This window comes from Streptomyces sp. NPDC104381 (assembly GCF_055583745.1).
Genome location: NZ_JBVJNK010000008.1, coordinates 173,014 through 226,755, shown reverse-complemented (window position 1 = coordinate 226,755; position 53,742 = coordinate 173,014). Strand labels below are relative to the sequence as shown.

Sequence of the window (53,742 nt, the reverse complement as noted above, 5' to 3'; positions counted from 1 at the left end):
GCCCGCGGGGCGTTGGCGGGGGGGGGGCTGTTCGCCGGGGGGGGGGGCCCGGTTTTTGTCGCGGTGTCGGGGGGGGGGGGGGGGGGTCGGGGGCCTGCCCCCCCCCCGGCCCACCCCGTATCGTGAACCCCGCCCCACCCCCCTCTCACGTCACAGCCGCTCCACCGCCGCAGCGGCCGCAGCACTCCGCATCGCACGAGGAGCACGCACGACCATGGCCGAGCATGACGATCACCCTGCCTACCCCGTCGGACTGCGCCTGACCGGGCGCCGCGTCGTCGTCGTCGGCGGCGGCCAGGTCGCGCAGCGCCGGCTGCCCGCCCTCATCGCGGCCGGGGCCGACATCACCCTGGTCTCCCCGTCCGCGACCGCCTCCGTCGAGGCGATGGCCGACACCGGCGAGATCCGCTGGGAGCGCCGCAGGTACCAGGACGGCGACCTCGCCGACACCTGGTACGCGCTGGTCGCGTCCTCCGACCCGGTGGCCAACGACGCCGCGTCCGCCGAGGCCGAGCGCACCCGCACCTGGTGCGTCCGGAGCGACGACGCGGAGGCGGCGACCGCCTGGACGCCGGCCACGGGCCGCAGCGAGGGCATCACCGTCGCCGTCCTCACCACCACCTCGCAGGGCCGCGACCCCCGGCACTCCGCCGCCGTCCGCGACGCGATCGTGGAGGGGCTGCGCGACGGCACCCTCGCCGCCCCGCACCACCGCACCCGCGCCCCCGGTGTCGCGCTGGTGGGCGGCGGACCCGGCGACCCCGACCTGATCACGGTCCGCGGCCGTCGTCTCCTCGCCGAGGCCGACGTGGTCATCGCCGACCGGCTCGGCCCCCGCGACCTGCTCGACGAGCTCCCGCCGCACGTCGAGGTGATCGACGCGGCGAAGATCCCGTACGGGCGCTACATGGCGCAGGAGGCGATCAACCAGGCGCTGATCGACCACGCCAAGGCCGGCAGGTCCGTGGTCCGCCTCAAGGGCGGCGACCCGTTCGTCTTCGGCCGTGGCATGGAGGAGGCGCAGGCCCTGGCCGCCGAAGGCATCGCCTGCACGGTCGTCCCCGGGATCTCCAGCTCGATCTCCGTACCGGGGGCCGCCGGTATCCCCGTCACCCACCGGGGGGTGGCGCACGAGTTCACGGTGGTCAGCGGCCATGTGGCGCCCGACGACCCGCGCTCCCTGGTCGACTGGAAGGCGCTCGCGCAGCTGCGCGGCACCCTGGTCCTCCTGATGGCCGTCGACAAGATCGGCGCCATCTCCCAGGCCCTCATCGCCCACGGCAAGTCCCCCGACACCCCGGTGGCCCTGGTCCAGGAGGGCACCACGGCGGCCCAGCGCAGGGTCGACGCGACCCTCGCGGACGTCGGGGAGCGCGTCGTCGCGGAAGACGTACGCCCCCCGGCGGTCATCGTCATCGGCGACGTCGTCGCCGTCGGCACGGACCTGGCGGCAGCACCCCGTGGCTGAACTCATCACCGTCGACGACCCGGACGACCCCAGGCTGGCCGACTACACCGGTCTGACCGACGTCGAGCTCCGGCGCCGGCGCGAACCCGCCGAGGGACTCTTCATCGCCGAGGGCGAGAAGGTCATCCGGCGCGCGGCGAACGCCGGGTACGAGATGCGGTCCATGCTGCTCTCCGCCAAGTGGGTCGACGTCATGCGCGATGTGATCGAGGAGGCCACCGCCCCGGTCTACGCGGTCACCCCGGCCCTCGCGGAACAGGTCACCGGCTACCACGTGCACCGTGGCGCCCTCGCCTCCATGCAGCGCAAGCCGCTCCCGGACGTCGGCACGCTGCTGGCCCCGTCCCCCGAGCGGGGGAGCGTACGGCGGGTCGCCGTGTTCGAGGACATCGTCGACCACGCCAACGTCGGGGCCGCCTTCCGCAACGCCGCCGCACTCGGCGTCGACGCCGTCCTGCTCACCCCGCGCTGCGCCGACCCCTTCTACCGGCGGGCGGTGAAGGTCTCGATGGGATCCGTCTTCCACGTCCCCTGGACCCGCCTGACGTCCTGGCCCGAGGACACCGGCCTGCTGCGCGAGGCCGGCTTCACCACGGCCGCGCTCTGCCTCAGCGACACCTCGATCACCCTGGACGAACTCGTCGCACGGCGGTACGAGAAGCTGGCGCTCGTCTTCGGCACGGAGGGCGACGGCCTCACCCCCGGGGCCCTCGCCGCGGCCGACACCCATGTACGCATCCCGATGGACGCCGGGGTCGATTCGCTCAACGTCGCCGCGGCCTCAGCGGTCGCTTTCTACGCCACCCGGGCGATCTGACCCCGCGTCCCGTCCGGCTGCCCGGGGTGGGATGCGGCGTCGTACGTCTGTGACGGTGTGCCGCCCAGCCCGCGCGCCGGGCCCTGGCAGCCCTGGGCCGCCGCGATCCCCAGCGCGACCAGCAGGGTCACCACGACGAAGACGACGAGCCGCTGACGCAGCAGCCGGGGATTGGCGGGCCGCCGCTTCCCGGCCTTTCCCGCCGACGTCGTCCGTACGCCGGGCCGTGAGGCCTGCCTGCCGTTCGTGCCCTTCGCCCCGTGGGGCTGCTGCTGCCCGGAGCGCGGACCGCCCCGCGCGGGCCGGGACTGCGAACCACCGGTGCGAGGGGCCCCCGTACGCGACGCCGTACGCCGCCCGCCCGGGGCCCGCGACTCCTGGGCCGGTCCGCCGGCCGTGCGCCGGGTCGACTGCTCGGTGTACGGGCCCTCCAGCCGGCCGGTCGGCCGGTCCAGCTCCTGCGCGCCCCGCTGCGCGGGCGGCCTGCGCTCGTGCAGCCCCTGCGCCTCACGCGCGGCGATCTCCTTGAGCCGCATGGAGAGCTGCAGGGTGCTCGGCCGCTCCTCCGGATCCTTCGCCAGACAGGCCCGTACGAGCGGGGCCAGCGCGTCGTGCACATCGAAGAGGTGCGGCTCCTCGTGGACCACGCGGTAGAGCATCACCTCGGAACTGCCGTGGCCGAAGGGTGAGTCCGCCATGGCCGCGTAGGCCAGGGTGGCGCCCAGCGAGAACACGTCCGTCGCGGGCGTCACGGCCGCACCGCGCACCTGTTCGGGCGCCAGGAAGCCGGGCGAGCCGACGGCCGTCCCGACATGGGTGAGCGTGCTCGCCCCGGTCGCCCAGGCGATGCCGAAGTCGATGATCCGGGGGCCCTTGGGTGAGAGGAGGATGTTGGACGGCTTCAGGTCACGGTGGACGACACCGGCCTCGTGCACCGCCACCAGGCCCTCCGAGAGCGCCGCCCCGATCGAGGCCACCTCGGCGGCCGACAGCGGGCCCTCCTCGGCGACCTTGTCGTGCAGCGAGGGGCCCGGCACGTACTGCGTCGCGAACCACGGGCGGTCCGCCTCCAGATCGGCGGCCACCAGCCGGGCCGTACACCCGCCGCGGATCCGCCGGGCGGCGGACACCTCGCGTGCGAAACGCGAGCGGAACTCCTGGTCCTCCGCCAGATCAGGCCGGATCACCTTGAGCGCCACCCGCTGGCCCCTGCGGTCGGAACCCAGATAGACGACTCCCATGCCGCCCGCCCCGAGCCGCCGGTGCAGCCTGAACGAGCCGACGACACGCGGGTCCTCGCGCCGGAGCCGCATCATCGCCATCGTCTGCCCATCCCCGCTGCCGGTCCGCCTGACGAGGCACAGCTTACGTACCCGTGGCGCGGCGCGCTCAGAGGCCGCGCCCTCGCCGCCCCATCGATTGTCAGTGCCGGGCGCGAGAACTGAGGAGTGGTCAGTGGGCCGTGGATCCAGGACCGGTGGCCTGTGCCGGGCGCCAAAGGGCCGTCGCACAAGGGGGATTGGATCCATGAAGGGTGATCGTGCGCAAACGGTCGTGGACCCGGGGGACGCGACCAGGACGTACGGAGCGGTGGCCTCCGGGGCGGGCCGCCGGGTGGAGACAGCGGTCCGCCGGGGTGTGGTGGAAGTGAGTGAAGTCACCCTCCCCCGTAGCGCCTGAAGACCTCCGCCGTGCGGCGACCGGGATGCCCGAGTCCACCGTCCGTCGGAGGTCTTCGTACGTCCGGTGCCGGGGCCGGTCCGCACCACGAGGACGAATCTCCTGGAGACCCTTGACACATGGGTGACGCACCCGCATTCTTTCGCCAGAAAACGCAACGGCGTTGCGATTTCCGCACCGACAAAGACGGAACGAAGACGGAACGAAGGAGGCCGGCCCATGGCGGTCAACGGCGCTGACACCACCCCTGTCGAAGCCGCACCCCAGGCCCCCGGCGTCCTCCAGACCGTGGACCGGGCCCTGGTCGTCCTGCTCACCTTCACCGAGCAGCGCCCCGAGTGGGGCGTCAGCGAGCTCTCCCGTCACCACGGCTGGGACAAGGCGGTCGTCCAGCGACTGCTCACCACCCTGACCGCCCGCGGGTTCCTGATCTGCGACGACACCACCCGCCGCTACCGTCCGGGCCCCGCACTCTCCCGGCTCGCCCGGGTCGGCGAACACAGCGGTGTGCTGCCCTCGCTCGCCCGGCCGATACTCGCCCGGCTGCTGCGCGAGACAGGGGAGAGCGTCGTCCTGAACGTCCCGCACGGCTCCAGCTACCGCTGCGCCGCCGCCGTCGACGGAACCGGGCCCGTCCGCTACACCGCCATCATCGGCGCGGTCATGCCCGGCCACGCGGGAGCGTCCGGCCACACCCTCTTCGCGTACCAGCCCGAACGCGAGGTCCGGCAGATGTTCGGCCCCACCGGGCTCGCCCGGTTCAACGACCGGACCATCACCGACCTGGACGCGCTGCTCGACTGCTACGCCCGGGTCCGTGCCGAAGGGCACTGCGTCAGTTACGGCGAGTACGACGAGGCCGTCACCGCGGTCTCCGCCCCCGTCCTCCAGGGCGGCGCCGTCGCCGCCTCCCTCACCGTCATCGGCCCCTCCCACCGTGTGGACCGGGCCGTCGACACGCTCGTACCGCTGGTGCGCGCCGGAGCCGCGGAGATCACCGCGGCGCTCGGCGGCTGAACCGGCCCGACCCCGAACCGCTGGATCCCGCGGCGCCCCGCGCCGCCGGTGCGCCCCGGCCTGCCCGCGCACCGATGGGTGACAGCCCCCATCCAGTCCCGCTCACCGAAGGGGGTGCCCCGTGGCGCACCACGCCTCCGCCCCGCACCACGTACCACCGCCGTCCGGGTCCCACCCCGAGGAGGACGAAGCCCACCCCCGGGTCCTCGAACCCGTGCTGCTGGTCATCCTGGTGGTGCTCGCAGCCGTCGGCGCGGTCATCGGCATCGACCTCGTGTCGAAGCTGGGCATCTCCGCCAACACCTCGGTCGTCGGCGCGCTCGTCGCCATGCTCATCGGTCGCATCCCGCTCGGCTTCCTGCGCCGTATGCGGTCCGTGCACCGGCAGAACCTCGCCCAGAGCGCCATCTCCGCGGCGACCTTCGCCTCGGCGAACGCCCTGCTCACGTCCGTCGCCATCCCGTACGTCTTCGGGCGGCAGGACCTGGTCTGGCCGATGCTCGCCGGATCGTTCACCGGGCTGCTCGTGGACGCCTGGGTGCTCTACCGGTCCTTCGGATCCCGGCTGCTGCCCGCCGACGCCGCCTGGCCGCCCGGAACGGCCGCCGCCGAGACCATCAAGGCCGGCGACCGGGGCGGCCGACGCGCGCTGATCCTCGCCGGCGGCACCGCCGTCGGCCTGGCCGGGACCCTCCTCAGCCTGCCGCTGTCCGCCGCCGGTGTGGCCTTCCTGGGCAACGTCTGGGCGCTGATGATGTTCGGCGTCGGGCTGATGCTGCGCCAGTACAGCCCCGACCTCTTCGACACCGACCTGGGCGCCGGTTTCATCCCGCACGGCGTCATGGTCGGCGCGGGCGTCGTCGCCCTGGGACAGGCCGTCCACATGCTGGTGGGCCGCCGCGCCCGTAGGAAGGGGAAGGCCGCCGAGGGGAAAGCCGCACGTGAGTCGGCCAGCACCCTCGTCGTGGAGGACCCGACCGTCGAGCACACCGTCGACGAGCGCTCCCTGCGGCTGGCCCTCGTCCGTGGCTACGCGCTGTTCACCGCGGGCGCCGTCGTGCTCGCCGTCCTCGGAGGGCTCATCGGCGACATGAGTCCGCTCGGCATCGTCGGCTGGGTCCTGTTCGCCGCCTTCGCGGCGCTCGTCCACGAACTGATCGTCGGCCTCGCCGCCATGCAGTCCGGCTGGTTCCCGTCCTTCGCCGTCACCCTCATCTTCCTGATCCTCGGCCTCGCCATGGGCATCCCCTCCGTGCCGCTGGCCCTGCTGATCGGATATGTCTCCGCCACCGGCCCGGCCTTCGCCGACATGGGCTACGACCTCAAGGCCGGCTGGCTGCTCCGCCGCGACCACCGCCCCTGGAACGCGTACGAGCGCGAGGGCCGGCGCCAGCAGTTCCTGGCCGCCCTGATCGGCTTCGCCGTCGCCCTGGTGGTCGTCGCCGTCGCCTGGCGCTCGTACTTCGGACAGGGCCTCATCCCGCCCGTCGCGAAGGTCTATGCCGACACCATCAAGAGCGGCCTCAGCGACCCCGACGCGGTGCGCACCATGCTGCTCTGGGCCATCCCCGGCGCCGCGATCCAGCTGATCGGCGGCACCCGCCGTCAGATGGGCGTCATGCTCGCCACCGGCCTGCTCATCCTCACCCCGCAGGCCTGCTGGCTGGTCCTCGGCGCCCTGGCCGTGCGCGTCGTCTACCGCAGGCTGCGCGGCCCCGCGGCGGACGAGGAGCTCAACCTCGTCGGCGCCGGCGTCATCGCCGGCAGCTCGCTCGGGGACTCCGCCCAGATCCTCAAGACCTGACCCGAGCCACCACCCGCACCACCCGCACCACCCGCACCACCCGCAAGGCAAGGAGATACCCCACCGTGGACATGTACAGCAGGCTCGAACCGCGCCCCGAGTACCTCAGCTTCGAACTGGCCCTGGCCGCCCGCAAGCTCGTCGAGGAGGTCATGCTCGTCAAGCGCGGCGAGCACGTCGTCCTCACCGGTGACACCAGCAGCGACCGCCGGGTCGTCGAGGCCACCGCGCAGGCCGTCGCCGCCGCCGGCGCACACCCCGTCATCGTCTGGTACGGGACGATGCCCGGCGCCTCCATGGAGCCGCCCCGCCCCGTGGCCGGTGCGATAGCCGACGCGGACGTGTGGATCGAGTTCGCCGTCTCCTACGTCATGCACTCCGACGCCTTCCGCGCCGCCATGGCGAACGGCTGCCGCTACACGAACCTCACCGCCATGGACGTCCAGATGCTGGTCGCCACCGTCGGCCGCCCCGACTTCCAGGGGGTCATCCGCCTCGGCAAGGCGCTCGTCGCCCTCCTCGAAGCCGCGGACGAGGTGCGCATCACCTCCGCCAACGGCACCGACCTCGTCGGCCGCAACGGGGACCGGCCGATCAACCTGCGCGGCAAGCCCGCCGAGAAGCCCGGCGAGACCGTCATGCTCTCCGGCCAGATCTCCTGGAACCCCCTGGAGGAGACCCAGGACGGTGTCCTCGTCTTCGACGGCGCCCTGTGGCCGCCGGACGAGATCGGCCTGCTGCGCTCCCCGGTCCGCTGCACCGTCGAGAAGGGCGTCGTCACCAGGATCGAGGGCGGCGCCGACGCCGACACCTTCCGCCGCTGGATGGAATCCTTCGACGACCCGAACATGTTCCGGGTGGCCCACTGGTCCCTCGGCTTCAACCCCGGTGTGCTCGCACCGACGGGCCGCATCGTGGAGGACGAACGCGTCTTCGGCTGCGTCGAACTCGGCATCGGCACCAAGGGCGCCTGGATCGGCGGCGAACCCTGGGTCGCCGCCGCCCACACCGACGGCAGCGTGCTCGGCCCGTCCCTCTACCTGGACGGCGTCGCGATCGAGGAGAACGGCCGCTACGTCCACCCCGAACTCGTGGAGATCTGCCGCGAGCTCGGCGTAGCCGGCTACTGAGCCCGTACGGCGGCGGGCAGGCACCTGACGCCTGCCCGCCGCCCCGCGCGTGCCGCCCCCGCCACCCCGAACCCCGCCCTCCCCGCGACCAGGAGCGCCCATGTCCACACCCCCGCCCGTCTCCTACCGCCACGGCGGCCTCGTCTGCACCGACCACACCCTCGACGTACCGCTCGACCACCAGGACCCGGCGGGCCCCACCCTCGGCCTGTTCGCCCGCGAAGTGGTCGCCGAGGGACGGGAGCACGAGAACCTGCCCCGGCTGCTCTGGCTCCAGGGCGGCCCCGGCGGCCGGGCCGAACGCCCCAACGCGGCGGGCGCCTGGCTCCGTCGCGCCCTCACCGGACACCGCGTCGTCCTGATGGACCAGCGCGGCACCGGACGCTCCGCCCCCGCCGACCGGCGCACCCTCGCCCGGTTCGGCACGGACCACCGAGCAGCCGCCGGCCATCTCGGCCTCTTCCGCGCCGACTCGATCGTCCACGACGCCGAACTCCTGCGCCGCCACCTCCAGGACGACCGGCCCTGGAGCGTCCTCGGGCAGAGCTTCGGCGGCTTCGCCACCCTCACCTACCTCAGCCTCGCACCCGAAGGGCTGGCCCAGGCCTACATCACCGGCGGCCTGCCGACGCTCACCGGCCACGCCGACGACGTCTACCGCGCGGCGTACGCCCGCACCCTCGCCCACAACGAGCGCTACTTCGCGCGCTATCCGGGCGACCAGCGGCTCGCCGACGCCGTCGCCGCGCACCTGGAGGCACACGACGTACGGATGCCGACCGGCGAGCGGCTCACGGTGCGCCGCTTCCAGACGCTCGGCATCACCTTCGGCACCTCGGCCAAATTCGACTCGCTCCACTACCTCCTGGAGACCGCCTTCACCGACGGTGCCCGCGGGCCCGAGCTCACCGACACCTTCCTGCGGGGCGTGGACGCCGCGGTGTCCTTCGCCGAACGCCCCCTCTACGCCGCGCTGCACGAGCCGATCTACGCCCAGGGGCCCCGCCCCACCGACTGGTCCGCGCACCGCGTCCGGGAGGAGTTCCCCGCCTTCGACGCCCGCCCCGGCAGCCCCCTGCGCTTCACCGGCGAGATGGTCTACCCCTGGCAGTTCGAGGAGGACCCCTCCCTCGTCCCGCTCCGGGGAGCCGCGGAGGTCCTCGCCGCGCGCACGGACTGGCCCGCCCTGTACGACCTCGGGCAACTGGCGGCCAACGAGGTGCCGGTGGTGGCCGCCGTCTACCAGGACGACATGTACGTCGACCGGGAACACTCCCTGGCCACCGCCGCGGCCGTCCGCGGGCTGCGCACCTGGGTCACCCCCGACCACGCCCACGACGGCGTCCGCGCCGACGCCGCGGTCTTCGACCGGCTGCTCTCGATGGCGAGCGGCGAGGACTGAGCTCACGTGAGCGCCGCGAGCCGTCCCCGGGCAGACCCTTAGGGCCTCTCGTTTGGATCAGGCCGGGCTCGCGGGGTCTGGCACGCACTCCCCCAAGCTCTCGACTTCGCTCGAGCAGGGGGGACCCCCAGCGGCGTTGTCGTCAATCTTCCCCAAGGTCTCGGCTTCGCTCGACCAGGGGAGGCCCCAATCGCTCCGCGTTGCCTCAATCCTCCGCCTTGCAGCTGCACGCACCAGACCCCGCTCCCTGATCCGGCCTGATCCAAACGAACGACCCCTAGGTGCCGGGTGCCGCAGCCGGCACCGTTTCTCCACCCAGGGGAGTACACCGAAGGTGGCCGGCTCATCCTCCGGGAGGCCCGGCATTCGGTACGCGGGCATGACGCCGTGCGGTTCCGGCCTCCCTAATGTGGGAGTCAAGCGGCGGGCGTGGAACTCGTCCCCCGAGGCCAGACGCCCGCCGCTCCGGAACAGGTCAGGAGAGGAACCATGGCGGACACGGCCACGCGGACGATCATCCGCACGCAGGGACGCAGGGCCTACACCGCGTTCGGCGTACGCCCGTCCGGCACGCGCCACCCGCTGGTGGCGACAGCCATGGTCCTTCCCCTGGCGGCCCTGCTGGTCGTCGTCTTCGGCGGCTGGGACGCAGTGGTCACACAGGCGTCGTCCGTGGGCGTGATGCTGGGGCGCTGAGCGGCGCCCCGGGTCCGGAAGAGCGGTCCGGACCGGGACATCCGGCCAACAGCCCCGTGGGGACGGGGGTGCGGCGGACGGCAGCGTTTGTCCGGCCAGCTGGGGAGCTGGCCGGACATCGCGCTGTCCGGACCCTTTTCGCCGCAGACGGCCGAGTCCGGCGGCGGACGGCCGAGTCCGGCCGCGTACAGCCACGTACGATCGCCGCCGGGACCGGCCGCGGGCCGGCCGACCACATCCGCGGGAGCCGATCCGATGACCACCACCCCCGTCGTACGCGCGCTGGGCGACCTCGCGCACGGCAGCGCCCACGCCGGCCCGGCGGCGTGCGCGTGCCCCGAGCCCCAGGTGCTCGCGGACCGCCCCGACGGCACCGTGGTCCGCAGCGGCCGGGTCGTCGCCAAGGCGCACGCCGCCGACTCGGAGGCCACCGCCCTCGCGGCCCGCCTGTCCCTGGCCGCCTCCCCCCGGCTGGCGGGCATCCTGCTCCCGCCGCTCCCCGCCCCGGCCGGACCGCCCGGCACCGCCGGGGGCCGCACCGTCAGCCTCTGGCCGTACGGCGCGCCCGTCGACCCCACGGACCCCGGCGCCGCCCCCTGGGAGGACGCCGCCGCCCTGCTGGCCCGGTTGCACCGCACGCCGCCGCCGCACCCGCTCCCGCCGATGCGCGGGCCGGTCAAGGCCGCCCGGGCCGTGGCGCGGATGTGCGCGGCCCGCCCCGGCGACCCGGCCACCGGCCCCGTCCTGGCCGCCTGGCGGGGGCTGCCCGGCTGGGCCCGCGCCGAGCACCCGGTGCCCGGACCCAGGTCCGGCTTCCTGTGCCACGGCGATCTGCACCTCGGCCAGCTCGTACGGCATCCCGCCGAACACGGCCGCTGGCTGCTGATCGACATCGACGACACCGGCCTGGGCGACCCCGCCTGGGACCTGGCGCGGCCCGCCGCCTGGTACGCGGCCGGGCTCCTGCCGCCGGCGATCTGGCTGCGCTTCCTCGACACCTACCGGGCGGCCGGCGGCCCGGCCGTGCGGCCCGAAGGGGACCCGTGGCCCGAGCTGGACGTCGCCGCGCGCGCGCTCACGGTGCAGACCGCCGCCCTGGCCCTCGCCAAGTCCGCGGCGGAGGACCGCAGTCCGGATGAGGTGGAACAGTTGATGATCGATGCATGTGCCCGCATTGCGTCCCTCCCGCCCGAGTTGGCACCCGAACACGCGTCGTAGGGTGAAGCGTTCGCCGCCGGGCATGCATTCCGGCGACGTCGTCACGACCTGAGGAGCCGACCCGATGATCCAGTGCCCCAAGTGCCACGCCCAGATGCACACGTACAACCGCAACGGTGTCCAGATCGAGCAGTGCAGCGGCTGTCGGGGAATCTTCCTCGACTACGGCGAGCTGGAGTCCCTGACCCGCCTGGAGTCGCAGTGGGCGCAGCAGGCTCCGCCCGCCCCGCAGGCCTACCCCGCCCCGCCCGCTCCGCAGGCCTACCCCGCCGCGCAGGCTCCCGCCTGGGGCGCACCGCACCAGGGCGGCCACTACGGCGGGCACCACCGCCAGAAGAGCTTCGGCCGGATGCTGTTCAGCTCCTGAACCGCCTCCCGGGCGGGTAGTGCCGCAGGGCGGGTCCGGACCCGGCGTCCGGGCCCGCATTGCATACGGTCGACGGAGTTGCGTTCATGATCTAGTCATGGCCATGGCTGATGCCTAAAGTGCGGGTGCATGAACTTCCTCGACAGGTCCCGAACTGTCGCGCCCCCGGGGTGGAGCCGCTGGCTCGTGCCGCCCGCCGCGCTCGCCGTGCATCTCTCCATCGGACAGGCCTACGCCTGGAGCGTGTTCAAGCCTCCGCTCGAATCCGCCCTCGACCTCTCGGGTACCGCCAGTGCTCTCCCGTTCCAGCTGGGCATCGTCATGCTCGGCCTCTCCGCCGCGTTCGGCGGCACCCTCGTCGAACGCAACGGCCCCCGCTGGGCCATGTTCGTCTCCCTGGTCTGCTTCTCCTCCGGCTTCCTCGTCGCCGCGCTCGGCGCCTCCACCGGCCAGTACTGGCTCGTCGTGCTCGGCTACGGCTTCATCGGCGGCATAGGCCTGGGCATCGGCTACATCTCCCCGGTCTCCACCCTCATCAAGTGGTTCCCCGACCGCCCCGGCATGGCGACCGGCATCGCCATCATGGGATTCGGCGGCGGCGCCCTCATCGCCTCACCCTGGTCCACCGGGATGCTGGAGAGCTTCGGTACGGACCGCTCCGGCATCGCCACCGCCTTCCTCGTCCACGGAGTCGTCTACGCCGCCTTCATGGCGCTCGGCGTCTTCCTCGTACGGGTGCCGCCGGAGGGCTGGCTCCCCGACGGCTGGGAACCGAAGCAGGAGACCCGCAGGCTCGTCACCAACGCCCAGGTCTCCGCCCGCAACGCCCTGCGCACCCCGCAGTTCTGGTGCCTGTGGGTGGTCCTCTGCATGAACGTCACCGCGGGCATCGGGATCCTCGAGAAGGCCGTCCCGATGATCCAGGACTTCTTCGCGAACACGGCCACCCCGGTCTCGGTCTCCGCGGCCGCGGGCTTCGTCGCCCTGCTCTCGCTGGCCAACATGGGCGGACGCCTCCTGTGGTCGTCCACCTCGGACCTCATCGGCCGCAAGAACATGTACCGGATCTACCTCGGCGTCGGCGCCCTGATGTACGTGGTCATCGCCCAGCTCGGCGACGACTCCAAGCCGCTGTTCATCTGCTGCGCGCTGGTGATCCTCTCCTTCTACGGCGGCGGGTTCGCGACCGCGCCCGCCTATCTGAAGGACCTCTTCGGGACGTACCAGGTGGGAGCCATCCACGGACGGCTGCTCACCGCCTGGTCCACGGCCGGCGTCCTCGGCCCGCTGATCGTCAACCGGGTCGCGGACGCGGGGGAGCGGGCGGGTCACAGCGGCCCCAGCCTCTACGGGACCTCCCTCACCATCATGATCGGGCTGCTGATCGTCGGCTTCGTCGCCAACGAGTGCATCCGCCCCGTCCACGCGCGTTTCCACGAGGCACCGGAAGGGAGCCCCCGTGTCCACCAGCAGTCGTAAACCGCTCATGGTGTTCGCCTGGCTCTGGGTCGCCGTGCCGTTCGCCTACGGGCTGTACGAGCTCGTCCGCAAGGCCACCCAGCTCTTCACCGGCTGACCCCGCCCGCCCACGACAGAACCCCCGGTCGTCGAGACGACCGGGGGTTCCGGATGGTGCGCGATACTGGGATTGAACCAGTGACCTCTTCCGTGTCAGGGAAGCGCTCTCCCGCTGAGCTAATCGCGCAGGGTGACCCTGCGTGTACTGCGTGCGCGATACTGGGATTGAACCAGTGACCTCTTCCGTGTCAGGGAAGCGCTCTCCCGCTGAGCTAATCGCGCGGGGATCCTTGCGGACCGGTGGACGATACTGGGATTGAACCAGTGACCCCTTCCGTGTCAGGGAAGTGCTCTCCCGCTGAGCTAATCGTCCTTGGAGGTGGAGACGGGATTTGAACCCGTGTAGACGGCTTTGCAGGCCGTTGCCTCGCCTCTCGGCCACTCCACCAGGGGTGGGGGTTCGGGAAGATCCCCCACCTTCTGCGAGCGGACGACCAGGTTCGAACTGGCGACCTCAACCTTGGCAAGGTTGCGCTCTACCAACTGAGCTACGTCCGCTTGTCTTTCCCGGTCCGCTTGCGCGTCCCGGCGACGTGTTGAACTCTAGCGGATTCCCGGGCCAGCACAAAAACGCGTTTGCGCAGCGTGCTGCGCCACCCACCGCCCGCCGCAGGTCACCGCGTGCGGACCTAGACTCGGTCACGTGCGCCACCTCACCCCCCTCGCCCGCTTCGGTGGCCTCGTCGCCACCGGTCTGCTGGACGTCACGAACGATCCGGCGGCTCTTGAATCGTCCGGTTTCTGGGCGGTATGCGCGGACTTCGAAGGCCGTCTCGTCTGCGCCCGCTTCGCCACCGTGCGTTCCGAGGAGGTCCCCCTCCCCGTGCCCGGGGCCTGGCGGGGGCCCGCCCCGGAGGAGTGGACGTCCTCTCTCGACGAGCACGCCTACCTGGCCGGAGTGCGACGGATCCGTGAACACATCGCGGCCGGCGAGGTCTATCAGGCCAACCTCTGCAGGGTCCTCTCCGCGCCGCTCCCCGGCCCCGGGGCCGACGTGGACGCGCTCACCGCTCTGCTCGCCCGGGGCAACCCGGCCCCCTACGCCGGCACGATCCGCCTCCCCGAGCACGGTGTGGAGATCGCCACTGCGTCCCCCGAGCTCTTCCTCGCCCGCGACGGCCGGACCGTCGAGTCCGGCCCGATCAAGGGCACCGGGCGCACCGAGGACGACCTGCTGGAGAAGGACCACGCCGAGAACGTGATGATCGTGGACCTCGTCCGCAACGACCTGGGCCGGGTCTGCGAACCCGGCAGCGTCGGCGTCCCCGACCTCTGCGCCGTGGAGAAGCACCCGGGGCTCGTCCACCTCGTCTCCACCGTGCGCGGACGGCTCGCCGACGGCGCCGGGTGGCCCGAGCTGCTCACCGCGGCCTTCCCGCCCGGATCGGTCACCGGCGCCCCCAAGTCCAGCGCGCTGCGGATCATCGAGGACCTGGAGACGGCACCCCGCGGCCCGTACTGCGGAGCGGTCGGCTGGGTGGACGCCGACCGGGGCACCGCGGAGCTGGCGGTCGGCATACGGACCTTCTGGATCGACCGCACCGGGCCCGCCCCGCTGCTCCGCTTCGGCACCGGAGCGGGCATCACCTGGGGGTCCGACCCGGCGCGCGAGTGGGCCGAGACCGAGCTCAAGGCCTCCCGGCTGCTCGCTGTAGCGTCGGGCGCCTACGAGGAAACAGGAAGGACCGCGTCATGAGGATTTGGGTCAACGGCGGACTGTGCGACGCCGATGACGCCCGGCTGTCCGTGCTCGATCACGGGCTGACCGTGGGGGACGGCATCTTCGAGACCGTCCGGGTCTCCGTCGGCCGTCCCTTCGCGCTCACCCGGCACCTCGACCGGCTGACGCGCTCGGCCAGGGGCCTGGGCCTGGCCGACCCCGACCACGACGAGGTCCGCCGCGCGGTCGCCGCCGTCGTCGAGGCCAACCCCGTGGAGCTCGGCCGGCTCCGGATCACCTTCACCGGCGGCCTCGCGTCCCTCGGCTCCGATCGCGGCGACGCGGGCCCCAGCCTGGTGGTCGCCCTGGGCGGGACGACCCGCCGCCCCGACAGCACGGCCGTGATCACCGTCCCCTGGACGCGTAACGAACGCGGCGCGGTGACGGGCCTCAAGACCACCTCGTACGCCGAGAACGTCGTCGCTCTCGCGCGCGCCCACGAGCACGGCGCCTCGGAGGCGCTCTTCCCCAACACGGTCGGCCGACTCTGCGAGGGCACCGGCTCCAACGTCTTCGTCGTCCTCGACGGCCGGATCCACACACCCCCGGTCACCTCCGGGTGCCTCGCCGGAATCACCAGGGCCCTCGTCGTGGAGTGGACGGGCGCCCAGGAGACCGACCTCCCGCTGGACGTGCTCGAACGGGCCGAGGAGATCTTCCTGACCTCCACGCTCCGCGACATCCAGGCCGTCCACCGAGTCGACGGCCGGGAGCTGCCCGGCGCCCCGGGGCCGGTGACGGCGAAGGCGATGCGGGTCTTCGACGAGCGCGCGGCGGACGATCTCGACCCGTGAGCCGGCCCGCCCGGACCGGGGAAGCCCGTAAGCCGGCCCGGAAAAGGGGTGACTCCACCGCCTCCAGCGGATAGAACACCCTGATGACCACGACCATCCGGCCGGCCGGGCCGGTCCAGCAGGGCGCCGACGGCGCGCGGGCACGCACGTACGACGTGTGCGACAACGGGCGGCCCGTGGGGGCCGTCGGCATCTCCACCGACCCGGCGTTCGGGCCCACGGCGGGCATACTCCGCTCGCTCTCCGTCGAGGAGGCGCACCGCAGGCGCGGCCGGGGGACCATCGCCGCGCTCGCCGCCGAGGAGGTGCTGCGCGGCTGGGGCTGCACCCAGGTCCGCCTGGTGGCCCCGGCGGACAACAGCGCGGCCCGGTCCCTGGCGGCGGTGCTCGGCTACACCGAGCGCAGCAGGAACATGCTGAAGACACTGCGCAGGACGGCCCCCGCGCTGCCGGCCGGGGTCACCGGACGCCCCATGACGGAGGCGGAATACGCCGAGTGGGCGGCCACCAGCGTGGAGACGTACGCGCAGAGCTGGGTGGAGCGCGGCGTCCCGGAGGAGCAGGCCCGGCGCAAGTCCGAGACCGACCACGCCACCAACCTGCCGGACGGCCTGGCCACCCGGGGCATGCACTTCCACGTCCTGGTCCACGAGGGCGCGGTCGTCGGCCATGTCTGGGTGGCGCGGCACGAGGAGCCGGACGGCGACGACCTCGGCTACGTGTTCGACGTGGAGGTGCGCGAGGAGCACCGGGGACGCGGCTACGGCCGGGCGCTGATGCACCTCGCGGAGGACGTCACGCTCGACGCCGGCCTCGGCCTGCTCGGGCTGCACGTCTTCGCGTCCAACACCCCCGCGCTGCGGCTGTACGAGTCGCTCGGCTATGAGGTGACGCAGTACAACCTGGCCAAGGCGCTGTAGCCGGTCCCGGGTGCCGGGTCGGTCCCGGGTGCCGGGTCAGTCCTGGGCGGCGAGCAGACGGTCGGCGATCTCCTCGATACGCGCGCGCAGCCCTTCCTGGCTCTTCCCGCCGTCCAGCCGCTCGTCGCCGATCACATACGTCGGGGTGCCGGTGACGCCGATCGCCTTGCCCTCGGCCTGGTCGGCGTCGACGATCAGCAGATGCCGGCCGTCGATCAGGGCGGTGTCGAACTCCTCGGCGTCCAGGCCGAGTTCGCCCGCCACTTCGATCAGCAGGGGCTCGCCCGCCCGGGCCAGGTCGGCGGTCCGGGCCAGCACGGCCTCGATGTACGGCCATCCCTTGCCCTGGACCAGGGCCTCCTCGGCCGCCTGCGCCGCCGCGTACGCGTGCTTGTGCTTGTCCAGCGGGAAGTGGCGGAGCCGCACCTCCAACCGGTCGCCGTAGCGGGCGCGCAGGGCGTGGACGTCGGAGAGGGCCTGGTGGCAGTCGGGGCACTCGAGCTCGCACCAGAGGTCGAGGACGACCGGCGCCGCGGAGGGGGAATCGCTCATGCGATCAGTCTTTCAGGCCGGACCCGCGCGTCCCAATCGGGACCTGGGGAGGATCACGGCCCTGAAAAGTCCCTGATGTGGTCCCTCGCCGTGGCCCCCGCGGCGGTGACCGGTGCAGGATGGAAGGGACGTATCCCGATCGCTGGAGGCCCCGATGCTTGCCGAGACCATCTGTTCCGCGGTGTCTGCGGCCGGTTTGGGTATCGCCGCGATCACCGCGTACCGAAAGCGGTTCCTCACGGCGACCCGGATCGCCGCCTACTCGCTGGTGCCCGTCGGCCTGGTGATGACCGGTGTCGTGGACTGGGTGTCGGACATCGCCTTCAAGCCGAGTGTCTGGATCGGGTTCGGGCTGCTGGCCGTGGCGTGGCTGCTCTTCATGACCACGCGCGCCGTGGAGCGCCGGAGCGGCTCGACCCGCAAGGAGCGCAAGGCCGCGCGGGCGGCGGAGCGCGGCGGCGCGGTCGCGCCGGCGGCGTCGTCACCCTCGCTGACCTCGGGCGCCGGGGCCACGGCCGGACAGGCACAGGCGCAGGAGAAGCCGAGGAAGAAGCAGCAGGCCGCCGCGCCCGGTGACGACTTCAGTGACATCGAGGCCATCCTGAAGAAGCACGGCATCTGACAGCCGCTCACCCGCGCACGTGACATGAATCGATTCATGGTGGGCTGCGGGCGCGGGAGCGCCCGTACGCGCCGCACGGCTCGGTATATTCGGGTGGCGTCACCCCGATCTTGACGGTATCCGGTGGATGCGGTTAGCGTCCCGAGCGGATTGAAACAATTCAATCGGCGGGCGCGGCCCGGACGACGGCACGACGAACGCGCCGTACGCACGTCCGCGGACCAGGACCGGCGCCGACGCCCGGTGGCCGGATGCATCAGTGGGGCAGGGCAAGTGGCGCGTGTGGCAGGGATCAAGGACGTGGCCCGGCAGGCCGGAGTCTCCGTGGGCACGGTCTCCAATGTGATCAACCGCCCCGAGGCGGTGCTTCCCGACACCCGGGCCCGTGTCCTCGCGGCGATCGAGGAGCTCGGATACGTACGCAGCGAGTCGGCCCGGCAGCTCAGGGCGGGCCGTAGCCGCATCATGGCCCTGCTGGTGCTGGACATGGGCAACCCGTTCTTCGTCGACGTCGCCCGCGGCGCCGAACGCGCGGCCCGCGAGGCCGGTCTCGGGGTGATGGTCTGCAACAGCGGCCAGAGCCCGGAGGAGGAGGCCGAGTACCTCGGGCTCTTCGCCGAGCAGCGGGTCTGCGGGGTGCTGGTCACCCCGGCCGACGCCACCGGCGGCAATCTCGAGGCCTTCGCCCGCCACCGCATCCCCTACGTGCTGGTCGACCGGGTGGCGGCGACCACCGACACCTGTGCGGTCTCCGTCGACGACGTGCGCGGCGGCACGCTCGCCGTCGGGCACCTCGTCTCGGCGGGCCACCGCTCCGTCGCCTATGTGAGCGGCCCCGGCGACCTCCACCAGATCAGGGACCGCCGAGAGGGCGCCCTCGCGGCGCTCACCGAGGCGGGGCTCGGCCCCGAGGCACTCGTGGAGATCCCCTCCGACCGCCTGGACGTCGCGGCGGGCCGCGACGCGGGAGCCCGGCTGCTCGGCCTCGTACCCAGACCGACCGCGGTGTTCTGCGCCAACGACCTGCTGGCGCTCGGCGTCCTTCAGTCGCTGTACGCCGCAGGGGTGCGGGTCCCGCAGGACATCGCCATCGTGGGTTACGACGACATCGAATTCGCCGCGGCCGCCGCCGTGCCCCTCACCTCGGTACGCCAGCCCGCAGTCGTGATGGGCAGGATGGCGGCGGAGCTCCTCCTGGAGGAGGCCGACGACGAGGACGGCGGCCACCGGCACCGGAGCGTGGTGCTCCAGCCGGAGCTCGTCGTACGCGCCTCCAGCGCCGCGCCGCGCTGATCAGGAGGCCCCGGCGTCGCCGGCGCGGGGCTTCCGGGGCACCCGGGACGAACGGGTGGATGATCTTCGGGCGTGGGAGCGATTCCGTTCATCCTGGAGTGGTGAACTCACCCTGCGAAAGGGTTCGTTGATCGCCAACAGGGCCCGCTCTGCGTCATGATCGCTACGAGATGGTGGACACATCCCGGGGCGACGCCCCCGCACCCCCCGCCGAAGAGCCGCGTGGCTGCCTCTTCGCGCTTTCCCAGCCTCCGCTGATGATCTTCCTGACCGTGGTCGGCGGCCTGCTGCTGATGGCCGCCCTGCACGATCTGTTCCTGCTGTGAGCGGCCGCCGAACACCACGCCGCACGAGGCCGCCGGGCCCTCCCCGCCGGACGCGGCTGCCGTGCCCTCCCCGCCCGACGCGGCCGCCGTGCCGCCCCGGCCGGGCGCACACTCAGCGCGTGGCTTCCCGGCGCCGGGCGCGGTACGCGGCGACGTGGAGCCGGTTACCGCAGGTGCGGCTGGAGCAGTAGCGGCGGGAGCGGTTGCGCGACAGGTCGACGAAGGCGTCCCGGCAGTCCGGGGCCTCGCAGCGCCGCAGCCGTTCCTGCTCGCCCGCCACGACGATGAAGGCCAGCGCCATGCCGCAGTCGGCCGCGAGGTGGTCCGCGATGGAGGCGTCCGGCGCGAAGTAGTGGACGTGCCAGTCGTAGCCGTCGTGATCGGTCAGCTGCGGGGTGGTGCCGGCGGCGGCCACCAGACTGTTGACGAGGTCCGCTGCGGTGCGGGCGTCGGGCGCGGCGAATATCTCGGCGAACCGGTCCCGGACGTCCCGCACGGCGCGCAGGTCCTTGTCGCCGAGGGTTCCGACGCCGCTGATGTGGTGCCGCTCCGCGAAGGCGTAGAGCGCGGTGAGCTCCGCGAGTCCGTCGTCCGCTCCGCTCTCCGGTGCGGTGTTCACCAGATCGGTCACCGTGTCGAGGGCGATCCGGGTGTCGTGTGGGATCAGCACGCTTCGCTCCCTGGCCTCCGGCGGACGGGCGCCCGCCGATGCGGCCCGACTCTACTGGCTCGGCGAAGGCGCACACGGGCCGGTGCGGGCTCGACGGGGGAGGAAGGCCCCTTTTCCCGGACCGGTGTGCGACCGGAGCGTGGGCGGCCTCCTGGCGTCCCTGGAGCCCCGGCGGCGGGGGAGGCGAGGCGTGTGGGGCGGATGATGCGGCCGTGACACCTGCGGTCGACCCCGCCGGCCGACCCCGCCCGAGCCCTGGCGCACCCGCGCCCCGGCCCGCCCGAGCCCTGGCGCACCCGCGCCTCTGCCCCATCCGTACGTCCGCCCGCGCGCAGCGGCGCCGCCGCCGCGGTGGGTTCCGCGGCGACGGCGCCGGTGTCTGCCCTATGAGGTTGTCCGCGCGACGCCGTCTCCCCGAGTCGGACGGCGTCCCGCAGCTCTCGGCCTGGCTCAGCTCTCGGCCAGGATGTGTGAGAGCTCCGTATCGAGGTCGAAGTGACGATGCTCGGTTCCGGGCGGGACCGCGGCGTCGGTCCTTTTGAGGAACGACTCCAGGGCCCTCGCCGGGGCTTCCAGCAGGGCTTCGCCCTCCGGGGAGCTCAGTGCGATGCAGACGACGCCTTGGCCGTGACTCCGTGATGGCCAGACGCGGACGTCTCCGGTGCCGGTGGGCCGGTGCAGCCCCTCGGCAAGGAGGTCACGGGCGAAAACCCATTCGACCGTCTCCTCCGCTCCGGTGTGGAAGGTGGCGTGCACGGCATAGGGATCGGCCGTGTCATACCGCAGGCCCGCGGGTACAGGCAGTGAGGACTCGCTCGACACAACGAGGCGCAGGTGCAGCTCGCAGCTGACCGTGGTGTTCATAAGCGCCAGGGCCTTTCGCTCAGTGTGCGCTCGGGGATTCGCACGTCGGCGAAATCGACATGCCACCTACGGTGGCGTTGTAAACCCCTCTGACCTATTTGTGATGCTTCAGGTCCCTCGTCCAGCGGTGTGTAACTTTGGGTTATGCGTCCATTCCGGTGACGATCTCGGTTCCGGTAGGTTGGGCTTCATGAACGCGGAGAGTGACGAGCGGGACGAGGTCGCCGCGACGGCGGCCACCGGTCCCGCCACGGGGGACGGACGTACGGCGGAGCGTGAGCTGGGCTCGCGCGCGCCCGGGTTCATCAAGGGATCGAGGGTTCTCCACCTGAGCTGGCAGGTCGGGATCTTCGTCGTCGGCCTCGCCGTGGTCGGCGCGGGCATCGTGATGCTTCCGCTGCCCGGCCCGGGCTGGCTGGTGATCTTCGGCGGCATGGCGATCTGGGCGACCGAGTTCGTCTGGGCGCAGCTCGTCCTGCGCTGGACCCGGCGCAAGGTCACCGAGGCCGCCCAGCGGGCCCTCGACCCCAAGGTCCGGCGGCGCAACATCATCCTCACCACGGTGGGGCTCGTGATCATCGCGGTGCTCGTCGGGATCTACGTCTGGAAGTTCGGCATAGTGATGCCGTGGAAGATCGACCAGTGACCCGGCGGTGGTCCCGGGGCGCCCCTGACATGGGGTAATGTGTGCGGTGCGCCGGGGCGATTAGCTCAGTGGGAGAGCGCTTCGTTCACACCGAAGAGGTCACTGGTTCGAACCCAGTATCGCCCACCCCGGACCGATGGCCCGGAAGCTTCTGAGAAGCTTCCGGGCCATCGGCGTTTCCGCGTACGCCCGTCGTCGCCCCGCCCGCGCGGCTGTTCGGCCCGTCGTCCGGCCGCCGAAATTTCGTCCTAACCGTTGACGCGCCCCCTGCCGCTCCTTACTTTGACCCAGCAAGCGCTTTCTAAAACGATTCAATGCGAACGGTGGGGGCGAGCTATGTCTCGGAACAACGGCATGGACCGGCGGCAGCTGCTGAAGCTGGCCGGCCTCTCCGCGGCCGGTCTCGGGCTGACCGCGGCCGGCTGCGGCTCGGGCAGCGGTTCCGGCGGTCCGGTCACCATCCGGCACGCGTGGTGGGGCGCGGACGACCGTGCCAAGAAGATCCAGCAGTGCGTCGGCCTCTTCGAGAAGAAGCACCCGAAGATCAAGGTGAAGACGGACTTCCAGCAGTACGCGGACTTCTGGAAGAAGTTCAACACCCAGGCGGCGGGCGGCAACCCCCCGGACGTCATCCAGAACGCCGTCACCTTCCTGCGCAAGTACGAGGCGAAGAACGTCCTCCTCGACCTGGCCCCCCAGGCGGAGAAGGGCAACCTCGACCTCGGCGGCTTCCGCTCCGGGCTGGAGAAGTTCGCCGAGATCGACGGCAAGCTGCTCGGCGTGCCGGTCGGCAGCAACTCGATGGCGCTGGTCATCGACGAGAAGGTGTACGAGAAGGCCGGCATCACGCCCGAGATCGGCTGGACGTGGGACGACTGGCTCGCCGGTCTGGAGAAGATCAAGCGCGGCCAGGGGATCGCGGGCGACGCCGGACCGCACGGCGTGATGTACCTCTACGACCTGATCCTCCGCCAGAACGGCAAGGCCTTCTTCACCGAGGACGGCATGGGATTCGGCGAGGCCGAACTCCTGCCGTACTGGACCGAGGCCCTGGAGCGGGTCAAGGCGGGGCTCTACGCCGACCCCAACAAGGTCGAGCAGATCAAGCCCGCCTCCGCGACCGCCAAGGGCCTGTCCGCCGGGGAGTTCACCTGGGACAACTTCTCGGTCCGCTACAGCGCGGAGGGCAAGAGCAGCTACGGCCTCGCGCCCATCCCGAGCACCGACGGCAAGAAGACCGGCCAGTACCTGGGATCCCTGATGCTGAGCGGCTCGGCGCGCACCAAGCACCCCGCCGAGGTGGCCACCTTCATCAGCTTCATGACCCACGACCCCGAGGTCGCCCGGATCATGGGATACGACCGCGGAGTGCCCGCCACCACCGCGCAGTTCGAGGCGTACGAGCCCTCCGACGCCCCCAGCAAGGCCATCGGCGCGTACGAGACGGCGATCGCCGACGCGGGTGTCCTGGAGCCGATCACCCCGCACCCCGCCGGCGCGGACGTCATCGAGGCGGCCTTCCTGCGCATAGGCGCCGACCTGGCGCTGGGCAAGACCTCGCCGAAGGACTCCGTCAAGCAGTTCTTCTCCGAGGCGAAGACCGCCCTCGCCTCGAACTGAGAGGACCGTGGTGACTCACATCCAGACCTCCCCGGGCGTGCTCGCCGCCGGGGACGACCGCTCCGCCTCCGAGCGGAACGGTCCCGGAGGAAACGCGCCGCCCGCCGCCCCCGAGCGGCGGAACCGCGGCGAGAACGTGGCCGGCTACCTGTTCATGTCGCCGTGGATCGCCGGCTTCCTGTTCCTGATCGCCGGACCGATGGTGTTCTCGCTGTACTTGTCGTTCACCGAGTACAACCTGTTCGAGGCCCCGCGCTGGATCGGTCTGCAGAACTTCACCGACATGTTCGCGGACCCCCGGTGGCGCCAGTCCGTCAAGGTCACCTCCTGGTACGTGCTGATCGGCACCCCGATCAAGCTGGCGGCCGCACTCGCCGTCGCCATGCTGCTCGCCCAGAAGCGGTGGGGCCAGTCCTTCTACCGTGCGGCCTTCTACGCCCCCTCCCTCATCGGCGCCAGCGTCTCGGCGGCCATCGTCTGGCGCGCGCTCTTCTCGGACGACGCGATCGTCGACCGTACGCAGAAGGTGTTCGGCATCGAGGTCGGCGGCTGGATCGGCGACCCGGCGATGATCATCTACGCGCTGATCGCCCTCACCGTCTGGCAGTTCGGCGCGCCGATGGTCATCTTCCTGGCCGGCCTCAAGCAGGTCCCGCGTGAGCTGTACGAGGCCGCCGAGGTGGACGGGGCCGGCTCCTGGCGCAGGTTCTTCCACATCACCCTGCCGATGATCTCGCCGGTGCTGTTCTTCAACGTCCTGCTGGAGACCATCCACTCGTTCCAGATCTTCGGCTCGGCTTACATCGTCAGCAACGGCAGCTGCGGACCGGCCGACGCGACGCTCGTCTACACCTGCTACCTGTACGAACAAGGCTTCGTGAACAGCCGCATGGGCTTCGCCTCGGCCATGGGATGGCTGCTGCTGCTCGCGGTCGGCCTGGTCACCGCCGTGCTGTTCTGGTCCCAGAAGCGCTGGGTGCACTACGAGGAGGGCGGCCGATGAGTCTCCTGACAACAGCCGTACGCCGCCGGGGACCCGGAGCACTCGCCTGGCACATCGGCGCGCTCGTCATCCTCGCCGTGGTCCTCTACCCGGTGGCCTGGACGATCGGGGCCTCGTTCAAGCCGAGCGCCGACATCATCGGCGGCCTCGACCTTTTCCCCGCGGACCCGATCGGCGACAACTACGCCCGGCTCACCGAGGGCATCGCCGACATCCCGATCTCGACGTTCTTCCTGAACTCGGCCTACATAGCCATCGGTTCCGTGATCGGCGTCGTACTGTCCTGCTCGCTGACCGCCTACGCCTTCGCCAAGGTGCGGTTCGCCGGCCGCAACCTCATGTTCGCCGTCATGATCGGCACGCTCCTGCTGCCGTACCACGTACTGATCATTCCGCAGTACGTCCTGTTCCAGAAGCTGGAGCTGATCAACACCTTCACCCCCCTGCTGATCGGCAAGTACCTCGCCACCGACGCCTTCTTCGTCTTCCTGATGGTGCAGTTCATGCGCGGTCTGCCCAGGGAGCTCGACGAGGCGGCGCGGCTGGACGGCTGCGGGCACCTGAGGACCTACTGGTCCATCGTCATGCCGCTCTGCCGGCCGGCGCTCGTCACCAGCGCGATCTTCACGTTCATCAACGCCTGGAACGACTTCATGGGCCCCCTGCTGTACCTCAACGAGCCGGACAAGTACACGGTCTCCATGGGGCTGAAGATGTTCATCGACCAGGACGCGGTGGCGGACTACGGCGGCATGGTCGCCATGTCCCTGGTCGCCCTGCTCCCGGTGCTGGCCTTCTTCGTGGCGTTCCAGCGGTACCTGATCGACGGCATGGCCACCTCGGGCCTGAAGGGCTGACACCGTGGCGACGAAGACCCGTACCCAGGCCGGGAGTTCGCGGCTCATGAACCGCTTCGCGCTGTTCTCCGAATGCCTGCTCGTCGGCGTGTGGATCGCCGTCGCCGCCCTGCCCCTGGTCACCTTCCCCGCGGCCTTCGCCGCGGGGACCCGGCACCTGCGCCGCCACCTAGACGGCGAGCACGGCGGCCTGCGCGCGTTCGCCGGCGACGCCCGCACCGCCGCCCGCGGCGGATGGCTCGTCGGCACGGCCGTGTGGGCCGCCGGGGGGCTGCTCCTGCTCGACCTGGCGGCTGTCCGCGCCGGGCTGCCCGGCGGACCGTTCGTCGGCGCGGTCGGCATCCTCGCCATGATCGGCCTCCTGGTCGCCGTCGTGCGCGCCGCCTCCTGCTGGGAGCCCGGCGCCCTCTGGCGCACCCTCCTGGCCGAGGCCGGCCGCGACACGGTCCGCGACCCGGCCGGCTCCCTGCTGCTGGTCTGCGGGATGGCCGTCGTCGTCCTGTCCGGCGCCCTGGTGCTGCCGCTGGCCGTCCCCGTCGTCGGGGCCGTCGCCGCCGCGGCCACCGCGGTGCGGGCGCGCCGGCCCGCCCGCTGACCCGTTTCCGTACGCCCCCTGCTCCTCCCGTTCCTCCCGTATCTCTTCCTTCTTCCCGAATCCGCACGGAGAGAGGCACACCCATGTCCAGGATGCCCCGCAGAACGCTCCTGAAGGCCGCGGCAGCGGCCGGCGCTGCCGCACAGTTCAGCTGGTCCCTCGGCACCACTCCCGCGTCGGCGGCCCCGGGCGCGGAACCCACCGGCGAATCCGTCACCCTGAGCTGGCTGGAGTCCGGAGGCCTCGGCGCGGCCCCCGGCTCCACGCTCGGCGTGCCCTGGCCGAAGGGCCGGTACCGGAAGGACCAGACGTTCGCGCTGACCACCGAGGACGGCAAGGACGTCCCCGTGCAGTCATGGACGACCGCCACCTGGCCCGACGGTTCCGCGAAATGGACCGCGCACGCCGTGGGCCCCGAGGCCGCGGGCGCGAAGAAGTTCGTCCTCGGCCCGGGAAGGCCCGCGGCACCCGCGCACAAGGTGAGCGTCAGGAACACCGGCTCCACGATCGCCGTCTCCACCGGCGTCATCACCGCGAGAATAGGGAAGACCGGCTCCTCACTCATCACCTCCCTCACCCGCGGCTCCAAGGAGATCGCCAAGGACGGACGGCTCGTCCTGATCCGGCAGAGCGAGATCGAGGACGGCGACCAGGGGCGCGAGACGTACGAACGCTTCGAGAGCGCCGTCACCACCACCGAGGTCGAACAGAGCGGCCCCGTCCGCGCCGTCGTCCGGATCGAGGGCAAGCACCGCAGGGGGAAGCGCTCCTGGCTGCCGTTCTCCGTCCGGCTCTACTTCTACGCCGGCGCCGAGTCCTTCCGCATGGTGCACACCATCACCTTCGACGGCACCCAGGAACCCGGGAAGGCGAGCGGCGACTTCATCCGCGGCCTCGGCATCCGCTTCATCGTCCCGATGCGCGACGAGGCGTACGACCGGCACATCCGCATCGGCGGCGAGGGCACCGGCATGCTCCGGGAGGCCGTCAAGGGCATCACCGGGCTGCGCCGCGACCCCGGCGCCGCCGTCCAGGCCGCCCAGTTCGAGGGCACGAAGCTCCCCGACCCCGCCACCTGGGACCAGCGCGTCACCAGCCGGCTCCACCTCATCCCCACCTGGGGCGACTACACCCTCAGCCAGCTCTCCGCCGACGGCTTCTCCCTCCGCAAGCGCACCAAGAAGGGCCACGGCTGGATCGCGGCGGGGGGCGGCCGGCGGGCCTCCGGCTTCGGCTACGTCGGAGGGGCGAGCGGCGGACTCGCCTTCGGGCTGCGTGACTTCTGGGAGAAGTTCCCCGCCCAGCTGGACATCCGCGACGCCCACACCGACGCCGCCGAGGTCACGGTCTGGCTCTGGTCACCCGAGGCCGAGCCCATGGACCTGCGCTTCTACCACGACGGCCTGGGCCAGGACACGTACGCCGAACAGCTCGACGGCCTCGAAATCACCTACGAGGACTACGAGCCCGGCTTCGGCACCCCCTACGGCATCGCCCGCACCAGCGAACTCCTCTTCTGGGCCCATGACTCCACCCCCGGCGCCACCGCCCTCGCCCAGCAGACCGAGGCCGTCCGCACCCTCCCGCAGCTCGTCGCGCCGCCCGCCCAGCTGACCGGAGCGAAGGTCTTCGGCGGACTGTTCGCCCCGGTCGACCGCTCGACCCCGGCCAAGGCGAAGATCGAGGACCACCTCGACTTCCTCTTCACGTACTACAAGGACCAGGTCGAGATGCGGCGCTGGTACGGCTTCTGGGACTACGGCGACGTCATGCACTCCTACGACCCCGCCCGCCACCAGTGGCGCTACGACGTCGGCGGCTACGCCTGGGACAACTCCGAGCTGTCACCCGACCTCTGGCTCTGGTACGCCTATCTGCGCTCCGGCCGCGCCGACATCTTCCGCTTCGCCGAGGCCATGACCCGCCACACCGGCGAGGTCGACGTCTACCACCTGGGCGAGTGGGCCGGCCTGGGCACCCGCCACGGCATCCAGCACTACGCCGACAGCGCCAAGCAGCAGCGCATCGCCAACACCACCTACCGGCGCTTCTACTACTTCCTCACCGCCGACGAACGCGTCGGCGACCTGATGCGCGCCAACGTCGACTCCGACGAGACCTTCCTCGCCCTCGACCCGCTCCGCAAGATCCGTACCGAGCCCTACACACCCGACCGGCACGCCCTGTCCATCGGTTTCGGGACCGACTGGAGCGGACTGGTCTCCGCCTGGCTCACCGAATGGGAGCGGGGCGGCCCGCAGGCCGCCAAGGCCAAGGCCCGCGTCCTCGGGACGATGGAGACCATCGCCGCCCAGCCCAACGGATTCGTCCAGGGCAGCGGCCTGTACGACCTCGACACGGGGAAGTTCGCCGTCGCCGCCGAGCCCGTCGTCAGCGTCTCGCACCTCTCGGCGGTCTTCGGCCTGAACGAGCTCTGCGCCGAGCTCATCGACCTCGTGGGCGACGACGTGCCGGAGTTCGAGGCGGCGTACCTCGACTACTGCCGGTACTTCAACGCGACCAAGGCCGAGCAGAAGGCGCGCTACGGCTCCGACTTCGGCAGCCTCATCCTCTTCCAGGGCCACTCACGGCTCGACGCCTACGCCGCGGTCCGCGCGGATGACGAGAAGCTCGCCGCCCGCGCGTGGGAGAAGTTCTACAACAGCGACGGATACAAGGAATCGGCACCCTGGAAGACCGAGGAGGTGACCGGCCCCGTCACCACGGTCCCCGGGACCGAGGCCAACTGGGTCTACACCAACGACACCGCGCTCTACGGCCTCGCCGCCATCGAGAACCTCGCCCTCGTCGGTGACCGGATGCCGGGCTGACCCGCGAAGGTCAGCGCATCCGGCCCAGGCTCTCCCGCACCCGGCGCGCGTCGCGCAGCCGCTGCTCGTAGGTCGCACCGACCGCGAGCAGCAGCAGCCCGGCGAGCGCCGGGGGCGCCCAGCGGGGCAGCGCGTCGAGCACCTGCACCACATGCGGGGCCAGCTCGTGCAGGCCGACCAGGGCCAGGACCGTACCGCCCAGCACCAACGGCGCCTGGAGCCGCAGCCGGGCACCCGCCAGCGTGACCACCAGCGCCGCCGCCCCCAGCAGCAGGGGCCTCAGCCAGCCGCTGTCCGTCCACGCCACCACCAGGCTCGGCACCATCGTCGTCGCGAGAGCCGGACCGTACGCCGCCCAGGAGGACGCCTCCGGGTCCCGGCGGCTCCGCAGGAACCCCACCGCGAACGCGGCCACCGACACCGGCAGCGTGTACGCCTCGGGGGCCGTCACCCCCGAGGCCGCCAGCCGCACCCACGCCGCCGCCACGAACAGCGCCGCCGCCGGATACCCCGCCGCCCGCCGGCGTTCCGGCCGCAGCGCCGTCGCCGAGGCCAGCACCCCGCACAGGCCCAGGACGAGCGCCAGGAACGGCGCGTCCGTCACCGCCAGGGCCACGGCCACCAGCGCCCCGAACGCCCCGGCGGCCTCCAGCGCCACCGCCACCGCGGCCCCCCTCAGCCGGGCCCCGAGCAGCACCGTCACCGCCGGGACGACCAGCACCACCGGAGCGGACTGCGGCGCGCTCCACCCCAGCGAGGCCCCCGCCGCCGACGCCACCACGATCCCGCACAGCACCGACCCCACGGCGAGCACGGACCGCACCACGACCGACCCCGCCCTGACCGCCGCACCGGCTAGCAGCACCAGCAGGGCCCCGAACACGGCGTACGTGGCCGGCTCGGCGGCCAGGGCCAGCAGCCCCACGCCCACCGCGCCCACGAGCCCGCACACCAGAGCGGCCTGCGCGACGCCGTCCGGGCCCCGCCGTACGGCGAGCGCCAGCAGCCCCGCCACCAGCAGCAGTTCCACGCCCACGGCCACCGCGTACGGCACATCCGCCACCGCGAGCAGGGCCTGCGCCGCACCCCAGCCCAGGACCACCGCGCCCGCCGCCGCCGCGACGCGCCACCCCTTCTCCGGGAGCGAGCGCGGCCACCTGACGTGGAGCGCGGCCGACAGCCCCGCCACCACCGCGAGCACCACCGGGGACGCGGCCGACCACGACGGCATCGACTGCCCCAGAGCGCCCCGGAACCCCTCCGGCGCCCCGGACCACACATCCGCCAGGACGGACACCGGTCCCAGCACCGCTGCGGCCACCGGAGGCAGCGCCCAGACCAGCGCACCCGCCGTCACCGCGGCGGACGCCCCCTGCACACCCCGGGCCACCGGCCGAGGGACCCCGAGGCGCGGCACCGGCAGCAGGGCGAGACCGCACACCAGATACACCACGACCGACCAGTCCCACCCCAGCCCCGTACGCAGCACACCGCCCACCGCGGCCACGGAGGCCAGACCCGCCACCGCTCCCGCGACCACGGCCCACTCCTTCGGGGCGCGCCAGGCCGCCGCCAGGGCCACCCCCGCACCCGCCAGCAGCAGCGCCGCCGGGCCCACGGCCGCCGACGGACCGCCGGCCGAGACGGACAGCCCCAGACCGATCAGCAGGGCGAGCAGCCCGGTGATCCCCGCCCCGACGGCCGCCGTGATCCGCACCGCGAGCCCCCGGCCCCACGTGACCACGGCGACATCCGCCGCCGCCGTCACCAGGAGCGCCCAGCCGAAGCCGGTGGCGGACGCGCCCGCCGCCCAGGCGGTCAGCACCGACGGCAGCTGTCCCGCCACCACCGCCGCGGGCAACGGCACCCGCAGCCGGCCCAGCAGCAGCCCGTACAGGGTCCACACCGCCGCCAGCACCGCCGAAGCCACCGCCGAGAACGCGAGACCGTCCGTCTCCGGGGCCGCGACCGTGTGCAGGGCGACCGCGTCCAGCACCGTCAGCACCAGGGCCAGCACGGCCAGCGCCTCCGCGGTCGAGGGCAGCCTGCGGGCCAGCAGCAGCGCGGGCGCCACCAGCGCGGCCGCCGTCACCACGGCCAGCACCGCCGAACGCCCGGCGATCCCCATCTCGCCCCAGCTGAACAGGGTGAACGCGACGGCCGCGACGGTCAGCAGCAGACCACCGAGGACCAGCAGCACGTTCTGCGTGCCACGGGCCGGCGCCGTGGGCGCCACCGGGGCGGACGGCGCGGCGTGGACGTACGGCCGGACGGCGGGCGCCGGCGGAGGAACCGGAGCGGCCGGCGCGCGCAGCACGCCCAGCAGCCAGGCACGACGGTTCAGCAACTGCAGCCGGCGGGCGTCCAGCCGGGCCAGTTCATGATCGAGGAGAGCCAATTCCTCGGCGGGCGGCGGCACATGTCTCATGTACGGGAGTGTGTCGGCGGCCACACCCTCGTGCATGCGTACGGCTACTCAGTCCGCCACTGAGTAGGAGTTTGAACCCAGGGCTCCGAGCCCTGTATGGTTCAACCCGTTCCCGGGCGATTAGCTCAGTGGGAGAGCGCTTCGTTCACACCGAAGAGGTCACTGGTTCGAAACCAGTATCGCCCACCCGGGAAAAGCCGGTCCGTCAGTGCCATCGACGGACCGGCTTTCGCGTACCCGGCGCCGGTCAGGCCGCCGCGGGCAGCTCCGGACGCAACGGCCACGCCGGATCCACCGGCTCCGGCGCCCCGTTCTTCTCGAACCACGCCTGCAGCCCACGCGCCTGAGCCGCGTGCCACACCGCCTGAAGCGAGTGCACCTCCGCCGGTGACAGCCGCTCCAGCCGGGCGGAGAACCGCCGCCCCACCGCACGGACCAGTTCGAGCGACGCCGCCGCGTCGGCCGCCGCGTCGTGCGCGCCGTCCAGCGTGACCCCGTACAGCTCGCACAGGTCCGTCAGCGTGCGACGGCCCTTGCGGTAGCGGTCCAGGTGCTTGTCCAGCACCCGCGGATCCAGCACGCACAGCGGCTTGTTCCGCAGATAGCCGGCCAGGGACGACGCCCGGTGGCGCCTCAGCTCCCGGTCCAGCAGGGTCAGGTCGAACGGCGCGTTCATCACGACCAGCGGCCGTCCCGTCGCGCACTGCTCCGCCAGCGCCCGGGCTATCTCCTCGACGACCGGCGCGGGCCACCGGCCGTTGCGCTGCAGATGGTCGTCGGTCAGACCGTGGATCTCGGTGGCGCCGGGCGGCACCGGAATCCCCGGATTGACCAGCCAGCGGGTGACGCGGAGCCGTCCGCCCGCCGAGTCCTGGACGACGAGGGCGGCCGAGACGATCCGGTCCTCCTCGACGTCCACGCCTGTTGTCTCGGTGTCAAAAGCCGCCAGCGGCCCCTCGAACCAATGCATCATCCCCGAACTCCTCGCGCCTGCACGGCAGATGACGGGATTCCTCTGCCCGGTTCGGTGATACCCGCACCCTATGCCTGATACGCCGTTTACGGGCCGGCTCCTGCGGTGACAACACAAGTGACGGGAAAGGAAGTTGACCGGCCCGTCAGCGGAGACCGGGCAACCGGTCGGCACAGCCCGGAAGGCACGGAGCCATGGCGCTCGCGCAGCCGAACCCAGGGAGTCCCGCCCGCACCGAGGACCACGGGGGAAAGCCGCCGCAGCAGCGGACCACACCACCACTGCGCGGCACACTCGCCACCACCGCCTGCATGGAGACCCTCCAGGTGGGCTACCTCCACGCCGTCGCGGCGGCCGCGGGCTGCTCGCTCTCGCAGCCCTTCCCCGACAACGGCATCGACTGGCACGTCAGCCACGGCGCCCCCGGCCACACCGTCGACGACGAGGTCACCATCAAGGTGCAGCTCAAGTGCACCTACCAGATACCCCCGCACCCGCCCGGCGCCGCGTTCTCCTTCACCCTCGACAACGCCCACCTGGTGAAGCTCGCGCGCACCCCCGTGTCGGTGCACAAGATCCTCGTCGTGATGCTCGTGCCCCGCAGCCAGGACGACTGGCTGCGGGCCGGACACGACCGGCTGGACCTGCGGCACTGCTGCTACTGGACGAACCTGGCCGGCCACCCGGTGACGGGCCGGAACCGGACCACCGTACGGATCCCGACCTCGCGGATCTTCGACGACCGCGCACTCTGCGACATCATGGCCCGGGTCGGGGCGGGAGGGAGACCCTGATGCACCGGTCGACGGACGATCCCACCGGAGGAACGGTCCCGGCGGGCAGCCGCGCGCACCCGTACGCCGACGGCCCGGACCCCGGACGGGGGCCGGACCCCGCACGCGTCGACCCCGCCGTGCTCGGAGCCCTGCTGCGGCGGCACGGCTGGCACCGGCGCGGCGGCGCGCACGGGCGCTACAGCCGCTGGGTCCCGCCCGGCCCCGTCACCGGCGGCACCAGCCTCCTCGTGCCGGACAGCGCCGCCTTCCCCGACGGCGAGGAACTGCTCGCCGAGGCGCTCACCGCGCTCACCCGCAGCGCCGACCCCTCGGCCCGCGACATCCTGCTCGCCCTCACTGTGCCCAGCGACGAGATCCGCTGGTGGCGCGACGTCCCCGAGGGCGCGTCGGGGGCCGCCGACTGGGCAGGCGCCGACCAGCTGCGCACCGCGGCCCGGCAGATCCTCCTCGCCGGATCCCTCGCCGTACGCGGCCGGGCCGGCTACCACGGCGCGCGGCACCGCAGGAAGGCCCGGAGCGCTCTGGACGGCACCCTCGTCGGGCCCGCGTCCGACGGCCGGGGCCTCACCGCGTTCGTCCCCGTCGCCGAGGGACGGGCCGTCGCCGTACAGCTCTACGCCGCCCTGCACGCGGCCCGGGAAGCCGTCGACTACCAGCGGGCCACCGGCGGGATGGAGGCGTTCGACACCGCGGTCGCCGCCGGCGTCAGCCGGGAACTGACCGAGGCGGTCGTCGCGCTCGTCCGGGGAGCGGAGGGCGCCGGGATCACCCTCGCCTGGGCCCCCGCCGCGGGGACCCCCGAAGGGTGCCCGGCGGCCCCCGAGCCCGTCGAGTTCTCCCCGGGCGACCTGCCCGCACTCCGCCTGGCGGGAGCCCGCTACCTGCGGGACGAGCCCGCCGTCCCCGTACGGATCACCGGGGCCGTCGTACGGCTGCGCCGCTCCGGGCCGCGCGGCCCCGGCGTCGTACGGCTGCGGGTGCTGGCGGGAGCCGAGGTCGCGCACGTACGGATCGAGCTCGACGAGGAGGCCTACCGGATCGCGGGCCACGCCCACCTGGTCGGGCTCCCGCTGCGGGTGGAGGGGCGGCTGGAGAACCGGGGCGGCTTCCGGCGGCTCGGCGGAGCCTCCCAGGTCACGCCGGTGCAGGTCGACGAAGCGGAACGGGACCGGCTGATGAAGGCGCTCCACGAGAACGTCGACTTCTTCGAGGAGGCCTGCGCGGGGGAGGAGGAGTAGCGCGCGGTATCCCTTTCGCGTCGAGGGCCCCCGGCTCGGTACGATTCCTCATGCGCGCGCAGAGGAAGCGACGCACCCCCTCAGTCAGGAGAGACCGGTGTCAGACGTCCGTGTGATCATCCAACGCGATTCCGAGCGGGAAGAGCACGTGGTGACGACGGGCACGACGGCCGCCGAGCTCTTCCCCGGGCAGCGCACCGTCGTCGCCGCCCGGGTCGACGGCGAGCTCCGGGATCTCGCGTACGCCCTCCGGGACGGCGAGGTCGTCGAGCCCGTCGAGATCTCCTCCGAGGACGGCCTGAACATCCTGCGGCACTCCACCGCGCACGTGATGGCGCAGGCCGTGCAGGAGCTGCACCCCGAGGCCAAGCTGGGCATCGGCCCGCCGGTCAAGGACGGCTTCTACTACGACTTCGACGTCGAGAAGCCGTTCACCCCCGAGGACCTCAAGGCCATCGAGAAGAAGATGCAGGAGATCCAGAAGCGGGGCCAGAGGTTCTCGCGTCGTGTGGTCTCCGACGAGGACGCCCGCGAGGAGCTCGCCGACGAGCCGTACAAGCTGGAGCTCATCGGCATCAAGGGCTCGGCCTCCTCGGACGACGGCGCGGACGTCGAGGTGGGCGGCGGCGAGCTGACCATCTACGACAACCTGGACGCCAAGACCGGCGAGCTGTGCTGGAAGGACCTCTGCCGGGGCCCGCACCTGCCCACCACCCGGTTCATCCCCGCGTTCAAGCTCATGCGGAACGCGGCGGCGTACTGGCGGGGCAGCGAGAAGAACCCGATGCTCCAGCGCATCTACGGGACCGCCTGGCCCACCAAGGACGAGCTCAAGGCGCACCTGACCTTCCTGGAGGAGGCCGCCAAGCGCGACCACCGCAAGCTCGGCAACGAGCTGGACCTCTTCTCCTTCCCCGACGAGATCGGCCCCGGTCTCGCGGTCTTCCACCCCAAGGGCGGCGTCATCCGCCGGGCCATGGAGGACTACTCGCGGCGCCGCCACGAGGAGGAGGGCTACGAGTTCGTCTACTCGCCGCACGCCACCAAGGGCAAGCTCTTCGAGAAGTCCGGCCACCTGGACTGGTACGCCGACGGCATGTACCCGCCCATGCAGCTCGACGACGGGGTGGACTACTACCTCAAGCCGATGAACTGCCCGATGCACAACCTGATCTTCGACGCGCGCGGCCGCTCCTACCGCGAACTGCCGCTGCGCCTCTTCGAGTTCGGCACGGTCTACCGGTACGAGAAGTCGGGTGTCGTCCACGGCCTGACCCGCTCGCGCGGCTTCACGCAGGACGACGCGCACATCTACTGCACCCGTGAGCAGATGGCCGAGGAGCTGGACCGGACGCTGACCTTCGTCCTGAACCTGCTCCGCGACTACGGTCTGACCGACTTCTACCTGGAGCTGTCCACCAAGGACCCGGAGAAGTTCGTCGGCTCGGACGAGGCCTGGGAAGAGGCCACCGAGACGCTGCGCCAGGTCGCCGAGAAGCAGGGTCTCCCGCTGGTCCCGGACCCGGGCGGCGCCGCCTTCTACGGGCCGAAGATCTCGGTGCAGTGCAAGGACGCCATCGGCCGTACCTGGCAGATGTCGACCGTGCAGCTCGACTTCAACCTCCCGGAGCGCTTCGACCTGGAGTACACCGGCCCCGACGGCACCAAGCAGCGGCCGGTCATGATCCACCGTGCGCTGTTCGGCTCCATCGAGCGCTTCTTCGCGGTGCTCCTGGAGCACTACGCGGGCGCGTTCCCGGTCTGGCTGGCCCCGGTCCAGGCGGTCGGCATCCCGATCGGCGACACCCACATCCCGTACCTCCAGGAGTTCGCCGCCGAGGCGCGGAAGAAGGGGCTGCGGGTCGAGGTGGACGCCTCCTCGGACCGGATGCAGAAGAAGATCCGCAACCACCAGAAGGCCAAGGTCCCGTTCATGATCATCGTCGGTGACGACGACATGAACGCGGGCACGGTCTCCTTCCGCTACCGCGACGGTTCGCAGGAGAACGGCATCGCCCGCGACGAGGCGATCGCCAAGCTCGTCGACGTGGTGGAGCGCCGCGTACAGGTGTGACACCCGCGCCATGAGGCCGATGAGGCCCCCGGAGAGCTACTCGCCCTCCGGGGGCCTCTTCCCGTCCAGCCGGGAGAACACCTGTACCAGCCACGACGAGAACGACCCCGTCACCGCGCCCAGCAGCCCCAGCCCGCAGGCCATCAGCCCCGCCGCGATCACCCGCCCCAGCACCGTCACCGGGACCGCGTCGCCGTATCCCACCGTGGTGAGCGTCGCGCAGGCCCACCACACCGCGTCGCCGAAGGTACGGATCGTGGAGTCGGGGGCGCCACGCTCCTGCTGGTACACGGCCAGCGAGGCGGTGTAGCCCAGCAGGAGCGCGGACGTGCCCGCGTAGACCATGACCCGGGCGTACAGGCTGAGCCGGGGCTGCTCCCGGTGCAGCTGGAGCCGGGTGTAGAGCTGGACCACCCGTAGCGGGCGCAGCGGCGGCAGCAGGAGGGTGAGGGTGTCCAGCCAGTGGGTCGTGACGAAGCGCCGGCCCTGGCCGCTGAGGTGGAGCCGTACGCCGTAGTCCACGGCGAACAGGAGCCAGGAGAGGCCCACCAGGACGAGGGCGACATCGCGCCACGGTTCCGTGGAACGCGGCATCAGGACGTGCACCGTGTAGCCGGCGAGATAGGCGAGGGACGCGACGAGGAGCGGCATCTCCGTGCGGTGTTCCCACTCCCTGAGCCGGGGCGGGACGGGGGCGGTGGGGCGGTCGCTCATGGCGCCAGCATCGCCGTGGGCCGGCCGGGTCGCCCCCGGCGACACGCGCGCCGGGGAGCACGCAATATGCTGACGGGCATGACGAGTGAGCCGGAACAGCAGATCGGAGTGGGGACGCCCGACGCGTTCCAGCGCCTGTGGACGCCCCACCGGATGGCCTACATCCAGGGTGAGAGCAAGCCGAGCGGCCCGGGAGCCGGGGACGGCTGTCCGTTCTGCGAGATTCCGTCGAAATCCGACGAGGACGGGCTCGTCGTCGCCCGGGGCGAGCGGGTCTACGCCGTGCTCAACCTGTACCCGTACAACGGCGGGCACCTGATGGTGGTGCCGTACCGGCACGTGGCCGACTACACGGAGCTCGACGGTCCGGAGACCGCCGAGCTCGCCGACTTCACCAAGCGGGCCATGGTCGCCCTGCGGGCGGCCTCCGGGGCGCACGGCTTCAACATCGGGATGAACCAGGGCGCGGAGGCCGGTGCCGGTATCGCCGCCCACCTCCACCAGCACGTGGTGCCCCGCTGGGGCGGGGACACCAACTTCATGCCGGTCGTCGGGCACACCAAGGTGCTCCCGCAGCTGCTGGGGGACACCCGGACGATGCTGGCCGGTGTGTGGCCGGCCGAGCCGCTGTCCCTCTGAGCCGGGTCTCCGCCCCGGGCGGCCTCAGGCGTCGTAGACGTCGGCCTTCCTCGGGGCGGGGTCCTGGACCAGGCCGCTGAGGACCATGGAGCGGTTGTCGAAGCGCTCGGTGTCGACACCGTGCTCCTTGAGGACCCGCATCGTCGCGGAGTGCACGACGCGCAGGACCGGGGTGGCCGTCCGCATGGCGTCGTCGGCCATGAAGCGGTGGCCCCAGGGCTTGGCCGCCCAGGCGTGCCGCAGACCGAAGGGCTCGGGCAGGACGATCTTGCCGCCCAGGTAGTCCAGGAGCGGCGGGTACCAGGTGAAGGGGGCGCGCAGCGCGAGCCTGACGACCTCGCTCGCCTTGACGATCGGCAACGAGATGCTCCGGGTCTCCCAGAACCGGACGGCCTTCTTGACCGTCTTCGTCGGTGCCTCCGGCTTGGTCAGGAAGAGTCCGTGGACCGGTCCCAGGGCGTGTCCCGTGACCTCGATCCGCAGCGTCTCGTGGAGCACCGTGACGGTGATCAGCATCGTGATCACCAGCTGGCCGTCCCAGAGGGTGAACTGCACGCCCAGGTAGTGGCGGTCGCCGCTGCCGAACTGCTGGTGGTTGCAGATGCGCTGTATCTCGTGGGGCTTGATCTGGAAGGTGGCGACGTCCTCGCCCTCGGGGCGGGACACCGAGCCCGCGTTCTCGCCGACCGGCGAGACGATCCAGTGCTTGACCGAGGGCGTGGGGAAGCCGCCGCTGTTCAGCGGGCCGCGCTCCAGCATCTTCAGCTGGTCGTGGATCGCCCGTACGACGTCCCAGCTCCGGAACTGGTGGATCTCCTTGGCGGGGTCCTCCGGAGTGAGCTCCTCGGCGAGCTGCCAGCTGCCCCAGCGGGTGCCCATGCCGAGGATGCCCTTGGGGCCCGCGTAGAAGACCGAGTTGGACTGCTGCTCGGCGGAGAGCTTCTCCAGGCCCTGGCGCAAGGCCTCCCGGGCGGTCTCGTTGGGGTTCTTGGGCACGGCCTCGGGGATCTTCGCGCTGACGCCCCCGCCCGAGAGGAGTCCCTCCCAGCGGGCGCGCAGGTCCTTGACCGAGGCCTCCGCGACCCGCTTGGCGAGCAGCCAGCCGATCAGCGGGGCGATGGCCGCCGCGCGCAGGTAGAGGGCCAGGAAGCCGGTGAGCGGCATGGTGATCAGGAAGAACGCGGCGGCCCCGCCGAGCGCCACGAGCAGGATGCCGCCCAGGGCCTGGAAGAACTTGTCCTTGGACTTGTTGAGGAAGTCGCGCAGCCGGAAGGCGAGCACCCAGAGGATCAGCCCGGGCAGGAAGGCGAAGCCGAACACCGCGGTGATCAGGGTCAGCCGGGTGTCACGCGCCTTCCGCAGCCGGGTCGCGGAGAGGCAGTGCTCGACGACGGTCTGCGGATCGGTGCCGAAGGACTGGATGAGCGCGCCGCGGCCACCGCCGAGCATGCGTTCCTGGACGGCCCGGGAGAAGGCCTCGCCCAGATTCGGCTTGAAGTAGTCGGACTTGAAGAGCTTGGACTGGCCCGGTTTCACCTCGGACTTGTGCCACTCGCTGTTGGCCTTGAGGATCTCCGTCGCATCGCTGTCGCGGTACGCGGCGGAGGCGAGGGCGTTGGTCGCCACCGCCTGTCCTCCCGAACCCTGGAGCGGGATCTGCGCTCCGGGAGAGAAATCGAATCCGTCGTTGGCCACTGTCGCCCCCACTCGCCCGCACGGCCTGCTCCTGCGGCTGTTCCCAACTACCGTACGTCGCACACCTTCTGAGCTGGGCCCACAGCGTATCGTCCGGGCGCCGCGCCCGCCCGCCGCTGCGGCGGGGGGCGGGCGTAACGCACCATATCCAGCCTGAGCCGAACGAAAGGCCCTAGCTCACCTTTGTGGTGTTTTCCGATGCTTTCCGGATGCGTTCGGCGAGTTGAGGAGGCATCGGTTCGTGCCGGGCGTACGCCCGGTCGAACCGTCCGGTGCCGTGCGTCAGCGAGCGCAGGTCGACGGTGTACCTGCCGATCTCGATCTCCGGCACCTCGGCCCGTACGAGCGTCCGCTCCCCGGAGGACTGTTCGGTGCCGACGACCCGTCCGCGCCGGCCCGCCAGATCGCTCATGACGGCCCCGACGTAGTCGTCCGGCACCAGGACACCGACCTCCGCGACCGGTTCGAGGAGCTGGACGCGGGTCTCCGCAGCGGCCTCGCGCAGCGCCAGGGCGCCCGCCGTCTGGAAGGCGGCGTCGGAGGAGTCCACCGAGTGCGACTTCCCGTCCAGCAGGGTGACGCGTACGTCGACGAGCGGATGCCCGGCAGCGACGCCCCGGGCCGCCTGGGCGCGTACCCCCTTCTCCACGGACGCGATGAACTGCCGCGGCACCGCACCGCCGACCACCTTGTCGACGAACTCGATGCCCGCGCCGGGCGGCAGCGGTTCGACCTCGATCTCGCAGACGGCGTACTGCCCGTGGCCGCCCGACTGCTTGACGTTCCGGCCCCGCCCGAGGGCCCGGGAGGCGAACGTCTCGCGCAGCGGCACGCGGTGGGGCTCGGCGTCGACCTGTACGCCGTACCGGCTGCGCAGGCGCTCCAGCGCCACCTCCGCGTGCGCCTCGCCCATGCACCACAGGACGACCTGGTGGGTGTCCTGGTTCTGCTCCAGGCGCATCGTGGGGTCCTCGGCGACCAGGCGCGCCAGGCTCTGGGAGAGCCGGTCCTCGTCGGCCTTGCCGTGGGCGCGCACCGCCAGCGGGAGCAGCGGATCGGGCATCGTCCAGGGCTCCATCAGCAACGGGTCGCCGTTGCCCGAGAGCGTGTCCCCGGTCTCCGCGCCGCCGAGCTTCGAGACGCTCGCCAGGTCCCCGGCGACGCACCGGTCCAGAGGGCGCTGCTGCCCGCCGAAGGGCGAGGAGAGCGCGCCGACGCGGACATCCGCCTCATGACACGGCGGGGCTCCGTCTCCGGGCCGGGTGAGGCCGTGGCCGCACACGTGCACGCTGTCGTCGGGGCGCAGGGTGCCGGAGAAGACGCGGACCAGGGAGACCCGTCCCACGTAGGGGTCGGAAGCGGTCTTCACGACCTCGGCGAGCAGCGGTGCCGCCGGATCGCAGGCGGGCGCGGGGCGCGGGGCGCCGTCCGGGGTGGTGACGGCGGGCAGCGTGCGTTCCCCGGGGGAGGGGAAGCCCCGGGTGATCAGGTCCAGGAGCTCCACGGTGCCGATGCCCTGGCGGGCGCCGTCGGCGGCGGGCGCCGCGGTGAGGACGGGGTGGAAGGAGCCGCGTGCCACCGCGCGCTCCAGGTCGCCGATCAGGGTCGGGAGGCCGACCTCGCCGCCGCCGAGGTAGTGGTCCATCAGGGTCTCGTCCTCGCTCTCGGCGATGATCCCCTCGATGAGCCGGTTCCGGGCCTCCCGGAGCGGTTCCTCCTGGTCGTCCGGGGGCGGCACCTCCCGCCGTTCCCCCGATGAGTAGTCGAAGACCCGCCGGGTGAGCAGTCCGGTGAGTCCGGTGAGCGGGGCGTGCCCGTCCGGTCCCTCGGGCCCCTGCACCGGCAGATACAGCGGCAGTACGGCGTCGGGGTCGTCGTGCCCGAAGATCCGGCCGCAGATCCGGGTCATCCCGTCGAAGGACGTCCGCGCGGTGTCCAGGTGGGTCAGCACGATCGCCCGGGGCATCCCGACGGCCGCGCACTCCTCCCAGACCGCGCGGGTGGCACCCGCCACGGCATCGGCCTCCTGGGCGGCCGAGACGACGAAGAGGGCCGCGTCCGCCGCGCGCAGACCGGCCCTGAGCTCCCCGACGAAGTCCGCGTAGCCGGGGGTGTCCAGCAGGTTGACCTTGAAGCCGTCCCATGCGACGGGGACCAGCGAGAGCTGTACGGAGCGCCGTCTCCGCCGTTCGATCTCGTCGTGGTCGGAGACGGTCGCGCCGTCCTCGACGCGGCCGGCCCGGTTCAGCGCCCCGGCCGTCAGCGCGAGCGCCTCGACCAGGGTGGTCTTGCCCGATCCGCTGTGGCCGACCAGCACCACGTTCCTCACGGAAGCGGGCCCGTCGGCCGTCGCCGCCCTGCCGGCGGCTCCGGTGTGTGCATGTGTCCTGTCGCCCATGATGCGTGCCTCCCGGTCGGTTGGCGCAGTGCCGCAAGCGCTGGGGGAGTGGATGCACGGGCAGGGCGGAGCCGTCACGGCGGCTTCGGCGACGCCCGCGGTCATTCGAGCTTTTCACTCGTGCCGGGAGCCGTCCATACGTCGCACGGGGCGGGGCGTGACTTCCGGGACATCCCGGGGGACGGGGTGCCCCGCCGTTGCGCGGCACGGCTGGTGACTACGATGGGCCAGCCGGTGGCCGAAGGGGCCGCGGCGCCCACCGAACCTCGGGAAGGCCATGCTGAACAAGTACGCGCGTGCATTTTTTACGCGTGTCCTCACACCGTTCGCCGCTCTGCTGCTCCGTCTCGGGGTCAGCCCCGACGCGGTCACACTCGTCGGTACGGCCGGAGTGATGGCAGGTGCGCTGGTCTTCTTCCCGATGGGGGAGTTCTTCTGGGGCACGATCGTGATCACGGTCTTCGTCTTCTCGGACCTCGTCGACGGCAACATGGCGCGGCAGGCCGGGATCTCCAGCCGGTGGGGCGCGTTCCTCGACTCGACGCTCGACCGGGTCGCGGACGGGGCGATCTTCGCCGGGTTCGCGCTCTGGTACGCGGGCAACGGCGACGACAACGTGCTCTGCGCGGTCGCGATCTTCTGCCTGGCCAGCGGCCAGGTCGTCTCGTACACGAAGGCACGGGGCGAGTCGATCGGCCTTCCGGTGGCGGTGAACGGGCTGGTGGAGCGCGCCGAACGGCTCGTGATCTCCCTGGTCGCGGCGGGCCTCGCCGGCCTGCACGGCTTCGGGGTCCCCGGCATCCAGATCCTGCTGCCGATCGCGCTGTGGGTCGTCGCCGCCGGCAGCCTCGTGACGCTGGTCCAGCGGGTGGTGACCGTACGCAGGGAGTCGGCCGAGGCCGACGCCGCCGCGGCCGCCCAGGGCGGGAGCGGGTCCGCGCAGTGAGCGGCACCGCATCCGATCTGAAGGGTCGGTTCACCGACGGGCTCTACGGCCTCGGCTGGGGCGCGGTCAAGAAGCTTCCCGAGCCCGCCGCCGCCGCGCTCTTCCGCACGCTGGCCGACCAGGTGTGGAAACGGCGCGGGAAGTCCGTCCTGCGACTGGAGTCGAACCTCGCCCGGGTGGTGCCCGACGCGGACGCCGCCCGCCTCGCCGAGCTGTCGAAGGCCGGCATGCGCTCGTACATGCGGTACTGGATGGAGTCCTTCCGGCTGCCGACCTGGACCCCGGAGCGGATCAAGGCGTCCATCGACGTCCAGGACGCCCACCGGCTCACCGAGGGGCTGGACGCCGGCCAGGGCGTCATCCTCGCGCTGCCGCACCTGGGGAACTGGGATCTGGCGGGCGCGTGGGTCACCACGGACCTGAAGGTGCCGTTCACGACGGTCGCCGAGCGGCTCAGGCCCGAGACCCTCTACGACCGGTTCGTGGCCTACCGCCGGGGACTGGGCATGGAGGTCCTGCCGCACAACGGCGGGGCCGCCTTCGGGACCCTGGCACGGCGGCTGCGCGCCGGCGGACTCGTCTGCCTCGTCGCCGACCGCGACCTGTCGGCCTCGGGCGTCGAGGTGGACTTCTTCGGCGACACGGCGCGCATGCCGGCGGGCCCCGCCCTGCTGGCCCAGCAGACCGGCGCGCTGCTGCTGCCCGTCACCCTCTGGTACGACGGCACACCCGTCATGGGCGCGCGGGTCCATCCGCCCGTCGCCGAGCCCGGGTCAGGTACGCGCGTCGAGAAGACGTCCTCCATGACACAGGCGCTGGCCGACGCCTTCGCCGCCGGGATCGCCGAGCATCCGGAGGACTGGCACATGCTGCAGCGGCTCTGGATCTCCGATCTGGAACCCCAGGAGGAAGCTCCGTGAAGATCGGCATCGTCTGCCCGTACTCCTGGGACGTTCCGGGCGGGGTGCAGTTCCACATCCGCGACCTGGCCGAGCATCTGATCCGCCTGGGCCACGACGTCTCGGTGCTCGCGCCCGCCGACGACGAGACACCCCTCCCGCCGTACGTCGTCTCCGCCGGCCGGGCCGTGCCGGTGCCGTACAACGGCTCGGTCGCCCGGCTGAACTTCGGGTTCCTCTCCGCTGCGCGCGTACGGCGCTGGCTCAACGACGGCACGTTCGACGTCATCCACATCCACGAACCCACCTCGCCCTCGCTCGGCCTGCTCACCTGCTGGGCGGCCCAGGGACCGATCGTGGCGACGTTCCACACGTCCAACCCCCGCTCCAGGGCCATGATCGCGGCGTACCCGATCCTCCAGCCGGCGCTGGAGAAGATCAGCGCGCGGATCGCGGTCAGCGAGTACGCCCGGCGGACCCTCGTGGAGCACCTCGGCGGGGACGCCGTGGTCATCCCGAACGGCGTCGACGTGGACTTCTTCGCCCGCGCCGAGCCCAAGGCCGAGTGGCAGGGCGACACACTCGGCTTCATGGGGCGCATCGACGAGCCCCGCAAGGGGCTGCCCGTCCTGATGAAGGCGCTCCCGACGATCCTCGCCGCCCGCCCGGAGACCCGGCTGCTGGTCGCGGGGCGCGGGGACGAGGAGGAGGCGGTCGCCACGCTGCCCGAGGAGATGCGCTCGCGGGTCGAGTTCCTCGGGATGGTGAGCGACGAGGACAAGGCGAGGCTGCTGCGGAGCGTCGACGTGTACGTCGCGCCGAACACCGGCGGCGAGAGCTTCGGCATCATCCTGGTCGAGGCCCTGTCGGCGGGCGCGCCCGTCCTCGCCAGCGACCTGGACGCGTTCGCGCAGGTCCTCGACCAGGGGGCCGCGGGCGATCTCTTCGCCAACGAGGACGCCGACGCGCTGGCCTCGGCCGCGATCCGGCTGCTGGGCGACCCGGAGAGGCGCGCGGGACTGCGGGAACGCGGCAGCGCGCATGTGCGCCGCTTCGACTGGACGACGGTCGGCGCCGACATCCTGGCGGTGTACGAGACGGTGACCGACGGGGCGGCGGCCGTGGACACCGACGAGCGCACGGGACTCCGCGCGCGCTTCGGCCTCGCCAGGGACTGAGCGCGGGCCCCTGCCCCAGGGACGTACCGGAGGGTCCGGGTGAGGCGGGCCGACGGTAGCCTTGCCGCCCGTGATCCAAATCATCGTCTGGACCGTCGTCGCGCTCTTCGCGATCGGCCTGTACCTCAGCTGGACCGCCGGCCGGCTCGACCGGCTCCACGCGCGCATCGACGCGGCCCGGGCGGCGCTCGACGCCCAGCTGCTGCGCCGCGCCTCGGTCACCCAGGAACTGGCCACCGCCGGAGTCCTGGACCCCGCCGCCTCGATCGTGCTCTACGAGGCGGCGCACGCCGCGCGGCAGGCCGAGGAGGAGCAGCGCGAGGTCGCCGAGAGCGAGCTGAGCACCGCCCTGCGCGCCGTGTTCGGCGAGGCGGCGCAGGTCGAGGCCGTGAGGGAGTTCCCGGGCGGCGAGGACGCGGCGAAGGAGCTGGCCGCCGCCGTACGCCGCGTACCGATGGCCCGCCGCTTCCACAACGACTCGGTGCGCGCCGCCCGCGCGCTGCGCAGGCACCGGACGGTGCGGCTGTTCCGGCTCGCGGGGCACGCCCCGTTCCCGCTCGCGTTCGAGATGGACGACGAGCCGCCGGTGGCCCTGGCGGACCGGCCCGGCAGCTGAGACCGGCACGGGGAGCGGACCGGGCGTACGCGCAGAACGATCCACAGGGTGTCCATTGGCCCTTGCTGTGGACCGGTCCCGGAGCGTTTGCTCAGGGCTGCACCATCCCGAGTCTTTCCACCCCAGTGAGGTCGATCCGTGTCCACGCTCCCCAGCACCCCGCAGTCCGCCGAGAACCCGGTCACCGGCACCGCCCGAGTCAAGCGCGGCATGGCCGAGCAGCTCAAGGGCGGCGTGATCATGGACGTCGTCAACGCCGAGCAGGCGAAGATCGCCGAGGACGCGGGCGCCGTGGCCGTCATGGCCCTGGAGCGCGTGCCGGCCGACATCCGCAAGGACGGCGGCGTGGCCCGGATGTCGGACCCCAACATGATCGAGGAGATCATCGAGGCCGTCTCCATCCCGGTCATGGCCAAGTCCCGCATCGGCCACTTCGTCGAGGCCCAGGTCCTCCAGTCCCTCGGCGTCGACTACATCGACGAGTCCGAGGTCCTCACCCCGGCCGACGAGGTCAACCACAGCGACAAGTTCGCCTTCACCACCCCCTTCGTCTGTGGCGCCACCAACTTGGGCGAGGCACTGCGCCGGATCGCCGAGGGCGCCGCGATGATCCGCTCGAAGGGTGAGGCGGGCACCGGCAACGTCGTCGAGGCCGTCCGCCACCTGCGCCAGATCAAGAACGAGATCGCCCGGCTGCGCGGCTTCGACAACAACGAGCTGTACGCCGCCGCCAAGGAGCTCCGCGCCCCGTACGAGCTGGTCAAGGAGGTCTCCGAGCTCGGCCGGCTGCCCGTCGTCCTGTTCTCGGCCGGCGGTGTGGCCACCCCGGCGGACGCGGCCCTGATGCGACAGCTCGGCGCCGAGGGCGTCTTCGTCGGCTCGGGCATCTTCAAGTCCGGCGACCCCGCGAAGCGTGCCGCCGCCATCGTGAAGGCCACCACCTTCTACGACGACCCGAAGATCATCGCGGACGCCTCCCGCAACCTCGGCGAGGCCATGGTCGGCATCAACTGCGACACGCTGCCCGAGGGCGAGCGCTACGCGAACCGCGGCTGGTAAGCACCGATGACCGACACCCCTGTCATCGGCGTCCTGGCGCTCCAGGGCGACGTACGGGAACACCTGATCGCCCTGGCCTCGGCGGACGCCGTGGCCAGGCCGGTCCGGCGTCCCGAGGAGCTCGCCGGGGTCGACGGGCTCGTCATCCCCGGCGGCGAGTCCACCACGATGTCCAAGCTGGCCGTCCTCTTCGGCATGCTGGAACCGCTGCGCGAGCGGGTGGCCGCCGGCATGCCGGTCTACGGCACCTGTGCCGGGATGATCCTGCTCGCCGACAAGATCCTCGATCCGCGCTCCAGCCAGGAGACGGTCGGCGGGATCGACATGATCGTGCGCCGTAACGCTTTCGGGCGGCAGAACGAGTCCTTCGAGGCGGCCGTCGACGTCGACGGTGTGCCCGGCGGTCCCGTCGAGGGCGTCTTCATCCGGGCCCCCTGGGTGGAGTCCGTCGGCGCCCGCGCCGAGGTCCTCGCGGTGCACGACGGGCATATCGTGGCCGTACGCCAGGGAAACGCCCTGGCCACGTCCTTCCACCCCGAGCTGACCGGGGACCACCGGGTGCACGCGCTCTTCACCGACATGGTGCGCACCGTGGGCTGATCCGATCCCGGTAGGATCTCTCGGGTTCGGATCGATTTTGGTGACGCGAAGGAGAAGGCAGATGTCCGGCCACTCTAAATGGGCTACGACGAAGCACAAGAAGGCCGTGATCGACGCCAAGCGCGGCAAGCTCTTCGCGAAGATGATCAAGAACATCGAGGTCGCGGCCCGTACGGGCGGCGCCGACGTGTCCGGTAACCCGACCCTTTTCGACGCCATCCAGAAGGCGAAGAAGAGCTCGGTCCCGAACAAGAACATCGACTCGGCGGTCAAGCGCGGCGCCGGCCTCGAAGCCGGTGGCGCCGACTACGAGACGATCATGTACGAGGGCTACGGGCCGAACGGCGTCGCGGTGCTCATCGAGTGCCTCACCGACAACCGCAACCGTGCCGCGTCCGACGTCCGTGTCGCCATGACCCGCAACGGCGGTTCGATGGCCGACCCGGGCTCGGTGTCGTACCTGTTCAACCGCAAGGGCGTCGTGATCGTCCCCAAGGGCGAGCTCGGTGAGGACGACGTGCTCGGTGCGGTGCTCGACGCCGGTGCCGAGGAGGTCAACGACCTCGGTGACACCTTCGAGGTGCTCAGCGAGGCCACCGACATGGTCGCCGTCCGCACCGCGCTGCAGGACGCCGGCATCGACTACGACTCGGCCGAGGCCAACTTCGTCCCGACCATGCAGGTCGAGCTCGACGAGGAGGGCGCGCGCAAGATCTTCAAGCTGATCGACGCGCTGGAGGACAGCGACGACGTGCAGAACGTCTTCGCCAACTTCGACGTCTCCGACGAGGTCATGGAGAAGGTCGACGCCTGAGGCGGTGCGGCAGAGCACACCGACGGGCCGACGGGACACACCCCGTCGGCCCGTCGCATTGTCAGCGGGAGCCGATAGCCTGCGGGAACAGATGACCGAGCGGCGGAGGGGGCCCGTGACATGCGGGTGTTGGGCGTGGACCCGGGGCTGACCCGGTGCGGCGTGGGAGTCGTCGAGGGAGTGGCCGGCCGGCCGCTCACCATGGTCGGCGTCGGCGTCGTGCGGACCCCGCCCGACGCGGAGCTCGGCCACCGGCTCGTCGCCATCGAGCAGGGCATCGAGCGCTGGCTCGACGAGCACCGGCCCGAATACGTCGCCGTGGAGCGGGTGTTCAGCCAGCACAACGTGCGCACGGTGATGGGCACCGCCCAGGCCAGCGCCGTCGCCATGCTCTGTGCCTCCCGCCGCGGCATCCCGGTCGCCCTGCACACCCCCAGCGAGGTCAAGGCCGCCGTCACCGGATCGGGGCGCGCCGACAAGGCCCAGGTCGGGGCGATGGTGACCCGGTTGCTGCGGCTCGACGCACCGCCGAAACCCGCCGACGCCGCCGACGCTCTGGCCCTCGCCATCTGCCACATCTGGCGCGCACCCGCGCAGAACCGACTGCAACAGGCCGTCGCCGCCCACCGCACGCTGAAAGGCCGTACCGCATGATCGCCTTCGTCTCCGGCCCGGTGGCCGCCCTCGCCCCGACCACGGCGGTGATCGAGGTCGGCGGCATCGGCATGGCCCTCCAGTGCACCCCCGACACCCTCGCCGGCCTGCGGATCGGCAAGGAGGCCAGACTGGCGACCTCGCTGGTCGTCCGGGAGGACTCCCTCACCCTCTACGGCTTCGCGGACGACGACGAACGCCAGGTCTTCGAGCTGCTCCAGACCGCCAGCGGTGTGGGCCCCCGGCTCGCCCAGGCCATGCTCGCCACCCACAGCCCGGACGCCCTGCGCATCGCCGTCGCCACCGGTGACGAGAAGGCGCTCACCGCCGTGTCCGGCATCGGCAAGAAGGGTGCCCAGAAGCTCCTCCTCGAACTGAAGGACCGGCTCGGCGAACCGGTCGGCGCGCACAGCGGGCAGCAGGGCATCGGCACCGCCGTCAGCAGTTCCTGGCGCGACCAGCTGCAGGCCGCCCTGATCGGCCTCGGCTACGCCACCCGCGAGGCCGACGAGGCCGTGACCGCCGTGGCCCCGCAGGCCGAGGCCGCGCTCGCCGAGGGCGGGCAGGCACCCGTGCCGCAGCTGCTGCGGGCGGCCCTGCAGACACTCAACCGCGCACGCTGACCGCAGGGGCGCCGCGCGCCCCGTACGCCGGCCGGGACACCGCACGGAACGGCACCGAAACACCCTAGGCGGGACTGACGAGATGAACTGGCACGAGACCGGAGCCGACACCGGCGACCTCACGGACGAGCAGCTGGACGACCGCCTGGTGGACGCCGGGGCCGACGGCGAGGACACCGCGGTCGAGGCCGCCCTGCGCCCGAAGGACCTCCACGAGTTCGTCGGCCAGGAGAAGGTGCGCGAGCAGCTCGACCTGGTCCTCAAGGCCGCCCGCGCCCGGGGAGCCACCGCCGACCACGTCCTGCTCTCCGGCGCTCCCGGCCTGGGCAAGACCACCCTCTCCATGATCATCGCGGCCGAGATGGGCGCACCGATCCGGATCACCTCCGGCCCCGCCATCCAGCACGCCGGCGACCTCGCGGCGATCCTGTCCTCGCTCCAGGAGGGCGAGGTCCTCTTCCTCGACGAGATCCACCGCATGTCGCGGCCGGCCGAGGAGATGCTCTACATGGCGATGGAGGACTTCCGGGTCGACGTCATCGTCGGCAAGGGCCCGGGCGCCACCGCCATCCCGCTGGAACTGCCCCCGTTCACCCTGGTCGGCGCCACCACCAGGGCGGGACTGCTGCCGCCCCCGCTCCGCGACCGCTTCGGCTTCACCGGCCACATGGAGTTCTACGCCCCCACCGAGCTGGAGCGGGTCATCCACCGCTCCGCCGGCCTGCTCGACGTGGCCATAGACACGGCGGGCGCCGCCGAGATCGCCGGGCGCTCCCGGGGCACGCCCCGTATCGCCAACCGGCTGCTGCGCCGTGTCAGGGACTACGCCCAGGTCAAGGCCGAGGGCCGTATCGACCGGGACATCGCCGCCGCGGCCCTGCGGGTGTACGAGGTCGACGCCCGGGGGCTCGACCGGCTGGACCGCGCGGTCCTCGGCGCCCTGCTGAAGCTCTTCGGCGGAGGGCCCGTGGGGATCTCCACCCTCGCGGTCGCCGTGGGGGAGGAGCGCGAGACGGTCGAGGAGGTCGCCGAGCCCTTCCTCGTACGGGAAGGGCTGCTCGCCAGGACCCCGCGGGGGAGGGTCGCCACCCCCGCGGCGTGGGCACACCTCGGGCTCGCGCCCCCGCAGCACGGCGCAAAGGGACAACAGGGCCTGTTCGGGGCGTGATAAAGGACGGGTTGGCCAGCAGGGGAACCGGGGTGCCATGCTGGACGTTGTTCCAATGATGCGGACTCGCTTAGACTCCGCCGATGCCGCCCGTACAGGTCGGTGTACCCACCCCCGTAGACCAGGCCGCGTGAATCCAGCGTGGTCGTGCGAAGGAAGTTCCGTCCCGTGAGTCTCGTGACCCTCCTCCCCTTCATCGTGCTCATCGGGGCCATGTTCCTGATGACCCGGTCCGCCAAGAAGAAGCAGCAGGCGGCTGCGCAGATGCGCAACGACATGCAGCCCGGTACCGGCGTCCGGACGATCGGGGGCATGTACGCCACCGTCAAGGAGATCCAGGACGACACGGTTCTCCTCGAGGTCGCGCCCGGCGTCCACGCCGTCTACGCGAAGAACGCCATCGGCGCCGTCCTCGACGACGCGGAGTACAACCGCATCGTCCACGGCGACGACGACGAGCTGGACGCGGACGGCACCGTCGTGCCCGACGACGCCTCCTCGCTCACCGCCGGTGAGTCCGCGGAAGCCGACGCGGCCGACGACGTCGCGAAGATCGACCTGGGCAAGAAGGCCGAGGACGACGCACCCGCGGAGGCCGAGGTCAAGGCCTCCGAGGTCAAGGACGCCAAGGCCGACGGCGAGGGCGACGCGAAGTAGTTCCACGACCTGGAGACGCCGGACACCCACGGGTGTCCGGCGTCTCACGGGCCGTGCGGTCTTCTGCGGGGGCGGGTCCCCACAACACTTCGTGGCCGCTCGGGCGCGTACCCGGCGCGGGGCGGTTGGACAGGGAGAAACGAAAAGGTGGCAGCACCGAAGAAAGGCCGGGGTTCATCCGGTGGACAGGGCAGGCCGGGCCGTGCCCTGGCGCTGATCCTGATCGCCATGGTCGCCCTGACCGGCGGGATGTTCCTGTCCGGTCACACCACGCCCCGGCTCGGTATCGACCTGGCCGGCGGCACATCGATCACGCTCAAGGCGAAGAGCCAGCCCGGCAAGCCTGACGCGATCAACGAGACCAACATGAACACCGCGGTCAGCATCATCGAACGCCGTGTCAATGGTCTGGGTGTCTCCGAGGCCGAGGTTCAGACCCAGGGCGCATCGAACATCATCGTCAACATCCCCAAGGGGACGAATTCGAAGCAGGCCCGGGAGCAGGTCGGTACGACCGCCCAGCTCTACTTCCGGCCCGTGCTCACGGTCGCCGGCGGCCAGCCGACCCCCGAAGGCTCCGCCAGCCCCTCCGGGAAGCCGAGCGCCACGCCCAGTGCGAAGGCGAGCGACCCGGAGACGGCCTCGGATTCGAAGACGACGCCCTCGGCGAGCGCCACCACGCAGGGCCGCGCCGTCACCGACGCCCTGAAGCAGGACGCGACGCCGACGCCGTCCGCCTCCAAGGGAGCGGACTCCTCGGACGCCCCCGCGGCGACCGAGACGCCCGACCCCGCCACCGCGGCGCTCGAGAAGAAGTTCACGGAGCTGGACTGCACCGACAAGAAGGCCCGTGCCGCCGCCGGTGACGGCGTCAAGCCCACGGACCCCACGGTCGCGTGCAGCTCCGAGGGCGACGCCAAGTACCTCCTCGGCCCGGCCGAGGTCTCCGGCACCGACGTCGACGACGCCAAGGCCCAGTTCGACCAGCAGCGCGGCATCTGGCTCGTCTCCATGGAGTTCACCGACAAGGGCTCCAAGAAGTTCCAGACGATCACCAAGAAGCTGTCGGCGCAGCAGTCCCCGCAGAACCAGTTCGCGATCTCCCTCGACGGTGAGGTCGTCTCCGCCCCCCAGGTGAACCAGACGCTCAGCGGAAGCGCCGAGATCTCCGGCAGCTTCAACCAGCAGTCGGCGGAGGACCTGGCCAACGTCCTCTCCTACGGCGCCCTGCCGCTGTCCTTCAGCGAGGACACCGTCACCACCGTCACCGCCGCACTCGGTGGCGAGCAGCTGGAGGCCGGCCTCATCGCCGGTGCCATCGGACTGGCCCTGGTCGTCATCTACCTGGTGGCCTACTACCGGGGCCTGGCGTTCATCGCGCTCCTGAGCCTCCTGGCCTCGGGCGTCCTGACCTACACGATCATGGCGCTCCTCGGCCCGGCCATCGGCTTCGCGCTGAACCTCCCGGCCGTCTGCGGTGCCATCGTGGCGATCGGTATCACGGCCGACTCGTTCATCGTGTACTTCGAACGCATCCGGGACGAGATCCGCGAGGGCCGTACGCTCCGCCCGGCCGTCGAGCGTGCCTGGCCCCGGGCCCGGCGCACCATCCTCGTGTCCGACTTCGTGTCCTTCCTCGCCGCGGCCGTGCTCTTCCTCGTCACCGTCGGCAAGGTGCAGGGCTTCGCGTTCACGCTCGGTCTCACGACCCTGCTCGACGTCGTCGTGGTGTTCCTCTTCACCAAGCCCGTCATGACGCTGATGGCCCGTACGAAGTTCTTCGCCAGCGGCCACCCGTGGTCCGGCCTGGACCCGAAGCGGCTCGGCGCCAAGCCGCCGCTGCGCCGCTCGCGCCGCGTCAACGCCCGTACCGACCACCCGAAGGAGGCGTGAGATGTCGCGACTCGGCAATCTCGGCGCCCGGCTCTACCGTGGCGAGGTCGGTTACGACTTCATCGGCAAGCGCAAGATCTGGTACGGCGTCTCGATCCTGATCACCATCACGGCCATCCTCGGCCTGGCGGTCAGCGGCCTGAACATGGGCATCGAGTTCAAGGGCGGCGCCGTCTTCACGACCGACACCAAGGCCAAGGTGTCCGTCACCCAGGCCCATGAGGACGCGGTCGCGGCCTCCGGTCACGAGGCGATCGTCCAGGAGCTCGGCAACGGCGGACTCCGGATCCAGATCACCGAGGTCGACACCGCGAAGGCCGACCAGATCAAGGCCCAGCTCTCCGAGGACCTCGGCATCCCCGAGGCGGAGATCAACGCGGACCTCGTCGGCCCCAGCTGGGGCGAGCAGATCGCCAACAAGGCCTGGGCCGGTCTCGGCATCTTCATGGTCCTCGTGGTGGTCTACCTGGCCATCGCCTTCGAGTGGCGGATGGCCGTCGCCGCGCTCGTCGCGCTGATCCACGACATCACCATCACCGTCGGTGTCTACGCCCTCGTCGGCTTCGAGGTCACCCCCGGCACCGTGATCGGTCTGCTGACCATCCTGGGTTACTCCCTCTACGACACGGTCGTCGTCTTCGACAGCCTCAAGGAGGGCACGAACGGGATCACCAAGCAGACCCGCTGGACCTACAGCGAGATCGCCAACCGCTCCATCAACGGCACGCTGGTGCGCTCCATCAACACCACCGTCGTCGCTCTGCTGCCGGTCGCCGGTCTGCTGTTCATCGGTGGCGGCGTCCTCGGCGCCGGCATGCTGAACGACATCTCGCTGTCGCTCTTCGTCGGCCTCGCCGCCGGTGCGTACTCCTCGATCTTCATCGCCACCCCGCTGGTCGCCGACCTCAAGGAGCGCGAGCCGCAGATAAAGGCACTGAAGAAGCGGATCCTCGCCAAGCGCGCCGCCGCGGCGGCCAAGGGCGAGTCCGTCGAGGACGAGCGCGCCCCGGAGCCGGAGGGCCAGGACGAGGACGACGCCCGGACCGCCGTCGTCGGCCAGCGCCGGCAGCCCGGGGGCCACGGCCGGAGCCCGAGGAACCGTCGATGACCAGCACGAGCGTCACCGACGCCACCCGGGAGCTCCTGCTCAGCCGGATCCGTGACGTCCCGGACTACCCGAAGCCCGGAG

The 53,742-nt window shown here is 71.8% G+C and carries 50 protein-coding genes and 7 tRNA genes (1 of these 57 only partly in view); 43 read left to right on the top strand and 14 right to left on the bottom strand.

Features of this window, described 5'->3' with window-relative positions; all coding sequences use genetic code 11:
- Nucleotides 1–214: 214 nt before the first annotated feature.
- Together cobA and ACZ607_RS27700 are read left to right on the top strand one after the other, a co-directional pair.
- Nucleotides 215–1,468 (top strand): uroporphyrinogen-III C-methyltransferase, encoded by a 1,254-nt coding sequence (cobA, locus tag ACZ607_RS27705; RefSeq protein WP_469738871.1) that lies wholly within the window; start codon nucleotides 215–217, stop codon nucleotides 1,466–1,468.
- A complete protein-coding gene (locus tag ACZ607_RS27700) occupies nucleotides 1,461–2,285 on the top strand; it encodes a TrmH family RNA methyltransferase (RefSeq protein ID WP_469738869.1) in 825 nt (274 codons plus the stop codon). Before cobA ends, ACZ607_RS27700 begins: the two co-directional genes overlap by 8 nt.
- Here ACZ607_RS27700 and ACZ607_RS27695 read toward each other — a convergent pair.
- The gene (locus ACZ607_RS27695; RefSeq protein ID WP_469738867.1) at nucleotides 2,264–3,607 is read right to left on the bottom strand and encodes a serine/threonine-protein kinase; all 1,344 of its coding nucleotides are present in this window, start codon (nucleotides 3,605–3,607) and stop codon (nucleotides 2,264–2,266) included. The genes ACZ607_RS27700 and ACZ607_RS27695 overlap by 22 nt on opposite strands.
- Nucleotides 3,608–4,184: 577 nt before the next feature.
- Between ACZ607_RS27695 and ACZ607_RS27690 the strand changes: the two genes are divergently transcribed.
- The 9 genes from ACZ607_RS27690 to ACZ607_RS27650 all read left to right on the top strand — a co-directional run bounded on the left by ACZ607_RS27690 (nucleotide 4,185) and on the right by ACZ607_RS27650 (nucleotide 13,175).
- Nucleotides 4,185–4,982, top strand: a complete 798-nt coding sequence (locus ACZ607_RS27690) for an IclR family transcriptional regulator (protein ID WP_469738865.1) — start codon at nucleotides 4,185–4,187, stop codon at nucleotides 4,980–4,982.
- A gap of 214 nt (nucleotides 4,983–5,196) precedes the next feature.
- Nucleotides 5,197–6,786, top strand: a complete 1,590-nt coding sequence (locus tag ACZ607_RS27685) for an OPT/YSL family transporter (protein WP_469739363.1) — start codon at nucleotides 5,197–5,199, stop codon at nucleotides 6,784–6,786.
- Between the two features lie 71 nt (nucleotides 6,787–6,857).
- Nucleotides 6,858–7,916: a 2,5-dihydroxypyridine 5,6-dioxygenase NicX family protein gene (locus tag ACZ607_RS27680; protein ID WP_469739360.1), complete on the top strand. Its 1,059-nt coding sequence runs from the start codon at nucleotides 6,858–6,860 to the stop codon at nucleotides 7,914–7,916.
- A gap of 100 nt (nucleotides 7,917–8,016) precedes the next feature.
- On the top strand, nucleotides 8,017–9,318 hold the full coding sequence (locus tag ACZ607_RS27675; RefSeq protein ID WP_469738863.1) for an alpha/beta fold hydrolase: 1,302 nt from the start codon (nucleotides 8,017–8,019) through the stop codon (nucleotides 9,316–9,318).
- A gap of 489 nt (nucleotides 9,319–9,807) precedes the next feature.
- On the top strand, nucleotides 9,808–10,014 hold the full coding sequence (locus ACZ607_RS27670; protein WP_099176808.1) for a hypothetical protein: 207 nt from the start codon (nucleotides 9,808–9,810) through the stop codon (nucleotides 10,012–10,014).
- Between the two features lie 255 nt (nucleotides 10,015–10,269).
- Nucleotides 10,270–11,232 (top strand): phosphotransferase family protein, encoded by a 963-nt coding sequence (locus tag ACZ607_RS27665; protein WP_469738861.1) that lies wholly within the window; start codon nucleotides 10,270–10,272, stop codon nucleotides 11,230–11,232.
- A 64-nt stretch (nucleotides 11,233–11,296) separates the two neighbouring features.
- Entirely contained in the window at nucleotides 11,297–11,599 is a 303-nt protein-coding gene (locus ACZ607_RS27660; protein WP_469738859.1) for a TFIIB-type zinc ribbon-containing protein, read from the top strand.
- Between the two features lie 129 nt (nucleotides 11,600–11,728).
- Entirely contained in the window at nucleotides 11,729–13,078 is a 1,350-nt protein-coding gene (locus ACZ607_RS27655; RefSeq protein WP_469738857.1) for an L-lactate MFS transporter, read from the top strand.
- Between the two features lie 7 nt (nucleotides 13,079–13,085).
- On the top strand, nucleotides 13,086–13,175 hold the full coding sequence (locus ACZ607_RS27650) for an MFS transporter small subunit (RefSeq protein WP_469739357.1): 90 nt from the start codon (nucleotides 13,086–13,088) through the stop codon (nucleotides 13,173–13,175).
- A gap of 54 nt (nucleotides 13,176–13,229) precedes the next feature.
- Here the strand turns inward: ACZ607_RS27650 and ACZ607_RS27645 are convergent.
- From ACZ607_RS27645 to ACZ607_RS27625, 5 genes are all read right to left on the bottom strand, one after another.
- Nucleotides 13,230–13,304, bottom strand: a tRNA-Val gene (locus tag ACZ607_RS27645).
- 23 nt (nucleotides 13,305–13,327) lie between these two features.
- Nucleotides 13,328–13,399: transfer RNA gene (locus ACZ607_RS27640), tRNA-Val, on the bottom strand.
- Between the two features lie 19 nt (nucleotides 13,400–13,418).
- Nucleotides 13,419–13,490: transfer RNA gene (locus ACZ607_RS27635), tRNA-Val, on the bottom strand.
- Between the two features lies 1 nt (nucleotide 13,491).
- Nucleotides 13,492–13,565 (bottom strand) — tRNA-Cys (locus ACZ607_RS27630).
- Nucleotides 13,566–13,602: 37 nt separating this feature from the next.
- Nucleotides 13,603–13,675 (bottom strand) — tRNA-Gly (locus ACZ607_RS27625).
- Between the two features lie 145 nt (nucleotides 13,676–13,820).
- On the opposite strand from ACZ607_RS27625, the gene ACZ607_RS27620 reads away from it, so the two are divergent.
- The 3 genes from ACZ607_RS27620 to ACZ607_RS27610 all read left to right on the top strand — a co-directional run bounded on the left by ACZ607_RS27620 (nucleotide 13,821) and on the right by ACZ607_RS27610 (nucleotide 16,611).
- A complete protein-coding gene (locus ACZ607_RS27620; protein ID WP_469738855.1) occupies nucleotides 13,821–14,873 on the top strand; it encodes a chorismate-binding protein in 1,053 nt (350 codons plus the stop codon).
- Entirely contained in the window at nucleotides 14,870–15,691 is an 822-nt protein-coding gene (locus ACZ607_RS27615; protein WP_469738853.1) for an aminotransferase class IV, read from the top strand. Before ACZ607_RS27620 ends, ACZ607_RS27615 begins: the two co-directional genes overlap by 4 nt.
- 83 nt (nucleotides 15,692–15,774) lie before the next feature.
- Nucleotides 15,775–16,611 carry a GNAT family N-acetyltransferase gene (locus tag ACZ607_RS27610; RefSeq protein WP_469738851.1) on the top strand — a complete coding sequence of 279 codons (837 nt, stop codon included), beginning with the start codon at nucleotides 15,775–15,777 and terminating at the stop codon, nucleotides 16,609–16,611.
- 36 nt (nucleotides 16,612–16,647) lie between these two features.
- On the opposite strand, the gene ACZ607_RS27605 is transcribed toward ACZ607_RS27610, so the two are convergent.
- Complete coding sequence (locus tag ACZ607_RS27605) at nucleotides 16,648–17,163, bottom strand: DsbA family protein (RefSeq protein WP_469738849.1); 516 nt, start codon at nucleotides 17,161–17,163, stop codon at nucleotides 16,648–16,650.
- 154 nt (nucleotides 17,164–17,317) lie between these two features.
- On the opposite strand from ACZ607_RS27605, the gene ACZ607_RS27600 reads away from it, so the two are divergent.
- From ACZ607_RS27600 to ACZ607_RS27590, 3 genes are all read left to right on the top strand, one after another.
- Nucleotides 17,318–17,785, top strand: a complete 468-nt coding sequence (locus ACZ607_RS27600; protein ID WP_469738847.1) for a hypothetical protein — start codon at nucleotides 17,318–17,320, stop codon at nucleotides 17,783–17,785.
- Nucleotides 17,786–18,058: 273 nt separating this feature from the next.
- Nucleotides 18,059–19,078, top strand: a complete 1,020-nt coding sequence (locus ACZ607_RS27595) for a LacI family DNA-binding transcriptional regulator (RefSeq protein ID WP_469738845.1) — start codon at nucleotides 18,059–18,061, stop codon at nucleotides 19,076–19,078.
- 170 nt (nucleotides 19,079–19,248) lie between these two features.
- Complete coding sequence (locus ACZ607_RS27590) at nucleotides 19,249–19,404, top strand: hypothetical protein (RefSeq protein ID WP_164493806.1); 156 nt, start codon at nucleotides 19,249–19,251, stop codon at nucleotides 19,402–19,404.
- Between the two features lie 112 nt (nucleotides 19,405–19,516).
- Here the strand turns inward: ACZ607_RS27590 and ACZ607_RS27585 are convergent, their stop codons facing one another.
- Nucleotides 19,517–20,074: a CGNR zinc finger domain-containing protein gene (locus ACZ607_RS27585; protein ID WP_469738840.1), complete on the bottom strand. Its 558-nt coding sequence runs from the start codon at nucleotides 20,072–20,074 to the stop codon at nucleotides 19,517–19,519.
- Nucleotides 20,075–20,524: 450 nt separating this feature from the next.
- Nucleotides 20,525–20,938 carry an SsgA family sporulation/cell division regulator gene (locus ACZ607_RS27580; protein ID WP_003959770.1) on the bottom strand — a complete coding sequence of 138 codons (414 nt, stop codon included), beginning with the start codon at nucleotides 20,936–20,938 and terminating at the stop codon, nucleotides 20,525–20,527.
- A gap of 190 nt (nucleotides 20,939–21,128) precedes the next feature.
- Here ACZ607_RS27580 and ACZ607_RS27575 point away from each other — a divergent pair, with 190 nt between their 5' ends.
- The 7 genes from ACZ607_RS27575 (at nucleotide 21,129) to ACZ607_RS27545 (ending at nucleotide 28,490) form a co-directional block, all read left to right on the top strand.
- Complete coding sequence (locus ACZ607_RS27575; protein WP_469738838.1) at nucleotides 21,129–21,584, top strand: TIGR02611 family protein; 456 nt, start codon at nucleotides 21,129–21,131, stop codon at nucleotides 21,582–21,584.
- Between the two features lie 54 nt (nucleotides 21,585–21,638).
- A tRNA-Val gene (locus tag ACZ607_RS27570) sits at nucleotides 21,639–21,710 on the top strand.
- A gap of 210 nt (nucleotides 21,711–21,920) precedes the next feature.
- Nucleotides 21,921–23,204 (top strand): ABC transporter substrate-binding protein, encoded by a 1,284-nt coding sequence (locus ACZ607_RS27565; RefSeq protein WP_469738836.1) that lies wholly within the window; start codon nucleotides 21,921–21,923, stop codon nucleotides 23,202–23,204.
- A gap of 10 nt (nucleotides 23,205–23,214) precedes the next feature.
- Complete coding sequence (locus ACZ607_RS27560; RefSeq protein ID WP_469738834.1) at nucleotides 23,215–24,207, top strand: carbohydrate ABC transporter permease; 993 nt, start codon at nucleotides 23,215–23,217, stop codon at nucleotides 24,205–24,207.
- Nucleotides 24,204–25,064 carry a carbohydrate ABC transporter permease gene (locus ACZ607_RS27555; protein WP_469738830.1) on the top strand — a complete coding sequence of 287 codons (861 nt, stop codon included), beginning with the start codon at nucleotides 24,204–24,206 and terminating at the stop codon, nucleotides 25,062–25,064. The genes ACZ607_RS27560 and ACZ607_RS27555 overlap by 4 nt, the downstream gene beginning before the upstream one ends.
- Before the next feature lie 46 nt (nucleotides 25,065–25,110).
- Nucleotides 25,111–25,659 (top strand): hypothetical protein, encoded by a 549-nt coding sequence (locus tag ACZ607_RS27550; RefSeq protein WP_469739353.1) that lies wholly within the window; start codon nucleotides 25,111–25,113, stop codon nucleotides 25,657–25,659.
- 83 nt (nucleotides 25,660–25,742) lie between these two features.
- Nucleotides 25,743–28,490 carry an exo-rhamnogalacturonan lyase family protein gene (locus ACZ607_RS27545; protein ID WP_469738828.1) on the top strand — a complete coding sequence of 916 codons (2,748 nt, stop codon included), beginning with the start codon at nucleotides 25,743–25,745 and terminating at the stop codon, nucleotides 28,488–28,490.
- Between the two features lie 10 nt (nucleotides 28,491–28,500).
- Here the strand turns inward: ACZ607_RS27545 and ACZ607_RS27540 are convergent, their stop codons facing one another.
- Entirely contained in the window at nucleotides 28,501–30,918 is a 2,418-nt protein-coding gene (locus ACZ607_RS27540; RefSeq protein ID WP_469738826.1) for an SCO7613 C-terminal domain-containing membrane protein, read from the bottom strand.
- A gap of 114 nt (nucleotides 30,919–31,032) precedes the next feature.
- Between ACZ607_RS27540 and ACZ607_RS27535 the strand changes: the two genes are divergently transcribed.
- Nucleotides 31,033–31,104 (top strand) — tRNA-Val (locus tag ACZ607_RS27535).
- 61 nt (nucleotides 31,105–31,165) lie between these two features.
- Here the strand turns inward: ACZ607_RS27535 and ACZ607_RS27530 are convergent.
- Entirely contained in the window at nucleotides 31,166–31,891 is a 726-nt protein-coding gene (locus ACZ607_RS27530) for an exonuclease domain-containing protein (protein ID WP_469738824.1), read from the bottom strand.
- A gap of 194 nt (nucleotides 31,892–32,085) precedes the next feature.
- Between ACZ607_RS27530 and ACZ607_RS27525 the strand changes: the two genes are divergently transcribed.
- The 3 genes from ACZ607_RS27525 (at nucleotide 32,086) to thrS (ending at nucleotide 36,000) form a co-directional block, all read left to right on the top strand.
- Nucleotides 32,086–32,685 carry a DUF4365 domain-containing protein gene (locus ACZ607_RS27525; RefSeq protein WP_469738822.1) on the top strand — a complete coding sequence of 200 codons (600 nt, stop codon included), beginning with the start codon at nucleotides 32,086–32,088 and terminating at the stop codon, nucleotides 32,683–32,685.
- Complete coding sequence (locus ACZ607_RS27520; RefSeq protein WP_469738821.1) at nucleotides 32,685–33,926, top strand: hypothetical protein; 1,242 nt, start codon at nucleotides 32,685–32,687, stop codon at nucleotides 33,924–33,926. The genes ACZ607_RS27525 and ACZ607_RS27520 overlap by 1 nt, the downstream gene beginning before the upstream one ends.
- Before the next feature lie 97 nt (nucleotides 33,927–34,023).
- The gene (gene thrS, locus ACZ607_RS27515) at nucleotides 34,024–36,000 is read left to right on the top strand and encodes a threonine--tRNA ligase (protein ID WP_469738819.1); all 1,977 of its coding nucleotides are present in this window, start codon (nucleotides 34,024–34,026) and stop codon (nucleotides 35,998–36,000) included.
- Between the two features lie 36 nt (nucleotides 36,001–36,036).
- On the opposite strand, the gene ACZ607_RS27510 is transcribed toward thrS, so the two are convergent.
- Nucleotides 36,037–36,714, bottom strand: a complete 678-nt coding sequence (locus tag ACZ607_RS27510) for a potassium channel family protein (protein WP_469738817.1) — start codon at nucleotides 36,712–36,714, stop codon at nucleotides 36,037–36,039.
- A gap of 66 nt (nucleotides 36,715–36,780) precedes the next feature.
- Between ACZ607_RS27510 and ACZ607_RS27505 the strand changes: the two genes are divergently transcribed.
- The gene (locus tag ACZ607_RS27505; RefSeq protein WP_469738815.1) at nucleotides 36,781–37,353 is read left to right on the top strand and encodes an HIT family protein; all 573 of its coding nucleotides are present in this window, start codon (nucleotides 36,781–36,783) and stop codon (nucleotides 37,351–37,353) included.
- 24 nt (nucleotides 37,354–37,377) lie between these two features.
- Here ACZ607_RS27505 and ACZ607_RS27500 read toward each other — a convergent pair whose 3' ends face one another.
- A complete protein-coding gene (locus ACZ607_RS27500) occupies nucleotides 37,378–39,048 on the bottom strand; it encodes a hypothetical protein (RefSeq protein WP_469738813.1) in 1,671 nt (556 codons plus the stop codon).
- A gap of 172 nt (nucleotides 39,049–39,220) precedes the next feature.
- Nucleotides 39,221–41,446 (bottom strand): elongation factor G-like protein EF-G2, encoded by a 2,226-nt coding sequence (locus tag ACZ607_RS27495; RefSeq protein WP_469738811.1) that lies wholly within the window; start codon nucleotides 41,444–41,446, stop codon nucleotides 39,221–39,223.
- 277 nt (nucleotides 41,447–41,723) lie between these two features.
- On the opposite strand from ACZ607_RS27495, the gene pgsA reads away from it, so the two are divergent.
- The 14 genes from pgsA to ACZ607_RS27425 form a co-directional block, all read left to right on the top strand.
- Nucleotides 41,724–42,392 (top strand): phosphatidylinositol phosphate synthase, encoded by a 669-nt coding sequence (gene pgsA / locus ACZ607_RS27490; protein ID WP_469738809.1) that lies wholly within the window; start codon nucleotides 41,724–41,726, stop codon nucleotides 42,390–42,392.
- Nucleotides 42,389–43,312: a phosphatidylinositol mannoside acyltransferase gene (locus ACZ607_RS27485; protein WP_469738807.1), complete on the top strand. Its 924-nt coding sequence runs from the start codon at nucleotides 42,389–42,391 to the stop codon at nucleotides 43,310–43,312. Before pgsA ends, ACZ607_RS27485 begins: the two co-directional genes overlap by 4 nt.
- Nucleotides 43,309–44,469: a glycosyltransferase family 4 protein gene (locus ACZ607_RS27480; protein WP_469738805.1), complete on the top strand. Its 1,161-nt coding sequence runs from the start codon at nucleotides 43,309–43,311 to the stop codon at nucleotides 44,467–44,469. Before ACZ607_RS27485 ends, ACZ607_RS27480 begins: the two co-directional genes overlap by 4 nt.
- Nucleotides 44,470–44,539: 70 nt before the next feature.
- On the top strand, nucleotides 44,540–45,085 hold the full coding sequence (locus ACZ607_RS27475) for a hypothetical protein (RefSeq protein ID WP_469738804.1): 546 nt from the start codon (nucleotides 44,540–44,542) through the stop codon (nucleotides 45,083–45,085).
- Between the two features lie 138 nt (nucleotides 45,086–45,223).
- Entirely contained in the window at nucleotides 45,224–46,144 is a 921-nt protein-coding gene (gene pdxS, locus ACZ607_RS27470) for a pyridoxal 5'-phosphate synthase lyase subunit PdxS (RefSeq protein WP_469738802.1), read from the top strand.
- 6 nt (nucleotides 46,145–46,150) lie between these two features.
- Entirely contained in the window at nucleotides 46,151–46,744 is a 594-nt protein-coding gene (gene pdxT, locus ACZ607_RS27465; RefSeq protein WP_469738800.1) for a pyridoxal 5'-phosphate synthase glutaminase subunit PdxT, read from the top strand.
- 61 nt (nucleotides 46,745–46,805) lie between these two features.
- A complete protein-coding gene (locus ACZ607_RS27460) occupies nucleotides 46,806–47,558 on the top strand; it encodes a YebC/PmpR family DNA-binding transcriptional regulator (protein ID WP_329035552.1) in 753 nt (250 codons plus the stop codon).
- Nucleotides 47,559–47,678: 120 nt separating this feature from the next.
- Nucleotides 47,679–48,212, top strand: a complete 534-nt coding sequence (ruvC, locus tag ACZ607_RS27455) for a crossover junction endodeoxyribonuclease RuvC (protein ID WP_099176838.1) — start codon at nucleotides 47,679–47,681, stop codon at nucleotides 48,210–48,212.
- Nucleotides 48,209–48,835, top strand: a complete 627-nt coding sequence (ruvA, locus tag ACZ607_RS27450; protein WP_469738797.1) for a Holliday junction branch migration protein RuvA — start codon at nucleotides 48,209–48,211, stop codon at nucleotides 48,833–48,835. Before ruvC ends, ruvA begins: the two co-directional genes overlap by 4 nt.
- A gap of 82 nt (nucleotides 48,836–48,917) precedes the next feature.
- Nucleotides 48,918–50,003: a Holliday junction branch migration DNA helicase RuvB gene (ruvB, locus tag ACZ607_RS27445; protein ID WP_469738795.1), complete on the top strand. Its 1,086-nt coding sequence runs from the start codon at nucleotides 48,918–48,920 to the stop codon at nucleotides 50,001–50,003.
- 168 nt (nucleotides 50,004–50,171) lie between these two features.
- On the top strand, nucleotides 50,172–50,660 hold the full coding sequence (yajC, locus tag ACZ607_RS27440; RefSeq protein ID WP_469738793.1) for a preprotein translocase subunit YajC: 489 nt from the start codon (nucleotides 50,172–50,174) through the stop codon (nucleotides 50,658–50,660).
- 147 nt (nucleotides 50,661–50,807) lie between these two features.
- The gene (gene secD / locus ACZ607_RS27435) at nucleotides 50,808–52,553 is read left to right on the top strand and encodes a protein translocase subunit SecD (protein WP_469738791.1); all 1,746 of its coding nucleotides are present in this window, start codon (nucleotides 50,808–50,810) and stop codon (nucleotides 52,551–52,553) included.
- Between the two features lies 1 nt (nucleotide 52,554).
- Nucleotides 52,555–53,661, top strand: a complete 1,107-nt coding sequence (secF, locus tag ACZ607_RS27430; RefSeq protein WP_469738790.1) for a protein translocase subunit SecF — start codon at nucleotides 52,555–52,557, stop codon at nucleotides 53,659–53,661.
- Nucleotides 53,658–53,742, top strand: partial view of an adenine phosphoribosyltransferase gene (locus ACZ607_RS27425; protein WP_469738789.1) — the start only. 473 nt of this gene lie beyond the right edge of the window; only the first 85 of its 558 coding nucleotides appear in the window; it begins with the start codon at nucleotides 53,658–53,660; its stop codon lies beyond the right edge, outside the window. The genes secF and ACZ607_RS27425 overlap by 4 nt, the downstream gene beginning before the upstream one ends.

Coding starts and splice junctions, on each gene's coding strand:
- cobA (WP_469738871.1), top strand. CDS start 215: ATGGCCGAGCATGACGATCACCCTGCCTACCCCGTCGGACTGCGCCTG.
- ACZ607_RS27695 (WP_469738867.1), bottom strand. CDS start 3,607: ATGGCGATGATGCGGCTCCGGCGCGAGGACCCGCGTGTCGTCGGCTCG.
- ACZ607_RS27690 (WP_469738865.1), top strand. CDS start 4,185: ATGGCGGTCAACGGCGCTGACACCACCCCTGTCGAAGCCGCACCCCAG.
- ACZ607_RS27680 (WP_469739360.1), top strand. CDS start 6,858: ATGTACAGCAGGCTCGAACCGCGCCCCGAGTACCTCAGCTTCGAACTG.
- ACZ607_RS27675 (WP_469738863.1), top strand. CDS start 8,017: ATGTCCACACCCCCGCCCGTCTCCTACCGCCACGGCGGCCTCGTCTGC.
- ACZ607_RS27670 (WP_099176808.1), top strand. CDS start 9,808: ATGGCGGACACGGCCACGCGGACGATCATCCGCACGCAGGGACGCAGG.
- ACZ607_RS27665 (WP_469738861.1), top strand. CDS start 10,270: ATGACCACCACCCCCGTCGTACGCGCGCTGGGCGACCTCGCGCACGGC.
- ACZ607_RS27660 (WP_469738859.1), top strand. CDS start 11,297: ATGATCCAGTGCCCCAAGTGCCACGCCCAGATGCACACGTACAACCGC.
- ACZ607_RS27655 (WP_469738857.1), top strand. CDS start 11,729: ATGAACTTCCTCGACAGGTCCCGAACTGTCGCGCCCCCGGGGTGGAGC.
- ACZ607_RS27650 (WP_469739357.1), top strand. CDS start 13,086: ATGGTGTTCGCCTGGCTCTGGGTCGCCGTGCCGTTCGCCTACGGGCTG.
- ACZ607_RS27615 (WP_469738853.1), top strand. CDS start 14,870: ATGAGGATTTGGGTCAACGGCGGACTGTGCGACGCCGATGACGCCCGG.
- ACZ607_RS27610 (WP_469738851.1), top strand. CDS start 15,775: ATGACCACGACCATCCGGCCGGCCGGGCCGGTCCAGCAGGGCGCCGAC.
- ACZ607_RS27605 (WP_469738849.1), bottom strand. CDS start 17,163: ATGAGCGATTCCCCCTCCGCGGCGCCGGTCGTCCTCGACCTCTGGTGC.
- ACZ607_RS27600 (WP_469738847.1), top strand. CDS start 17,318: ATGCTTGCCGAGACCATCTGTTCCGCGGTGTCTGCGGCCGGTTTGGGT.
- ACZ607_RS27590 (WP_164493806.1), top strand. CDS start 19,249: ATGGTGGACACATCCCGGGGCGACGCCCCCGCACCCCCCGCCGAAGAG.
- ACZ607_RS27580 (WP_003959770.1), bottom strand. CDS start 20,938: ATGAACACCACGGTCAGCTGCGAGCTGCACCTGCGCCTCGTTGTGTCG.
- ACZ607_RS27575 (WP_469738838.1), top strand. CDS start 21,129: ATGAACGCGGAGAGTGACGAGCGGGACGAGGTCGCCGCGACGGCGGCC.
- ACZ607_RS27565 (WP_469738836.1), top strand. CDS start 21,921: ATGTCTCGGAACAACGGCATGGACCGGCGGCAGCTGCTGAAGCTGGCC.
- ACZ607_RS27555 (WP_469738830.1), top strand. CDS start 24,204: ATGAGTCTCCTGACAACAGCCGTACGCCGCCGGGGACCCGGAGCACTC.
- ACZ607_RS27550 (WP_469739353.1), top strand. CDS start 25,111: ATGAACCGCTTCGCGCTGTTCTCCGAATGCCTGCTCGTCGGCGTGTGG.
- ACZ607_RS27545 (WP_469738828.1), top strand. CDS start 25,743: ATGTCCAGGATGCCCCGCAGAACGCTCCTGAAGGCCGCGGCAGCGGCC.
- ACZ607_RS27540 (WP_469738826.1), bottom strand. CDS start 30,918: ATGAGACATGTGCCGCCGCCCGCCGAGGAATTGGCTCTCCTCGATCAT.
- ACZ607_RS27530 (WP_469738824.1), bottom strand. CDS start 31,891: ATGATGCATTGGTTCGAGGGGCCGCTGGCGGCTTTTGACACCGAGACA.
- ACZ607_RS27525 (WP_469738822.1), top strand. CDS start 32,086: ATGGCGCTCGCGCAGCCGAACCCAGGGAGTCCCGCCCGCACCGAGGAC.
- ACZ607_RS27520 (WP_469738821.1), top strand. CDS start 32,685: ATGCACCGGTCGACGGACGATCCCACCGGAGGAACGGTCCCGGCGGGC.
- ACZ607_RS27510 (WP_469738817.1), bottom strand. CDS start 36,714: ATGAGCGACCGCCCCACCGCCCCCGTCCCGCCCCGGCTCAGGGAGTGG.
- ACZ607_RS27505 (WP_469738815.1), top strand. CDS start 36,781: ATGCTGACGGGCATGACGAGTGAGCCGGAACAGCAGATCGGAGTGGGG.
- ACZ607_RS27495 (WP_469738811.1), bottom strand. CDS start 41,446: ATGGGCGACAGGACACATGCACACACCGGAGCCGCCGGCAGGGCGGCG.
- pgsA (WP_469738809.1), top strand. CDS start 41,724: ATGCTGAACAAGTACGCGCGTGCATTTTTTACGCGTGTCCTCACACCG.
- pdxT (WP_469738800.1), top strand. CDS start 46,151: ATGACCGACACCCCTGTCATCGGCGTCCTGGCGCTCCAGGGCGACGTA.
- ACZ607_RS27460 (WP_329035552.1), top strand. CDS start 46,806: ATGTCCGGCCACTCTAAATGGGCTACGACGAAGCACAAGAAGGCCGTG.
- ruvC (WP_099176838.1), top strand. CDS start 47,679: ATGCGGGTGTTGGGCGTGGACCCGGGGCTGACCCGGTGCGGCGTGGGA.
- ruvA (WP_469738797.1), top strand. CDS start 48,209: ATGATCGCCTTCGTCTCCGGCCCGGTGGCCGCCCTCGCCCCGACCACG.
- ruvB (WP_469738795.1), top strand. CDS start 48,918: ATGAACTGGCACGAGACCGGAGCCGACACCGGCGACCTCACGGACGAG.
- secF (WP_469738790.1), top strand. CDS start 52,555: ATGTCGCGACTCGGCAATCTCGGCGCCCGGCTCTACCGTGGCGAGGTC.